This window comes from Paenibacillus sp. SYP-B3998 (assembly GCF_010820665.1).
In the GTDB taxonomy this organism is placed as follows: Bacteria; Bacillota; Bacilli; order Paenibacillales; family NBRC-103111; genus Paenibacillus_E.
The window spans coordinates 1,498,888-1,556,558 of record NZ_JAAIKC010000001.1; the positions used below are offsets into that span (position 1 = coordinate 1,498,888).

The 57,671-nt window shown below is 44.1% G+C and carries 40 protein-coding genes (2 of these 40 only partly in view); 37 read left to right on the forward strand and 3 right to left on the reverse strand.

From position 1 onward, the window contains the following. The 6 genes from GK047_RS06960 to GK047_RS06985 form a co-directional block, all read left to right on the forward strand. Positions 1–734: the 3' portion of an STM4013/SEN3800 family hydrolase gene (locus GK047_RS06960; protein WP_163943034.1), read on the forward strand. Its footprint begins 52 nt before the window's first position; only the last 734 of its 786 coding nucleotides appear in the window; its start codon lies off the left edge, out of view; its stop codon occupies positions 732–734. 35 nt (positions 735–769) lie between these two features. After that, positions 770–2,146 carry an STM4012 family radical SAM protein gene (locus tag GK047_RS06965; protein WP_163943753.1) on the forward strand — a complete coding sequence of 459 codons (1,377 nt, stop codon included), beginning with the start codon at positions 770–772 and terminating at the stop codon, positions 2,144–2,146. After that, positions 2,143–3,009, forward strand: coding sequence for an STM4011 family radical SAM protein (locus GK047_RS06970; protein ID WP_163943037.1), 867 nt, complete (start codon positions 2,143–2,145; stop codon positions 3,007–3,009). The genes GK047_RS06965 and GK047_RS06970 overlap by 4 nt, the downstream gene beginning before the upstream one ends. Positions 3,010–3,349: 340 nt before the next feature. Continuing rightward, on the forward strand, positions 3,350–3,691 hold the full coding sequence (locus tag GK047_RS29160) for a hypothetical protein (protein ID WP_205516331.1): 342 nt from the start codon (positions 3,350–3,352) through the stop codon (positions 3,689–3,691). A gap of 221 nt (positions 3,692–3,912) precedes the next feature. Further along, complete coding sequence (locus GK047_RS06980; protein WP_163943052.1) at positions 3,913–4,302, forward strand: hypothetical protein; 390 nt, start codon at positions 3,913–3,915, stop codon at positions 4,300–4,302. Positions 4,303–4,546: 244 nt separating this feature from the next. Beyond that, positions 4,547–6,103, forward strand: a complete 1,557-nt coding sequence (locus GK047_RS06985; RefSeq protein ID WP_163943055.1) for an SAM-dependent methyltransferase — start codon at positions 4,547–4,549, stop codon at positions 6,101–6,103. A 122-nt stretch (positions 6,104–6,225) separates the two neighbouring features. On the opposite strand, the gene GK047_RS06990 is transcribed toward GK047_RS06985, so the two are convergent. Next, positions 6,226–7,356, reverse strand: coding sequence for an NADH:flavin oxidoreductase (locus GK047_RS06990; RefSeq protein ID WP_163943059.1), 1,131 nt, complete (start codon positions 7,354–7,356; stop codon positions 6,226–6,228). A 432-nt stretch (positions 7,357–7,788) separates the two neighbouring features. Between GK047_RS06990 and GK047_RS06995 the strand changes: the two genes are divergently transcribed. From GK047_RS06995 to GK047_RS07005, 3 genes are all read left to right on the forward strand, one after another. Further along, positions 7,789–8,526, forward strand: coding sequence for a hypothetical protein (locus tag GK047_RS06995; protein WP_163943062.1), 738 nt, complete (start codon positions 7,789–7,791; stop codon positions 8,524–8,526). 273 nt (positions 8,527–8,799) lie between these two features. Continuing rightward, positions 8,800–9,207 carry a GNAT family N-acetyltransferase gene (locus GK047_RS07000; RefSeq protein WP_163943065.1) on the forward strand — a complete coding sequence of 136 codons (408 nt, stop codon included), beginning with the start codon at positions 8,800–8,802 and terminating at the stop codon, positions 9,205–9,207. 123 nt (positions 9,208–9,330) lie between these two features. Then, positions 9,331–10,329 carry a glucosaminidase domain-containing protein gene (locus GK047_RS07005; RefSeq protein WP_163943067.1) on the forward strand — a complete coding sequence of 333 codons (999 nt, stop codon included), beginning with the start codon at positions 9,331–9,333 and terminating at the stop codon, positions 10,327–10,329. Positions 10,330–10,350: 21 nt separating this feature from the next. On the opposite strand, the gene GK047_RS07010 is transcribed toward GK047_RS07005, so the two are convergent. After that, a complete protein-coding gene (locus GK047_RS07010) occupies positions 10,351–11,199 on the reverse strand; it encodes an AraC family transcriptional regulator (protein WP_163943070.1) in 849 nt (282 codons plus the stop codon). Between the two features lie 122 nt (positions 11,200–11,321). Between GK047_RS07010 and galA the strand changes: the two genes are divergently transcribed. The 24 genes from galA to GK047_RS07130 all read left to right on the forward strand — a co-directional run bounded on the left by galA (position 11,322) and on the right by GK047_RS07130 (position 50,309). Next, positions 11,322–13,694 carry a beta-galactosidase GalA gene (gene galA / locus GK047_RS07015; RefSeq protein WP_163943073.1) on the forward strand — a complete coding sequence of 791 codons (2,373 nt, stop codon included), beginning with the start codon at positions 11,322–11,324 and terminating at the stop codon, positions 13,692–13,694. 42 nt (positions 13,695–13,736) lie between these two features. Continuing rightward, positions 13,737–14,921, forward strand: coding sequence for an alpha/beta hydrolase family protein (locus tag GK047_RS07020; RefSeq protein WP_163943075.1), 1,185 nt, complete (start codon positions 13,737–13,739; stop codon positions 14,919–14,921). Positions 14,922–15,075: 154 nt separating this feature from the next. Further along, complete coding sequence (locus GK047_RS07025; protein ID WP_346010289.1) at positions 15,076–15,231, forward strand: hypothetical protein; 156 nt, start codon at positions 15,076–15,078, stop codon at positions 15,229–15,231. 5 nt (positions 15,232–15,236) lie between these two features. Next, positions 15,237–17,585 (forward strand): glycoside hydrolase family 95 protein, encoded by a 2,349-nt coding sequence (locus GK047_RS07030; RefSeq protein ID WP_163943076.1) that lies wholly within the window; start codon positions 15,237–15,239, stop codon positions 17,583–17,585. A 32-nt stretch (positions 17,586–17,617) separates the two neighbouring features. After that, a complete protein-coding gene (locus GK047_RS07035; RefSeq protein WP_163943078.1) occupies positions 17,618–18,622 on the forward strand; it encodes a Gfo/Idh/MocA family protein in 1,005 nt (334 codons plus the stop codon). Beyond that, positions 18,619–20,760, forward strand: coding sequence for a glycoside hydrolase family 31 protein (locus tag GK047_RS07040; RefSeq protein WP_163943080.1), 2,142 nt, complete (start codon positions 18,619–18,621; stop codon positions 20,758–20,760). The genes GK047_RS07035 and GK047_RS07040 overlap by 4 nt, the downstream gene beginning before the upstream one ends. 123 nt (positions 20,761–20,883) lie before the next feature. Beyond that, the gene (locus GK047_RS07045) at positions 20,884–21,261 is read left to right on the forward strand and encodes a cupin domain-containing protein (protein ID WP_163943082.1); all 378 of its coding nucleotides are present in this window, start codon (positions 20,884–20,886) and stop codon (positions 21,259–21,261) included. A gap of 291 nt (positions 21,262–21,552) precedes the next feature. Then, positions 21,553–22,578 (forward strand): response regulator transcription factor, encoded by a 1,026-nt coding sequence (locus GK047_RS07050; protein WP_163943083.1) that lies wholly within the window; start codon positions 21,553–21,555, stop codon positions 22,576–22,578. Next, positions 22,578–24,404, forward strand: a complete 1,827-nt coding sequence (locus GK047_RS07055; RefSeq protein ID WP_163943085.1) for a cache domain-containing sensor histidine kinase — start codon at positions 22,578–22,580, stop codon at positions 24,402–24,404. Before GK047_RS07050 ends, GK047_RS07055 begins: the two co-directional genes overlap by 1 nt. Before the next feature lie 167 nt (positions 24,405–24,571). After that, positions 24,572–25,534, forward strand: a complete 963-nt coding sequence (locus GK047_RS07060) for an ABC transporter permease (protein WP_240343775.1) — start codon at positions 24,572–24,574, stop codon at positions 25,532–25,534. A 19-nt stretch (positions 25,535–25,553) separates the two neighbouring features. Continuing rightward, positions 25,554–26,450: a carbohydrate ABC transporter permease gene (locus GK047_RS07065; RefSeq protein WP_163943088.1), complete on the forward strand. Its 897-nt coding sequence runs from the start codon at positions 25,554–25,556 to the stop codon at positions 26,448–26,450. 35 nt (positions 26,451–26,485) lie between these two features. Further along, positions 26,486–28,132, forward strand: coding sequence for an ABC transporter substrate-binding protein (locus tag GK047_RS07070; RefSeq protein WP_240343776.1), 1,647 nt, complete (start codon positions 26,486–26,488; stop codon positions 28,130–28,132). A gap of 119 nt (positions 28,133–28,251) precedes the next feature. After that, positions 28,252–29,115 (forward strand): helix-turn-helix domain-containing protein, encoded by an 864-nt coding sequence (locus GK047_RS07075; RefSeq protein ID WP_163943090.1) that lies wholly within the window; start codon positions 28,252–28,254, stop codon positions 29,113–29,115. A gap of 223 nt (positions 29,116–29,338) precedes the next feature. Then, entirely contained in the window at positions 29,339–31,411 is a 2,073-nt protein-coding gene (locus tag GK047_RS07080) for a discoidin domain-containing protein (protein WP_163943092.1), read from the forward strand. Positions 31,412–31,625: 214 nt separating this feature from the next. Continuing rightward, a complete protein-coding gene (locus GK047_RS07085) occupies positions 31,626–33,914 on the forward strand; it encodes a glycoside hydrolase family 95 protein (RefSeq protein WP_163943095.1) in 2,289 nt (762 codons plus the stop codon). A gap of 57 nt (positions 33,915–33,971) precedes the next feature. Beyond that, entirely contained in the window at positions 33,972–34,922 is a 951-nt protein-coding gene (locus tag GK047_RS07090) for an aldo/keto reductase family protein (RefSeq protein ID WP_163943098.1), read from the forward strand. A gap of 25 nt (positions 34,923–34,947) precedes the next feature. After that, positions 34,948–36,744 (forward strand): alpha-L-fucosidase, encoded by a 1,797-nt coding sequence (locus tag GK047_RS07095; RefSeq protein WP_163943101.1) that lies wholly within the window; start codon positions 34,948–34,950, stop codon positions 36,742–36,744. 35 nt (positions 36,745–36,779) lie between these two features. Beyond that, positions 36,780–37,790, forward strand: coding sequence for a glycoside hydrolase family protein (locus GK047_RS07100; RefSeq protein ID WP_240343777.1), 1,011 nt, complete (start codon positions 36,780–36,782; stop codon positions 37,788–37,790). Between the two features lie 19 nt (positions 37,791–37,809). Beyond that, the gene (locus GK047_RS07105; RefSeq protein ID WP_163943104.1) at positions 37,810–40,521 is read left to right on the forward strand and encodes a discoidin domain-containing protein; all 2,712 of its coding nucleotides are present in this window, start codon (positions 37,810–37,812) and stop codon (positions 40,519–40,521) included. A 1-nt stretch (position 40,522) separates the two neighbouring features. Further along, positions 40,523–41,626 carry a beta-galactosidase BglB gene (gene bglB / locus GK047_RS07110; protein ID WP_163943108.1) on the forward strand — a complete coding sequence of 368 codons (1,104 nt, stop codon included), beginning with the start codon at positions 40,523–40,525 and terminating at the stop codon, positions 41,624–41,626. Between the two features lie 310 nt (positions 41,627–41,936). Further along, positions 41,937–45,554 carry an S-layer homology domain-containing protein gene (locus GK047_RS07115; protein WP_205516335.1) on the forward strand — a complete coding sequence of 1,206 codons (3,618 nt, stop codon included), beginning with the start codon at positions 41,937–41,939 and terminating at the stop codon, positions 45,552–45,554. 434 nt (positions 45,555–45,988) lie between these two features. Then, positions 45,989–47,353: a discoidin domain-containing protein gene (locus tag GK047_RS07120; RefSeq protein WP_240343848.1), complete on the forward strand. Its 1,365-nt coding sequence runs from the start codon at positions 45,989–45,991 to the stop codon at positions 47,351–47,353. Between the two features lie 521 nt (positions 47,354–47,874). Continuing rightward, positions 47,875–48,771 (forward strand): alpha/beta fold hydrolase, encoded by an 897-nt coding sequence (locus GK047_RS07125; protein ID WP_163943118.1) that lies wholly within the window; start codon positions 47,875–47,877, stop codon positions 48,769–48,771. Positions 48,772–48,917: 146 nt separating this feature from the next. Next, positions 48,918–50,309, forward strand: a complete 1,392-nt coding sequence (locus tag GK047_RS07130; protein WP_163943120.1) for an MATE family efflux transporter — start codon at positions 48,918–48,920, stop codon at positions 50,307–50,309. A 61-nt stretch (positions 50,310–50,370) separates the two neighbouring features. Here GK047_RS07130 and GK047_RS07135 read toward each other — a convergent pair whose 3' ends face one another. Further along, complete coding sequence (locus GK047_RS07135) at positions 50,371–51,378, reverse strand: polysaccharide deacetylase family protein (protein ID WP_240343778.1); 1,008 nt, start codon at positions 51,376–51,378, stop codon at positions 50,371–50,373. Between the two features lie 370 nt (positions 51,379–51,748). Between GK047_RS07135 and GK047_RS07140 the strand changes: the two genes are divergently transcribed. The 4 genes from GK047_RS07140 to GK047_RS07155 form a co-directional block, all read left to right on the forward strand. Continuing rightward, positions 51,749–52,792 (forward strand): multicopper oxidase domain-containing protein, encoded by a 1,044-nt coding sequence (locus GK047_RS07140; protein ID WP_163943123.1) that lies wholly within the window; start codon positions 51,749–51,751, stop codon positions 52,790–52,792. A gap of 18 nt (positions 52,793–52,810) precedes the next feature. Then, positions 52,811–54,019, forward strand: a complete 1,209-nt coding sequence (locus GK047_RS07145; RefSeq protein ID WP_163943126.1) for a ZIP family metal transporter — start codon at positions 52,811–52,813, stop codon at positions 54,017–54,019. Positions 54,020–54,411: 392 nt separating this feature from the next. Continuing rightward, positions 54,412–55,908: an extracellular solute-binding protein gene (locus tag GK047_RS07150; RefSeq protein WP_163943128.1), complete on the forward strand. Its 1,497-nt coding sequence runs from the start codon at positions 54,412–54,414 to the stop codon at positions 55,906–55,908. Between the two features lie 11 nt (positions 55,909–55,919). Next, positions 55,920–57,671: the 5' portion of a sensor histidine kinase gene (locus GK047_RS07155; RefSeq protein ID WP_163943131.1), read on the forward strand. It continues 87 nt past the right edge of the window; 1,752 of the gene's 1,839 nt are visible here — the first part of the coding sequence; its start codon is at positions 55,920–55,922; its stop codon lies beyond the right edge, outside the window.

A 57,671-nucleotide genomic window follows, 5' to 3' on the forward strand; every position in this document is an offset into this window, starting at 1 on the left:
TGGATACGCTGCGTTACGATGTTGCCCAACTGGAGGAAGAGAACTGTCCTAATCTGTGCGGAGGCAATCAGTGGGAACAACGTCACACCCCTGGCAGCTTTACTTATGCGGCTCATCATGCATTTTTTGGAGGCTTTCTTCCAACGCCAGCCACAACAAGAAAGTCAGAACATGTACGTTTGTTTCATTCAAAGCATACAGGGTTAAAGACCCATCCGAATACTTGGCTGTTTGACACGCCGGATATGGTATCTGGCTTGCGCGAAGAGGGCTATCGAACAATTTGTATCGGCGGCGTCATCTTTTTTACGAAGAAGGTTCCGCTTGCAAGCGTACTTCCTAGCTATTTTCAAGAAAGTTACTGGAGAATGACGTTCGGCGTCACGAATCCACGCTCCACGGAACATCAAGTGAATCACGCACTGAAGTTATTAGATAAATCGGCAGCCGATGAGCGGCTATTTCTGTTTATGAATGTTTCAGCTATTCATGGGCCTAATCATTATTATGTCCCTGGAGCTAAGAAAGACTCGGTGGAGACGCAGCGCGCCGCTTTGCGGTATGTAGACGGCGAGCTTGGACGGTTGTTTAGCGCGATGCGGCAGCGCGAACGTCCAGTGTTATGTCTAGTATTCTCGGATCACGGAACTGCTTATGGCGAAGACGGCTATGAAGGCCATCGTCTCGCACATGAGGTGGTTTGGAACGTGCCGTACCGCGAATTTATTTTATAGACGAGAAGTTGCTAGAGAGAGGTTGTGGAGAACTGATGGGTCATACGACTCAGCTTAACGATGCGGAACTGATCGAAGATGCGGCAGCACTCCGAAAATGGAAGGAACACTTAACTTCGGATCCTTATCGGTCTTATTTGTACTCCTATCCGCACAAAATGTCTTATCGAGAATTCGATACGAAGCTGTCGTTGTCAGAGTTGTGGAGAAACGAACCGACAGAAACGTTCTTTTTATATATGCATATCCCTTTTTGCGGAGCGCGCTGCGGATTCTGCAACTTGTTTACGCTGCCTGACAAGCGATCCAACGTACATAAGGAGTATGTGGATGCACTGGAGAGGCAGGCCAAACAATGGGCGCCATTCATTAAAAGTAAGCCTATTTCCAGATTCGCAATCGGCGGAGGGACGCCTACATTGCTGGAAACGTCACAGCTTGATCGCTTGTTCCAAATAGCGGAAGAGACGATGGGATTAGATCCCAAAGTCGCGTCGATCTCGGTGGAAACATCACCTGAAACGGTGACAACAGAACGCCTCTCCATTCTGAAAAGTCGGCAGGTTGATCGCGTCAGCATGGGCATTCAAAGCTTCGTTACGGCGGAGGCTACGGCTATTTATCGTCCACAATTGCCCCTAGAGGTTGAGCGGGCGCTGGAACAATTGAAGCTCTATGATTTTCCAATTCTTAATTTGGATCTGATTTACGGCTTGCCTGGACAGACGATTGATTCATGGATGCATTCGCTTAATCGAGCTCTATCTTATAGCCCAGAAGAAATCTTTCTTTATCCGCTATATACGCGCGAGCATACGATTGTGAAACCGGAGGATATCAATAAAAGAGGCATAGACGAACGCCTTTCTATGTACACTGCTGCTCGTGAAAGCTTGCTTGCTCAAGGTTACACGCAGTATTCCATGCGCAGATTCGCGAAGCAAGAAGCGAGGACTACAAAAGTGCTTCTACCTTATAGCTGCCAGGAAGAAGGAATGATAGGGCTAGGTTGCGGTGCGCGTTCTTATACCCGTGGCGTCCATTATGCCTCTCGCTATGGAGTTAGCCGCAGCGCAACGGCAAGTATCATTGCTGATTATGTAGCGACCGAAGATTATACGACAGCAGATTATGGAATCATTTTGAACGAAGCCGAGCAGAAACGACGGTTTATTTTGAAAGCCATTTTACATTCAGAAGGATTGACGTTAAGCAGTTATTCGGAACGTTTCGGCAGCCTCACGTTGGAAGATCACCCAGAGCTGAATAACCTGCTGCACACCGGATTAGCAACGATCGATTCGGGCGTGCTGCGTCTTACGGACGAAGGCTTAACCTATTCGGACTCCATAGGGGATTGGCTAATTTCCTCCACGGTGAGAGATCGCATGGAAAGCTATGTATTAGAATGAAAGCAACGATTTATTATCGCGGAAGTATCACCTCTTGTAATTATGACTGCCCGTATTGTCCATTTAGTAAAAACAAGGATAGTGCTCAGATACTTGCCAAGGATCAGTTGGAAATGGGTGCTTTTGTAGATTGGGTTAGGAAGCAAGGAGACGAAGGTCACCAAATTTCTGTTTTTTTTAACCCATACGGTGAAGGCCTTACTCACCGATGGTATCGATCGGCTATGATCGAATTGTCACATATGGCTCATGTAGATAAAGTAGCCATTCAAACGAACTTATCCGCTAGGCTGGACTGGACATCAGAATTAAATCAGACGAAGGCAGCTTTCTGGGTAACTTATCATCCTGGTCAGACAGAAGAGGCAAAGTTTCTCAAACAATGTGGAGAACTGCACAGGCAGGGGATTCCCTTCAGTGTGGGCTCGGTTGGATTGAAAAGCGCATATGAACCCTTGCTTTCGCTGCGGAATTCGCTTCCTGCTGACGTATATATGTGGGTCAACGCATTTAAGGACAAGCCTGATTATTACACAGCTACGGATATGTCTATTTTTAAAGAAATTGACCCTTATTTTATGATAAATACGGTCGACTATGAGAGTATGGGCAAAGCATGCAATGCGGGGTATAACGTTTTTTATGTCCAAGGCGAAGGACGTGTAAAGCGCTGCTATAAGGATCGCCAGGTAATCGGAAACTTGTATCGAGACGGCTTAGAGGGCCTTTCTAAAAACAGGCTATGCCGAATGACATGCTGTGATTGCTATATCGGCTATATTCATATGCCTGATCTAAAGCTTAATAAGTTATATGGAGATAAAATGCTCGAACGGATAGCTTTGGTGGCGTCGGATGCGTAAGAATTATTTGAAAAGGGAAGCTTGAGAAATCGAGGCTTTCTTTTTTTTGGCAAAAGAAGCAGTTACTATTGCATGCATGCTAATAGTTAATAAGGTTAATTATTTGTGATTTGCAGGGGGCAATCGGCACGAAAGTTAGACCAGGGTTTAAAATAAACATGTATTTTGTTTCCTTCTTTTCTTATTTAGCTCAGTCAACTTCGAATAGGTCGACATACACTACATAGATGTGGGACGAGTGAGACGAGAGGGTGTGCTAATAAAATTGAAAAAAAAAACATACAAATCTAAAACTAAAAGATTGGGCAGTCAGGCAGGCATAGAAACGAAAGCGCAAATTATGAATGTTATGAATAGCGTACCCGTTCTTATTGTTTTAAAAGATGGTACTTATTATTGTGGAATGGTTCGCGACATTCAGGGCCAAGAATTACTTTTTGAAGGGGTAAAGGGAACTGAGCGGTTGCCCAAAAAGTCCACAAAAGCAATGGCTAGAACCTCAGCGCTAGGTGGCTTGGGTGGCTTACTGTCTAATGTGGGCGGTCTAGGCGGACTATTTGGCGGAGGGGCATCAGGAGGCGGAGGCTTTTTGGGGGCTTTGGGATCGTTAGGCGGCTTCATGAAATTTGGAATGGGAATGCTTAAATTCATTATGCCACTGATGGGCGGCTTTGGGATTTAACTAGCTGTTAAATTGACGAGCCACAGTTAAATAGAACGATTAACGTCCGCTGAATAGGCGGATTTTTTTATCTCGTCTAGAGGAAATTGATTCCATATGAATGACTGCGTAGGTTTGGCAAGTGGCTGAAGTGCTGCTGGCACTGAGTTTGGTTTCCCTGTATATTAAGGTAGTGCATACAATTAAAGTTTTGGCGCGGATGAGAGAAGGGAAGAAGCTATATGAAGTTTAGAGCAGTAAATGAACAAACGAGGATGAATTATGTGCTTTGGAGTATTAAAAAAGAAATAATGAGAGAAAACAACTATCTAAATTCGCTTGATTATAACCCAAAACCTATCATAGATGTAGTGAAACAACAAATTGATAAATGGGACCCGATCGAGTTACTTGGAGCGCATAGTCCTGAGGATGAGTATGATGGTGAAACGCAAACGCTTGTGATTTATATCACCAAACATCTGGCTGATATGAATGCTGAAGCACTGGGAAGCAAGCTTATTCAAATATTTCAACATTCATTCGGAGATGAATTTGATAAAGAGGAGGAGGCGATACAGGTCGCGCTATACCTGATTGACGCATTAAAAACAGTTAATTTACTACGTTAAGATAAAATGAGACCTGCGGTCGGCAGGATTTTTTCCCCTTCGTATAATGCCTCTTCGCTCTATCAAATCAAGTATTCCATTGTTCGGGAGTAATGCCATAGGGCTTAAACTTATGCCCAAATAAATAAGAGTAAGGCTGGCTGAAGTTGTTTTATATACGATCAATATGGACATGTTTAATTCATAGGTTCCTATCATTGTTCTAACGAATGTTAATAAAAATAAGTAAAGTAGGTACAACTGGATGACACATAAAGAGCAACAGATCTACCGTTTTAGCGAAGCTCCGATTTGGGAGCTGCAGAGGTCTTATTATGAAGAGCAGGGAATTCATGCTTGGCAAAGTGAAGAGGTTCCTCAGTACATAACTAGTAATCCAATTATTGCAGTGGCCTACGCCGAAATTATTTTCGGGTTTCTTCAGGATAGAGCCAGACTTGGTTATAGTGCTGAACCCATTACAATTGTTGAGCTTGGCGCTGGCTCAGGTCGATTAGCCTTTCATATTCTCAAAGAGCTGTGCGAACTTAGGGATTATGCAGGCATCTCGCTGCCGTCATTTCGTTATGTCATGAGTGATTTAGCTGTTAAAAATATTGCTTATTGGGAACAGCATCGAAGCTTGCTTCCCTTTGTTCAGCAAGGCGTATTGGATTTTGCACAATTCGATGCCGCGCAGGATACTGAGCTGCATTTGACCCAAACAAATGTCCGCATTGGGCCATCTGATTTAAAGCAACCGCTGCTAGTTATTGCGAATTATTTTTTTGACAGTATCCCGCAAGAACTGCTTTATGTGGATGAAAATAAAATTTATGAATGTGATGTTTCTTTGGAGTTCCCAGTTGAAAACGAAGAGCTTCGTACTTCCGATAAATTGAAGCAAGTGATTCCTCATTATCACTATCGGAGAGCGGCTGCATACGAACAAGAAACGTATCCCTACTACCATATTATAGAGGTATATAAACAAAAGCTTGAAGATTCGCATGTACTCTTTCCGGCCGTTGGGTTGGATTGTTTAGAGCGCCTCAGTCGGTTGTCGAATTCCGGTTTTCTTCTCCTAACTGCTGATAAAGGGGATCATCGACTGGACAATTGGGAATATTCAGATGCCCCCAAGCTTATTCATCATGGGAGCTTTTCCTTAACGGCTAATTACCATGCGATTCAACACGTTTTTGAGCAAAAGGGTGCTGAGACATTATTCACTAAGCATCATTATAATCACCTTAATGTAGGTTGTATTTTGATGCTCCAAATCCCGAAGGCTTATGCGAATACGCGGTTAGCTTATCGGCGGTTTGTAGATCACTTTGGACCGGATGATTTTTTTAGTATTAAAGAATGGTTTGATAAGCATTTGATTCAAATGGAATTTACACAACTCCATGCCTTTTGGCGATTGAGTGGGTATGATGCGCAAGTGTTTCTGCAAAGTGCCAAACGAATCTCGGACTTACTGTCAACTTGCGGCGATGAAGAAATGAATGATTTACGCAAAGGGATTTACTTCATGTGGAAAGGTTTCTACCCGATGGAGGAGAAGCACGTCTTAGCTCTAGATTGCGGTACACTGCTCTACCAAATGGATTTGTTTGAGGATGCGTTAGTTTTTTACAAACGCTACTTGCAGGTCTGTGAAGGGGATACAGATTTATTTTATCAGATGGCGATTTGTTGTTATGAACTTAGTATTGAAGACGCAGCAATGGATTATTCCCTGAGAGCTTTGGCTTTGGAGCCTGAGCACGATGGAGCCTTGGCACTTGTCGAGCTTGTGAAAAGCAACGAGGATTAATCGTCGCCTACAGTATGAGTATGTACTTAACGGCTTCCGATAACTTGTACGGTGAAGTTGGTAAAGGAAACGGCTGAATCCCTGAAAAAAAGGGAGCAGCCGTTTTTATTTATATGCAGGATTTATAGCAAAGTTTTCATCGATTCAGCTGTAAAAGGGAGCAGTTCACTTGTGCGTCCTTCGCGAACTTTAGCTGCCCATGTGGGATCGTTCAACAGCGCACGGCCTATGGCTACCAAATCAAATTCACCTTGACCCAGTCGTTTGATTAATCCATCGAGATTGATCGCATTCGCGCCGGCGCCTTCTTTGAAGAGCTTCGTAAATTCTTCATCGAGACCTACGGATCCGACAGTGATGGTAGGTTTACCCGTTAGTTTTTTCGTCCAACCCGCAAGATTTAGATCGGAACCTTCGAACTCAGGCTCCCAGAAGCGACGCGTTGAGCAGTGAAAGATGTCAACGCCAGCTTCCACAAGAGGCGCTAAGAACTGAGCTAACTGCTCGGAGGTATTAGCTAATTTCGCTGTGTATTCCGTGCTTTTCCATTGCGAGAAACGAAAAACGATAGGGAAATCGGGTCCGACAGCACGTCGGCAGGCTGCAACGATTTCCGCGGCGAAACGAGTACGAGCGACGAGGCTTCCTCCGTAGCGGTCTGTTCGTTGATTGGTTTTCTCCCAGAAAAATTGGTCAATCAAGTAGCCATGAGCGCCATGAAGCTCTATGCCATCAAAGCCAATACGTTTGGCGTCGGCAGCAGCTTGGGCGTATGCTTCTATAAGGAGAACGATTTCCTGTTCCGTTAATGGCTCGGAAACTTTATTGCCAGATAAATCTAGTCCTGATGGGCCTACGGGCAAGGCTTCAGGATTCGGGAGGCTGCCAATAGCTCGGCTCGTGCCTACGTGCCATAACTGCGGAATGATTTTACCGCCAGCCTCATGGACGCCAGAAACGACGTTAGCCCATCCGTTCAAGGCTTCTTCACCATGGAAGTTGGGCCAGTGCGGACTAGCTCCCGCTGCTGGATGATTGATCAGCGTTCCCTCCGTAACGATGAGACCAACCCCATTCTCTGCTCTGCGGCGGTAGTAATCCGCAACGTCCTGTCCGGGTACACCGTTTGGAGAGAAGCCCCGAGTCATCGGTGCCATGACAATGCGGTTGCTCAGCTTCAGATTGCCAGCTTCAAAAGGTTCGAACAAGGATTGTGTCGCTAAAACGTGTGTAGAACTTTCATGTGTTGACATGTGAATACCTCCTAAATAAGTATGCGTGATATCTTACTTTCAAAAAGTCAGTAACGAAAAAAAAGGATGTTCTTTCATAATCATTCTCTCACAACATGGATGGTAAATACAAGAAATGTATTTTTCATGTTGATTGAATTTTGTGTGCTTATTGTTTTTCAAATAGAAGAATTTAATTAGACAACAAGGCAGGTGATTCGGCAAAACGCTACCCGCGGGAGCTTCCCGGTGGATAGCAACAGAGAGTTGGCGTAGCGCGTACGCTTGCTTGAGAATAGAAATCAAACAAACTAAGTTGAACTTATGTAGGGATGTAGGACAAAACAAGTTGCCTTCACATAATCTTTTGAACTAAGCTATAAATAGGGTAAAATAGGAACTATAGCAAGACATCAGCTTGCCTATCATAGATCAAAGAGAGCCGGTGAAGATTTGACGTATTCGTTTATCATTGAACCCAAGACGTTCAACACTTTCGAAACGGAAGATGAACTAGTGGATAAATGTAAGGACTGGAACTTACTATCGGAGAAAGCATCCAAAACAAAAGCATTTTTCTACAAAGGAAATGGCATGAATCTTCCTTGCAGCATTATCGGCTATGTTGATAAATTCACTGCCGTTATCGCATTCGACAACAAACAAGAGCACTGTATTCATCCCTCGTATCTGAAAGAGATGCAGGCATCGACATATGGTCAGAAGCTATCGGCAGCAGTGGAAGAGTCCGTAGATCAGCGGGATGCAACACCTGTTGTTGAGCTTGAGATGGACCCAATAGAATCTCAGCCAATTAATGAAGTTGAGACCAAGGAAACAAGTGCCAAAGAGCCGCCAAAGGGCAAAGCCAAAAAAGAAAAGGCACAAAAAATTCAGCTTCCTGAAGAAAAAGTTAAAATGACAGCTACGGTGAAGGAATTCACAACGGTGCCGAACAATTTCTCAGATAATGATGATGAAGTGGTTATTTATGAAGCCGTTTCTATCCTGGAGCCTGCTATGGAAATCGGGGTAGCCTGGTCCAGTCACAGCGCCACGCTTAAAAAAGTCGAATTGAATATCGGCGACACGATTTCGTTTGAATGCAAAATTGTAGCGAAGAAACTTACCAAACATCCTGTACCGTATAAAATTAATAACCCTGCCAAAATACAAAAAGAAGAATCCTGATAGGATTCTTCTTTTTGATGTTCATTGAAAAAATGTATGAATTGCGCATCAGAAGCGCTAATTTAATTGCTAAAGAATATCTCATTGATATGTCGAAATGCATTCGTTGGTCAACTTGTTGGTGATCAGGGCATGAAAATTGGAGATGGAATATAATGAGGAGGACGTAACCCAAGCGAAGGCGCGTAAGCGTCCTTTTTTATTGAACGGGCAGATATGCTTGAATAAAGTGTGTTAAAATATGGAATGTGATACACAAGGAGGAGTATAGAGATGAAAATTGCTATTGCAACGAATTCAGACTATGGATATATACGAGAGCGTGACCATCATATTTTAGATACCTTATTACTACAAAAAATTAGTGGAAATGAAATATATATTCTACGGGACCATGATGAAAAAAATATCGGATGGATGAGGTACGGATATTTCTGGGATAACACACCTTTCATGAATATGATTTGGGTTGACGAACAATATCGAGGTAAGGGGATAGGTAAGCAAGTCGTCTTATTTTGGGAAGAAGAAATGAAAAATAAGGGTTATAAGTTGGTAATGACCTCTACTCTGGCTAATGAAGAGGCACAGCACTTCTACAGAAAATTAGGATTTCGGGATTCCGGGTGTCTATTACTCGAAAATGAGCCGTTAGAAATAATTTTAACTAAAGCCATTTAGTCCACTGGGGCTCTACTCTAACGATAAACGATAGTAAACGATTGATTGGGCGCCATATAGCTGGCAAAGGAAAGCTATGGTAAAATATGCATATTCACATACTAAGATGGGCGAAACTGCATAATGAATATTCCGCGTAAAGACGTAGTTAACAAGTCAATCATCGATGACGTAGCGATGATCAAAATCAAACAATATATTGAACGTAAGCACCCTGAGTTCACTTCCTCACAAAAGGCTGCATTATTAGCGAATGCGGTGCATCGGATCATTGATCAACATTTACCGGATTTCGAAGAAAAGACGAAAAAAACGGTGCGTGGTGAGCTCTTGACCCAGTTAGGCTCGAAGGAACGCTTTACATTAATGACTACTCATATCTTTGAGACGTGCAAGAAATTAAACTTAGAGGAATCTGACAAGAACCAGCTCACCTTATGGACGAACCAGCACCAGCCTGCGAACATGGAAGAGGGTTCAGCGGTTAGTCAGCACGAGGAATCTTCCCAAGAGAGGCTTTGGGGACTGCGATTCAGTTGGCGTTTAGCCTGTGTCGGCAGCTTAATTCTTGCATTGGTGCTAATCATATCCCCCCAAGGAGAGGGGGGGATTTTTCATCAAAAGCAAATTGGCACAGAGGAAGCCATCCCTGCCGAACCAACTATTCAATTACCTGCTTCTGTACTTCCAAGCGAATATACCTATCGTGACTTGCAAACGGACAAGCTGAAAGCATGGCTGCAAGCCAAACAATCCTTACTGGCAGAGGAGCCTTATTTCACCGCGATACTTACCGCAGCGGAGGAAAGCAACATTCATCCTCTTCTGCTTTTTGCAATTACAGGGCAGGAGCAAGCGTATGTACCCAAGGATCGAAAACAAGCAAAGCAAATTGCGAATAATCCGTTTAATATTTACAACAGTTGGAAGACATATAACACGAATATTACGGATTCAGCCCGAATTGCTTCGAAAACCATTTTAACCATAAGTCGTAATCGACCTGTAGAAGCCCATCCGATTGCATGGCTGAACACGAAGTATGCAGAGGACCCTAACTGGTGGATTGGAGTTACATCAATTTTTGAGAAAATGCGCAAAGAGATCGAAGGAAATCCATAAAATAATCATGCATGCATAGGATCATAAATGGATCGTATGCATTTTTTTAAACTCATTTGGCGTAATCCCCTCATGTTTTTTAAATAATTTGATGAAGTAGCTTGGACTCTCAAAGCCGACTTTTGTAGAAATGGTTTTAATCTCTAATTCAGGATAAAGTTGAAGCAGTTCTTTAGCTTTTCGAATTCGGAAAAGATTAATGTACTCGAAAGGCCTTGTTCCTAACGTTTGTTGAAATAAAACACATGTATAGGGAGGCGTCACAGCTAATTGGTTCGCCAGATCCAGTAGGGAGATGGGTTGATCAAAGTGCGTTTCGATGTAATCCATAACAGGCTTCAAATGCTCGTATTGCTCCTGATTAGAGCGGTTATCCGATAGGGATGTGTAGCGAAATATATCCAGAATCAACCCGTAAAGCAGATGCGAGCCTTCATAACTTGATATATTTCTTCGAATGCCGAAAATGCTATTAATTTCATTTATTCTTGTTAGCAATAACTCCGGTTTCGTTGTATATAGCACCATTGATTTCTGTAAATGCAGAGAATGAAGGAGGGATTCGGCGAACTTTCCGTTAAATGCGATCCACCTTACTGTCCATGGTTCTGAAACAGGAAAATAACGATGAGCAACTCCAGGGTATAACAGCATGCCTTGTCCTTTGGCTATGGGGATTGATTTGCCGTCAATTTCTAATAGGCCTTGTCCATCAAAGCATTGAATCCATTGGTAAGCCTTGTAGCCTTCTTTTCGCACGACTTGAGGCTGATTGATCCAGTATCCGGTAGAGACGATATAGAGAGGTAAGTTGAAATCGATATCCGTTAATACGTTCCAGAAAAAATGGTTCAAGCTCATCACATCCATCAAAATATTAATTTTATTATATTATCATAAATATCCTTTTATTGTTAGCAATATTGGTTGGTTATATAATTATAAATATAGTTATATGAATCATCATTCGCTTTCAGGAAAGAGGCTTCTGGATGGATCATCAAAAAAAGAGAGTCAAGGAAAACTTCGATGCTGATTGGTTTTTTCACAAAGGTGACCTTCCGGTGAAGTACGCGGTGAAAGCAGGGATGACCGGAGGTATTACGGACAACGGGAAGCGAGAAGATGGAGAATGGATTGAGATCGCTTACACAGACAAGGAGACTGGAGAAATACCGATTCCAAAAGATTGGAATCGTGTTCAGATTCCACACGATTGGGTTGTTGAAGGGAATGTGGTTAACGATCCCGATTTGGGAAGTCGTCCAGGCAGCCATGGCTACCTGCCCACGGGCATTGGCTTCTATCGCAAAATGTTTGCCATACAAACGGAGGACTTAGGCAAAAAGCTAAGTATCCATTTCGATGGCGTTATGGGCGTAAGCACCGTTTGGCTAAACGGGCACCTGCTCGGCACTCATAATAGCGGCTATATAGGCGTACATTACGATATTTCGGATATAATTCGTTATGGCGAAGAAGGTAATAACGTCATCGTTGTAAAGGTAGACGCAAATAGGTATGAGGGCTGGTGGTATGAAGGCGGCGGCATTTACAGACACACGTGGCTGCAGAAAACAGATCGGCTGCATGTGGGCCATTGGGGAACATACGTTACGACTCCTCACGTTACGGACGAATCAGCAGAAGTTATGATACGAACGATCGTCCATAATGAATATGAGGGAGATCGGTTGTGCGAGCTTAAATCTACCCTTGTCGATAATGAGGGTAAATTCGTCGCCTCCGTCACCGATTCACTAACCGCGGGATGGTTTATTCAAAAAGAAGTGGAGCAATTCGTTTCTATCCCCGTCCCACAGTTGTGGTCGCCAGATCGTCCTTATCTTTATAAATTGGTGACGGAAATCGCAGCGGAAGGCGTCATCATGGATACCTATGAAACGACCTTCGGCGTTCGGACTCTCGCGTTTACAAGAAATGGTTTTGCTTTAAACGGCAAACCAACTCTTCTTAAAGGAACATGCAACCATCAAGATTTCGCCGGTGTCGGTGTTGCTCTTCCAGACCGGATTATCGCGTATAAGCTTCAGCTGTTGAAAGAAATGGGCTGCAACGCTTATCGAAGCGCGCATCATCCTCCGACACCAGAGCTGCTTGATATTTGCGATCGACTGGGCATGATGGTTATCGATGAGAATCGTAAGTTGGACGGCTCTCCCGAAGGTATTGCTGATCTCAAAAGTTTGATTTACAGAGATCGTAATCATCCCTCGATTATTTTATGGTGTATGGAGAACGAAGAAATCTTGGAAGGAAAAGTGACGGGTGCTCGGATTCTTCGTACATTAGCAACCACTACGCGCAAATTGGACGCGACACGTCCTACACTCGCAGCGATGAACCATGGTTGGAATGGCGAAGGTTACAGTGATCAAGTGGACATTGTTGGCTACAACTATGGACAAAGAAAGCTTCAGGATGTAACCGATCATCAAGCATATCTTTCACGAATTATGTTAGGGAGCGAAAGTGCGAGCAGTACAACGACTCGGGGTATTTATGTGTTAGATAAGGAGAAAGGATATTGTCCGGCATATGAAGGTGTCTTTATGCCTTCATGGTCTTGCACAGTGGAAAAGGCTTGGAATGATCTGCTTGCGCATCCCTTTTTAACAGGAGTCTTCCTATGGACGGGTTTTGATTATAGGGGAGAGCCATCACCGTACAGATGGCCATGTGTGAATTCTCACTTTGGCATTATGGATACATGCGGATTCCCGAAAGATGTGTATTTTTATCTTAAATCCGTGTGGACGGAAGAACCCATGGTTCATTTCCTGCCTCATTGGAATTGGCATGGACAAGAAAATGAGTTGATTGACGTTTGGATTTATTCTAACGGAGATAGCGTAGAGCTTTCTTTGAACGGCCGGAGTCTTGGAACGATGCCTATGATCGAAGCTGGACATCTGGAATGGAAAGTTCCCTATGAGCCTGGCGTGATCATTGCAAGAGCTTATAAAGAAGGTGTCGCAGTCGCAGTCAAACAAGTTGAAACGACTGGCACGCCTTACACCATTCAGTTGCAGCCAGATCGAACGGTTCTTCACGCGGATTCGACAGACGTCGCCTTCATAACGGTTACCATTCGCGATGAACAGGGGCATGTTGTTCCGATTTCAGATAACGAAGTCTCATTTGTTGTTGAAGGGGAAGCAACCATTTTAGGCGTGGGGAATGGCAATCCTAGCAGCCATGAGCCTGATAAAGCCAATCGCCGCAGAGCCTTTAACGGATATTGTCTGCTAATGATTCAAACCCATTCGCAGGCTGGAGAAATCGTGGTCAGAGGGATCTCAGTTGGTCTTCTCTCTGCTGAGCTTAGGCTGCGATCTTGTTGAAAATCAAAGGAATTGGATAGATAAGAAGGGGGGATGATTCCAATGCAACGACAAAAGAAGAGCACTTCTAATCATGCCCTGCCCTGGGATCTTGGAAAGCTCTACGAAGAGGGGCAAGCGTTTCCTCTTTCACAATTTGATGAGGGAGATATTAAGGCGATTTTTTACGAGGGCTTGATCTATCAAGGGAGGCCTACTCGCGTATTTGCCTATTATGCGATACCTGAGTCATCTTCAAGAGAGAAGGTTCCTGGGGTGGTTCTTGTTCATGGCGGAGGGGGAACGGCATTCAAAGAATGGGTTCGGATCTGGGCAGATAGGGGATACGCAGCCATCGCGATGGATTTAGAAGGTCATCTGCCGACCGAAAAGAATCCTGATGGCATCTGGCCTGGACATGAATGGAGCGGCCCTGCTCGGCAAGGAGAATTTGCCGACTACGAGCTTCCATTGGAAGATCAATGGATGTATCATGCCGTTGCTGATGTCATGCTAGCTAACTCCTTTTTGCGTTCCTTCGATAAGGTTGACTCTGATAAAATCGGTGTTCATGGGATCTCTTGGGGAGGTATCGTTACAAGTCTTGTTGCTGGCGTAGACGAACGCTTTTCTTTTGCTATTCCTGTTTATGGCTGCGGTTATTTATACGAAGCGAGCAATAAGTATGGTCAGAGTTTTGCATCGATGCCTCCAGCATATTCCGAAAAGATTAAGCATTTTTGGGATCCTTCATCTTATTTCACTCGGATTTCGATCCCAATGCTCTGGGTTAATTGGAGCCATGACCCGCATTTCCCGCTTCATTTATTTAGCAAATCGTTTGAAGCCTCTAAAGGCGGTTTGATGTCATCGAATTTGAGCATTCACTTTGGATTAAGGCATTCCCATAGCGCGGGGTGGAAACCACAAGAAATCTATACGTTCGCGGATCAAATAACCTGCGGAGGGATGCCGCTCGCGCAAGTGATTAATCAAGAAATCAGCGAGAATAGCGTGAAAGTGGTGTATGAATCGGCTGTTCCTGTCGTGAAAGCTGAATTGCGTTATGCGGCCAACACAACGAATTGGTTTGAAATGAATTGGATAATCGGCGAAGCACATATTGACACTAGTTCTAATGTGATTATTGCTCTGATTACTGAAGAGATGTCAGCTTTTTTCATTCAAATGACAGATGAGCGAGGTTGCATCGTGAGTTCACCTCTCACTGTTTGTCCAGCCAAGTGAGAGGGCAAACCAATAGCGTAAGAGGTGGCGCAATGAAACATTTGTGGGGCAAGCTATTGATCAGTGCTGTGTTGATTAGCTTAATTTCAGGATGTAGCACTCCAACGAGATAACGGATGTTGTATAGAAAGTCAGGAATACGACGACGAAAGGGATGTCTGATTCCGTGGAAGCAGGAGTGTTTATGCCGCTGGATGATCTGCTTGAACAATATGCGCCCAACATTATGAAAGCGGTGTCAATTGAAGCGTGTCAAGAGACAAGTTACAACGGCAAAATATATTTTATGCACATGGAAAAGGAGGAATAGATGACATGACTACTAAACATCTCCTCACGATGTGCTATCCTGCATCCTGGTGGCGTTCGTTATGGCGAGAAGCGCTGCCTTCGGGTAACGGAAGGATTGGAGCTGCCGTTTACGGAGGGGTACACGAAGAAACCATTTTACTAAATCACGAAGACCTTTGGTGGGGCGGAGAGAATCCGAGTTTGCCAAAGGTCAGTGATCGTTTACCGGAGGTACGGCGATTGCTGCATGAGGGGCATGCTCCTGAGGCCGATAGGCTGCTGTCTGATGCCCTCAAGGCGCAGGGCTATTTCCCTAAGCTGGCTTCACCGTTGCCCTTAGGGGATTTCAAGATCTACATGCCACTACGTAAAGCGTTTCGAAATTACAAGCGAACGCTCCACATGGAAACAGGAGAAGTGGCAGTAAACTGGACAGATGGAGAAACAAGGTATGAGCGTAGGCTATTTGTTTCCCGTACAGATGATGCCGTTATTTTGGATATCCGTAAGTGGGGACCGCAGTCCATTGAAGCACGCTTCAACTTGCAGCTGCATGATAAACGTGACTTCAGGAAGCCTGGAATTGTTTTTCCCGAAGGCGAGGAAATGGATGTTACGAGTACTCACTTGTATTATGCCGCACATAATTTAGACGGGACTGATTTCGGAGCCGTTGCCCGAGTCGTTGTAGATGGAGGCCAGGCAGCGATTGGGAAAAATGGCTTAACCGTAAAGGATGCGGATTCTGTCTTGATCATCATCAAGCTTTTTGCGAGCGGAAATAGAGGGGATGAATGGAAACGCTTAGAGGATGAACTAAATGGTCTTGCTTGTAGCTACGATGTGCTGCTAAACAAGCATAGAATTGAACATGGTCGTTTGTTTAGTGCAATGGAATTTGATTTAGCTGCGGAGGGACGCGACCTCTCTAATGAAGAGCTACTGCTGCAAGCGTACCAGGGGGAAACGCCGGACGCCTTAATAGAGAAAATGTGGGCCTATGGGCGTTACCTGCTGATTTCTAGCACGCGAGCCGAAGGGCAGCCCTGCCATTTGTATGGGTTATGGTGTGGCGATTATGATGCTGTTTGGGCATTTCACATGGTCAATGAAAATCTGCAAATGATTTATTGGCAAGCTTTATCCGGCAATATGCCTGAACTGCTTCTTGCAGTCTTCAATTACATGGATAAGCTAATGGCGGATTTCCGCATCAACGCTAAGCAGTTGTTTGGTTGCCAAGGTATTTTCATTCCTGCTCCAAGTGTTCCTGGTTCCGGCTTACTAAAGCATACCTCCCCACATATTATTCATTGGACTGGAGGCGCTGGATGGGTCTCTCAACATTATTACGATTATTATCTGTACACGGGCGATAAGGCGTTTTTGCGAGATCGAGCTCTGCCGTTCATGCGAGAAGCGGCTTTATTTTATGAGGACTTTTTTACGCTAGGTGATGACGGGTTCTTCATCAGCGCTCCTTCGAATTCGCCTGAGAATACGCCAGGAAATTACTGGGGAGGTCCAGGGAAGTCAATGGGTACGACCATGAACGCGACAATGGACTTTGCCATCGCTAAGGAATTGCTAACTCACCTCATAGAAGGCGCGGAAGCAGTTAGCTTATATATAGATGATATTCCAAGGTGGCGGAACATGCTTGAACACCTTCCACCCTATGAGCTCAACGAAGACGGATCGGTGAAGGAATGGATGCATCCTTTCTACGCAGATAACAATCATCACCGTCATGAATCACATGTATATCCGGTGTTTCCTGGAACCGAAGTGACTAGAGCGAGTGATCCTGATCTTTTTCAAGCTTTCGTTACTTCTATTGAAAAACGTTTAGTTATTGGACTTAAAGAACAGTCAGGCTGGTCCTTAGCACATATGGCCAACAATTATGCACGTATGGGACAGGGCGATTCGGCTCTTGAATGCCTAGAGATTTTGGGTCGTTCTTGTGTCATGAACAACCTCATTACGCTGCACAATGACTGGCGGGGTATGGGCATTGGCGTTGATATGGATTGGGCACCCGTACAGATTGACGCTAATATGGGATGGACTTCAGCGATTCAAGAAATGCTGCTTTTTTCAGTGCCAGGAGAACTTCATATCCTGCCTGGTCGTCCTTCTCGTTGGACAAAGGGGAAGGCGGGTCCGCTGCTTACACGCGATGGCGTAGCATGTACACTGCAATGGGATGTGGCAGAAGGCCAGCTCGATCTTATCCTGCGTTCTACAAGAGGCAACATGCAAACGGATCTTATTTTTCCTGAAGACGTTGTCGAGCTGAAGAGAAGTGTATCGCTTTCGGAAGAGCCGCTGCACTTGTCTATAAGGTTTCGTGCGTCTAGCAGCTGTTAAATAAAAGAGATAGGCAATTACGGGGGGAGCATATGAAAGCATTATTGGTAGGTATGGGAGCATATGGGTTCGGTTGGTATCGCCGTTTGCGAAGCAAGCATATTCAGTTGGCCGTTGTCGATAAAGATAGCTCCCTAAGCGAGAAAGTAACGGTGGATGGAATTCCGTTCTATACGGATTTCATAGAGGCTGTTGAAAAAGAAAAACCTAGCTTTATTGTCAATGTGACACCCCCGAACATTCACGGCATCATCAATCACATGGCGTTTGATCATGGATTGCCAGTGCTTTGCGAGAAACCGATATCGTTCGACTATGAAGAAGCTGATGAAATGACGAAAAGGGCGGTGAATGAAGGTATCCCATTTATGATAGCCGAGAATTACCGTCGTTACGCTTATCCGAGAAGATTAAAGCAGCTTCTTGAAGAAGGCGCAATTGGCCGCATTTCCAGTATGGACGTTACTTTTTGCCGTTACCATAAGGTGCAAAGACATTACGCGGTGAGTCTATTGGACGATATCGCCATTCACCATTTCGATTTAATGAGGTATTTTAGCGGAACCGAAGCTCAACAGATATTTGCTAAGCGTTATCAACCCTTGAATGCTTGGAACGAAGCGGGTGAAGAGGGCTCTGACCATAATTTGGCCGCTATTATTGAAATGTCAGGGAAAGTGCAGGTGACGTATTCAGGAACCATAACTTCCCGTTATCTTCCAACCGTTTGGCATGGGAATTGGAGAATTGATGGAACTGAGGGCTCTCTGAAACTAACCGAGAATACAATTATTCTTGTTCGCGACGGACAGACAACAAAAATCGAAACCCACGAGGGTCACCCCGATGCGTTGGATGATTTCTTGAACTCACTACGGGGTGGCTTTGAGCCAGAAACGAGTGCAGCGGATTATATGCGAACGCAGGCACTTGTGCATGCAGCCAAAATTTCGAGTAAAGAAAATAGGATGGTCAGCGTTGAACCACTAGATTACGGGGATTCCGAAAGGGCATGGAGACGGGGGAGAGTTGAATGAATGTTCTAGGAAGTGAGTGCTTACAACCTGTGGGTCCAGGCGTCTGGTCTGGAGAGATCGGTATACCACAAGGGCTGACACCGCTGGATTGGATAGGCAAAGAACCGCTCATACAAGCTTTGAACAATATGGGTGAAGCCGAACTGCCATTTGCACTTGACGACCTTGTTGTTGAACAAATGAAGGATTGCACGATCCTACGGATGCCCTTATTGGAAGATGAGCCCCTGTATGGTCTTGGTCTACAGTTTCTGCGTATGAATCATCGCGGTCGTACACGCTATTTGCGTGTAAATAGTGATCCTAAGCAAGACACCGGAGAAACCCATGCGCCGGTTCCGTTTCTAGTCAGCGCTCGCGGATACGGAATTATGGTGGATACCTCCAACATTGTCACGTTTCATTGTGGATCTACAATACGGAGAGAAAATCAACATCCAAGCGACTCACGTAATCGCAACACGGATTCGTCTTGGAAAGCGACACTTGTATCTCGTTGTGTGGAGATTCGACTTCCGTCCGAAGGCTGCCGAGTGCTGCTGTTTGCAGGTCCAACTGTCATTGATGCCGTTCGCCGCTATAATTTGTGGTGCGGTGGCGGAACTCTGCCCCCTCGATGGGGACTAGGCTTTTGGCATCGCGTTCCGAAGCTTTATACGGATGAAGAAACCATAGAGGAAGCAGAGGAATTTCGCCGCCGAGGATTTCCCTGCGATGTGATTGGCTTAGAGCCCGGCTGGCACAGCAGGAGCTATCCAGTGACATATGAATGGTCGCATGAACTTTTTCGTGACCCTGCTTCTTTCGTCAAAAGGATGGAGCAGCAAGGATTTCGCATCAATTTGTGGGAGCATCCGTATGTCTCTCCCGAAGCTAAGCAGCATGCACGACTTGAACCATATGCTGGTTCACATACGGTATGGGGCGGTTTGGTTCCTGATTATACGCTTCCAGAGGCGCAACATATTTACAAAATGCAGCATGAGGAAGAACATCTTCGTATTGGGGTATCTGGTTATAAGCATGACGAATGCGATGGCAGTGAGTTGACGAATCATGCTTGGATGTTTCCTGCACATGCTGCGTTCCCATCTGGTCACGATGGGGAGCAAATACGCCAGCTGTACGGCTTATTGTTTCAGAAAATGTCAGATGATATGTACCGTAAGCACAATCGTCGCACCTATGGTCTTGTCCGTGCCTCGAATGCGGCTGCTTCAAGTATGCCTTACGTATTGTACTCTGATCTCTATGATCACCGACAGTTCGTGCGAGCCCTTTGTAGCAGTTCGTTCAGTGGACTGCTGTGGTCGCCGGAGGTTCGTAAAGCAAATGACCAGGAAGATTGGGTTCGTCGGATGCAAACGGTATGTTTCTCGCCGCTGGCCATGCTCAACGCTTGGGGGGACGGAACTAAACCTTGGTCCTATCCTGAAGTAGAAGGGATTATTCGTCATTATTTGGAGCTAAGGATGCGACTTTTACCTTATCTCTATACAGCGTTCGCCCGATATCGCTTCGAAGGGATACCGCCTTTTCGGGCAATGCCCTTGGTGGAGGGATACGCCGAAGCATCAATAGCCTATCATAGGGCTTCAGTTAGCGCCAAGGAGACGCTCAATACGAGTGATGCGGCTTATGGACGCGCAGGGTTAAGAGAGTGGGATGACCAGTATGCTGTAGGGGATGATTTGTTGGTCGCTCCGCTCTTCGCCGGAGAGTCTTCCCGAGACGTACTCCTGCCAAGCGGGGGATGGTACGGTTTCGAAACTGGCGAGTATTATGAAGGTGGCCAGGTTGTTCGGATAACTTGCGGACTTGAGCAAATTCCTGTATTCGTAAGAGAGGGGGCTGTCATTCCCATGATGCCCGCCATCACTAATGTTCCGCATCCTGCTGGAACTGTACCGGTGGAATGGTGCCATTTCGGTGATGTCCCTGGAGTCGGGCTGCTTTATGACGATGATGGGGAGACGTTTGACTACGAAACGGGGCAGTGTTCATGGGTTAAAGCTAAAGTATACAGGGACGATAGCGGTTCATGGTCGGGAATGCAGCAGGTTGAAAGAACAGTCCGTGTTCATCGCTCCTATTTTCATGGCGAAACGAGCTGGAAATTCGGTTTAGTACGAATATAAGTAGTAAGCTTTTATCATAGAGTGGACAGAGCACTGCTCAAGGTACCATGCTAACTTTAATGATGTTTGTTTCCGTTTATATAATTAATTGTAAGGTAATTGAAGGGGATGGAGCGTGTACAAATGGACGTTCGGAATTTTCTTGAAGCAGCTTTGGAAAGCGGAACTAGTCATCGGGGAGAGGGGGAAGTGAGTAGCGTTGAGCTTTATAGTCAAGCAGATCATGAGTCCCCCCTACGATTTTTATACTACGTGGAGATACCGCCAGGCGCATCAATTGGGCAGCATCGGCATAAGGCTGACGAAGAAATGTACGTTATTCTGGAAGGCTGCGGTCTGATGACAGTTGAAGAGGAAACGAAAGAGGTCAAGGCGGGTGATACGATTTTGAACAAACCTTACGGAAGCCATGGATTAAAAAACAACACAGATGACATCCTAAAGCTTCTCATTTATGAGGCTGCTTTGTGCGCTCAGAGAGAGAGCGAAGCGAACAGCTGAGCAACAAGCATGGGCAGCGCATATGCGCTGTCTCTGTTTCAGTTACAAGAATGTTGATTTGTCAAGGGTTCCTAGGGGAACAACGCTAAGCAGAGAGGAGATTAACAAAATGGCTTCGAAAACGGATACGTCCAAACAACAAGAACCGCACTAACTAATTATTTAAAAAAAACAAATAGGATCGTAAATAAACATAATCAACACGCCTAGCATTTCTGCTTATACTTAAAAATAAGTCAACCCACGCATGAGGTCTGTGGTAAAATATGTCCAAAAGGAGTGTAAATGGAAATGAAACATATCCTCATTGTAGATGACGAACCGATGGTTCGTATGGGACTGGCGAAATTGGTCAGGCAGTGTAACCCATTGTTTCGTACAGTCGTCGTGGCAAATGGGGTGGAGGCGTTGTCTGAAATCAATAGACAACGTCCAGATATTCTGCTGACGGATATACAGATGCCGAAGATGGACGGTCTGGAATTATGCAAGCAGGTACAGGCAATGAATTTGAACATTCCGATTGCCGTTATTTCCGGCTATGATGATTTTACCTATGCACAGAAATGCCTAACCTATGGAGTGAAAGAATATTTATTGAAACCGCTTACAGAGCATGAATTGTATCCTGTCTTAAACAAGCTCTTGCTGCAGCAGGATCAGTCGGTACCGATATCCTTCTATAAGGTGGAAGAATGGTTGGAGCGTGTTGAATCGACGATTTGGTCTGCTGACTTAGAGTCCCTAACCCGTCTCATGGACGATTGGAAGCAGGGCGGAATGACCAAGGGAATTCATATCGAGCAGTTAGAGCGCATGATTACGGACGGCTTGAAGATATTAGTGAAGAAACTTAACGCGCGTGGGATGGTAACGTTTACGACAAAACCTTCGTTAATGCAATTAAATACCGTGCAAGGGACGAATGACTATTTGGAGGCGGAGCTAATCAGTTTGTATAACCAACTGTTCCTTTGGCGTGGCGGTAATCAGAAAAGTTTGTTCGAGGAAGCGCAAGCCTATATTAACAATCACATTTCCGAGGAGCTTAGCCTAGAGGAAGTCGCTGAGAAAATGGGACTTGCACCAACCTATTTCAGTTATATTTTCAAAAAAATGACCAATGAGACATTCGTCCAATATCGGATGAAAAAAAGGATTGAAATGGCGAAGAGGCTTCTGGAAATCCCTCACTATAAAGTCGTTGACGTCGGGGTGACCATTGGTTATCAAAACTATCCATATTTCACAAAAATATTTAAAAAAATGACCGGTTGCTCGCCGACAGAATATCGCAGCATGTTGGGGATTAAATAATGAAATCAAGCTTGGCGGTTAGAATGTTCGCGTATTTTGTAATCGTTATCCTCATTTCATCTTCCATAGTTGGCTTTGTGCTCTATGTTCAGTCTTCAAAGGAAGTCGATAAGCAAACAAACGGGCTTCTGACACAAATCGTGGATAATGCTATGAACCATACCGATATGTATTTAAAGAAATACGATCGAGCCACTTTGTCTGTGTTGACTTCAACGAACGTGAAGGAGTTTTTGAACACGGACAAAGAAGACTTTGTCTCGTATTTTTTGTCAATCAGACCGATTAAAGAGAAGGTGATTAGGCCCCTTTTCATCAACAATCCCGAAATTAGCATGGTTTATTTGCTTGGATATAACGGTCTTAGCATTTATGATCACAACGCAGATGTGACCGATTTCAGCCAATCTACGTTAGTGGACAAGATGGACGTTCTTAAGCAAATTACGAATAACGATGGGAAATTAACGATTATGGATTGGAGTTTCCTGAACGGAAAGCTTGCCTTAACACGTAAAATATCCGATCGTCAAACTTCCAAAGTATATAAGGGAATCCTTGGTATTGAGCTGAATATTGAAGAGCTGACCACGCTTTGGAAAGGAATTCGTTTAGGGGAGACTGGCTATTTTTATATCGTAAATGACAATGGGAATATCGTTTATCACCCTAATTCCGAGATGATCGGTAAGCAGCTGAATGATAAGCTGTTCGTGAAGCTAAAAGAAAATCAAAATCGTATTTTTACTTATAAAGATGATATTGAGCGCGTGCATTTCAACCGAAGATCTGATTATTCAGGATGGACACTTGTTGCCTCAATGCCGTTGAATGAGCTTAGAGCCCCTGTGCTGAATATTCGCAACACAACGCTCTTCACCTGCAGCTTTACACTCATCATTGCTTTGTTTCTTGCCTACCGATTTGGAAATTCGATAATAAAGCCGATTAAGATGCTGGAAAGCGGCATGCGGAGGACTGAAAAGGGGGATTGGGCCCATGTCGCCATAATCGGGAGAACAGACGAAATGGATCGTCTGATTGTTAGCTATAACAAGATGGTTAGCCGCCTGCAGGAATTAATGGAGCAAGTGTATGCAGAAGAGTTGAAGAATAAAGAGTATTTGCTCAAAAGACAGGCTGCCGAATTCCAAGCGTTGCAGTTGCAAATCAATCCGCATTTTCTTTACAATACGTTCGAAACAATTGTTTGTTATGCTGTCGTGCAAGATTCACAAGAGATCAAGGAGATCGTTCGCTCGCTCTCTTACATGATGCGGTACTCCGTTCGAGCGGATTTGGAGGAAATTACGGTTGCAAATGAACTAAAGCATGTACTGCATTTCATGAACATAATGAACTACAGATTAGGATTTACGTTCGAAATTGAAGTGTTGATTCCCCCAGAGCTCTTATTGAAAAAAATGGTGAGGCTTACCCTGCAGCCATTGGTAGAAAATGTATTCAAACATGCTTTCCCAGATGGGATTGAGCGCCATCATCAAATCAGTATCAATGCCTTCTTCGACAAGGAAGATTTCGTAGTAACCGTAATGGATAACGGTGCAGGCATACCACCTGACAGGCTAAGGGAGCTTGAGACGAAATTACACGCGCAGCTGTTGCATACTCGCTTTCCCGAACAAAGAGAGCGGGAAGGAGGCATCGGTCTAGTGAACGTTCACAGCCGTATTCAAATTGTATGTGGTGAGAGGTACGGGCTTTCCATCTCTAACAATGGCGTAGGAACAGGCACTAAGATTACATTACGAATGCCAAGTAAAAACGGCGAACCGGGCTATCCCCCGGAATCCGCAAGCTTCTAGAAAAGAGGTTACGTTAGCGCTGCTGCTACGTTTTCCTTTTTTCTCTTTTTTTATGTGTGAACAAGTGACTACCATAAATTAGTTGAATAGGTGCTTAAAAAACTAGTATGCTTGCCATTTCTCAAAAAACTATGATGAAGATAACAAAAGAGAGGAGGAGGTATGAATTGGAAATTGTTAGGGTAGCTCCAAACGTACGCAAGGTTAGAACGAATATAGCTGTTCTCGTTTTCCGTAATATAAAAAAAGTGCCTCAGCTGTACTTGTTGTCTTTATTACCTATTCTTTACATTCTCATTTTTAAATACGTGCCGATGTACGGCGCTGTGATCGCCTTTCAGGATTATGTTCCCCATAAGGGATTTTTTGGGAGCGACTGGGTAGGGTTAAAGCATTTTAATACGTTTTTTAATTCTTATGAATTTTGGAAGGTCATCAAGAACACGCTTGGGCTTAGCTTTTATGGACTTCTGGCGGGCTTTCCGTTTCCGATTCTATTGGCGCTTTGTCTAAATTATGTAGGTCGCTCTTCGGTAAAAAAGACCGTGCAGATGATCACCTACGCCCCGCATTTTATTTCGATGGTCGTTATGATCGGTATTATCGTGCAATTATTAGATCCCAAAACAGGCATAGTCAATATGATCATTGCGCAATTGGGCTTCGAGAAAGTAGATTTCTTCGGGAATCCAGATAACTTTAAATCGCTTTACGTTTGGTCGGGTATTTGGCAAAATGTAGGCTTCGGTTGTATCATTTATTTAGCAGCATTGGCTGCAATCGATCCTTCGCTGCATGAGGCAGCAGTCATGGATGGGGCTAATAAAATTCAAAGAATGTGGCACGTGGATATTCCCGGTATAATCCCGGTTGCTAGTATATTGTTGATCCTCAATGTAGGGAATATGATGGACGTAGGGTTCGAAAAAGTTCTATTGATGCAAAATCCATTGAATGTTAGCTCATCTGAAGTCATTGATACTTATGTGTACAAGGTCGGACTTTTGTCTACTGGGATTAAGTATTCTTACGCTTCAGCAATCGGACTGTTCACTTCCATCATCAACCTGATCCTTCTTTTCAGTGTGAATAAGGTCGCCAAAAAATTAGGGCAAACGAGCCTATGGTAAAGAGGTGCAGAGTAAAACGATGAAGTCAATCCGGATTAATGAATCGAGAAGCGATCAGCTATTTAACTTTATGAATTACACGTTACTTTGCCTCTTTACGCTAACCGTTCTATACCCACTTGTATATGTAATCAGTGCTTCCTTCAGTTCATCTGCGGCTGTGATCTCAGGTAAAGTTTGGCTGTGGCCAGTCGATATTTCCTTTCAGGGTTATGAAGCGGTGTTTAAGCACAAGCAAATCTGGGTTGGGTTTGCTAATTCGATGTATTATGCGATCGTGGGAACGTTCTTCAATGTCATCATGACACTCATTGCTGCTTACCCGTTGTCACGCAAAGACTTTTATATCCGAAATGGTGTCATGGCACTTTTTGTTTTCACGATGATGTTTGGCGGGGGATTGATTCCTAACTATCTCTTAATAAAGGAACTCGGTCTGATCGATTCCCGTTGGGCCCTGATCATACCTGGAATCATGAGTGTAATGAGTGTGATTATCGCAAGGACGTATTTTCAAACGACAATTCCCGATGAGCTGCTAGAAGCGGCGCATTTGGACGGGTGTAGCGATTATAAATTTTTGATTAAAATTGTGGCTCCATTATCAGGCCCAATTATCGCGGTTCTTTCCTTGTTTTACGCGGTAGGGCATTGGAATACGTATTTTGCCGCTCTCCTTTATTTGAAATCACCAGATCTGTATCCACTCCAAATTATTTTGCGTGATGTGTTGGTTAAAAACGCGTTGGATGAGGAAATTATTACAGATGTTGTCGGTGCAGCGCAGCGTGAAGGAATGAGGGAACTTCTGAAATACTCACTCATTGTCATTTCCACAATTCCTGTTCTACTTGTTTATCCTTTTATTCAGCGGCATTTTGTTAAAGGCATGATGATCGGCTCGTTAAAAGGGTAGCGTTGAATACAGATATTACAAAGGGAGGAATACAGATGCAAGGTATGAAATTATGGAGCTCAGCTTTATGCCTGACCATAAGTGCAACCGTTTTCTTAAGTGGATGTCAAACAGCAGATACGGCTGCTGAGGCATCTAAGCAACCAGGGGCTGCTCTGAACGAGGTAGTGAATCCGCCAGGCGTGCTGCCAATTACGAAAGAAAAGACGACGATAAAAGTGATGTCGAGAATTAATCCGACTGTAGAAAACTTCACAACGAATGAATTTACGAAATGGTTGGAGGAGAAAACAAATATCCATATTGAATGGGATGTAGCCAGCGATCCACAGCAGAAACTGAATATTTCACTTGCCAGCGGAGAGTATCCCGATGTTTATCTAGGGTTTAACATCACACCTGTACAGCTATCTCTTTACGGAAAAGATGGCGTATTCATACCGCTTAACAAACTTATCGACAAATATGGAGTAGAAACAAAAAAAATGTTCACGACGTTGCCTTATACGAAGGAGCTTTCGGCAACTGTTGACGGAACTATTTATGGACTACCGTCTGTGAATGAGTGTTTTCATTGTACGCACAGCACCAAATTGTGGATGAACAAAAAGTGGCTAGATACTTTAGGCATGCAAGTGCCCACTACAACAGAAGAGTTTTATCAAGTGTTGAAAGCGTTTAAGGAAAAAGATCCGAACGGCAATAAAAAGGCAGACGAACTTCCGTTTGTCGGAGCAAACATTGCGAATTCCTATATTGACACTTACATCATGCAAGCCTTCATAGACAGCGATAGAAGTATGCAGTTTTTGAAAGACGGTAAAATCCAAGTCGCTTTTAATCAGCCTGAATACAAAGAAGGACTTAAATATTTAAACAAATTGTACAAGGAAGGTTTAATTGATCCCCAGTCGTTTACACAAGATAGGAATCAGTTAAGAAAGCTAGGCGAGAGCCCAGATGCAGTCATCTTGGGGGCTATTCCGGCACAAAATCCGACTGTTTTCAATTTATTGGAAGGAACGCGTTGGAAAGATTATGTGGCGGTCCCACCGCTCAAAGGGCCAACTGGCGTTCAAGCGTCCAAATACATCCCACAAGGGATAACTACGGGTTCTTTCGTCATTACGAATAAAGCCAAAAATCCAGAGATTGCTTTACGCTTGGCTGACTTCTTGTATTCGGAAGAAGCCACGATGCGCGCTGTTCTCGGTAGACCCGATCAGGAGTGGAAGGTCGCCGGATCAACAGATATCGGCATCAACGGAAAGCCTGCTAAATACACGATACTTGGCAATACAGCTTCTGGCGCCAAGAATGCAACATGGGGACAAGTCGGTCCTTCCTTGCGCACCAATGAATGGCGTCTAGGGCAAACCGCCGATCCGAAAAACCCGCTGGAAGATTTACTTTATAAGGAAACACTTAATAAATACGAGCCTTACAAGCCAGATCCTAAGAAGATGATTCCGACCTTATTCTTCACCAATGAGCAGTCTGATGAGGTCGCCAATATTAGTAAAACAATCGATGACTACAGGAAAGAAACGGTTGCGAGAATGATTATAGGCGATTTGGATATCGATAAAAAATGGACTGAATATTTGAAAAACCTTGAAAATATGAAGCTCCCTCGCTACTTGCAAATCCATCAGGATGCTTATAATTCAATGAAGAAATAACTTAAACCTTTGATGAATTTGAAAGGTGTTACGCTCCGCCTGCCCGATGGCAGGTGGGGCTTTTTCTCCATTGTGTTAGGATGGGAGCATAATCCTGATCGATAAAGGAAGTGGCGGCCATGCAAATAACGAATCATTTGTTGTATCATAAACTTTCTGATTTACGAGTGAAATTGATCGACGCTAAACGAACCGTTTGTCCGCACGATTGGATACGTTTCGATTTTATACCCGAATACAATAAATTTTATTATATATGCGACGGCAACGGATGGATTAAATTAGACGGCAAGCTATATCGGCCTCAAGCGGGGCAATTGTTCTTTGCCCCCGCAGGTGTTTTACAATCCTTTTCAGTAACTAACGAACCTCCTTATACGATGTATTGGTGCCATTTCACTTCCAATTATGCGTTAAATCAATTATTTCGCTCTAGTGGAATTCCGAATCTCATATCTGTGGAGGAGGGCTCAGGCCTATTGGAATATTTTCGACAGCTAATCGATAATCGCAGTCAGGATGGGCTGACGACCTCGATCAAAATCCAGTCGGCCTTGTTTGAAATTATCGCGTACTTTATCGACCATGCAAGATTAGAAAGCTATGAGGATGTCAAATTCGCATCCATGAACAAATTGGTGGATACCATTAAATACATCGATGCGAACTTAGATAAAGAAATAACCATTCATGAGTTGTCGCAAACGGCACATTTTCATCCGAACTATTTTATTCGTTTTTTTAAAAACCATCTTGGGGTACCGCCCATGCGTTATATTTACGACCGAAGACTGGAGAGGGCAAAGGAATTACTCGGTTGCTTCACTTTATCGATTAATGAAGTTGCTCGTAGATCAGGATTTAATGATGCTTCTCACTTTTCAACCTCCTTTAAAAAGCATGTCGGGGTGTCACCCACTGATTTTCGTAATCTGTATACAGGGAACGATTCGATTCGCTCTAACGGCTCATTTTTAGGTTAGTTTTACAAAAAAAATAGTTAGTAAAGTTAATTTTTAATTCTATGAAAACGCTTTAAAATGGTAGAGTGAACATGTGCATTCACTTGTAGGCGAAATTGGCTTTGAAACAGTGTCTCCTAAGAAAGGTGGTGTGATTACTCCTGATTTCATTCTAGCGCCTTACAATTAGGGGAATATAACAGCAAATACTCCAGCCGATGGAGAAGTAAAAGCAGGTGCTATCATGTTTGCATTTATCACTTTTATTGGGGCAGCTTGTTTGTTTACGTGCATCGTTACTGCTATTCGTTCTCTATTCCAAAAGACAGGCAATCGCGAGAACCTTATAAGTTATCTTAAGCAGGGGCGTTCGACCTCAATTCGTATGCTTAGGGTTCGTAAAAACTACCTCATCTTAGCTGGACTTTTTCTCTCTTGCGTAGGATTGCTTCCCGTCGTCCAAGCTCAGGCCGCTGGGCAGATGGTGATCGATAGCCTCGATGGCCCTGTAACACAGAATGAAATTAATTCCTTCAAAGCATATATTCAAACCGTGGAGCCCGTCGTATGGCCTAATACCGGTTCCATGCAGAATGAATATGCCCAGGGCAAAAGTGGGGAAAGCATTAAAGCGATGGGGCTCATGTATGAACTTACTGGCGACACGGCAATTCTTGATCGCATGATCTACTTCTGCGACGTACTTCTTTCCCAAAGAAATGATATTTTAGCTGCTCCCTATGGTCATCGGACCGCATGGACGAATTCGATAGCTCCCGTATGGCCGGGCAATAACACAGGGACTGCATCCGCAGATTCGGCGAACGGTGATCCGGTTGGTCACCTTGCTTACTGCGCCAAGCTTATTCTCCAGCAGCCCTCGCTTTGGAATACGTCGGTCGCTATTGGCGACGACTATGGACATGGAGCGACGTATAGACAGCGAGCGGCTACTTTCGTAACAGAAGCAGATTATGTGGTTAACCAATTCCTTTTGCCGTCGCTGATTAATCTTTCAAACGGGAATAAATACTATTTCTCTGCACAATCCCCTTATATGAGCGGAGGCGTTATGCCCTGGAATCAGCAGATGATGATATCCTACGGATTACAAAATTTGGCTGCTTCTCATGCCATCATTGGTGATAACGCATCGTTAGTTTCTCAATATGATGGGATTGTTCAAACGAACCTGAATTGGTTCTTTAGCGATAATTCAGCCAAGCAGACGTATACAGACAGTGCCGGTAATACCGCTTACAACTGGGGGTACAATCCGACACTTCTGGGAGGAGAAGACTCTAATCACGGCAGCTTGGATGTAGCGGGTTTTTATCGAGCATTCCTAAGTGGGCGTTATGGGATCACGACCGCTATGATGATGCCGTTTGGCAACATGTATGCAGATGTGATGATCAAAGGACCTCATTATTTCGCAGGTCGCGTTGATGGAACGGATGGAACTGGGCACGGCGCATCAACCACGTATGCACGTAGTGGCAACCTCTTTTTAGCGGCTCTACGTCCTGATATGTATTACACACTAGCTAATGCGAATATACCTAATAAAACGACCTCGAGCATGGATACGTTCGCTCGCTTTATGTGGTTGAAGACGCAGCGGAACAATGGCGGAGATACGCAAGCGCCTACAACGCCCACCAATTTGACCGCAGCCGCAGTATCAGGCACACAAATCAATTTGACGTGGATGGCTGCTACAGACAATGTGGGCGTTACGAGTTATGAGGTTTACCGAGGAACCACGTTGGTGGGCACGTCTCCAACGACATCTTATAGCGATACAGGGCTCAATCCGTCTACTACTTACAGTTATAGGATAAAAGCGAAGGATGCAGCCGCAAATGCATCCGCAGCTAGTAATACGGCCAGTGCGACTACGACTTCAACACCGACGCCAACACTAAATCTTGCTCTGGGTAAAACGTACAGCGCTTCTAGTACTTGGAATGCTGCTTACGCCAGCGATAAAGCTTTTGATGGAAGCGCAGCTACCCGTTGGTCGGCGTCCAACGGATCATTGACCAATCAGTGGATCAGCGTGGATTTCGGCGCTAATCTATCATTTAGTAAGGTTGTAATCAAAGAAACGACTTTCCAACGGGTAACTTCTTTCAAACTTCAGTCTTCAAGCGACGGCGTAACCTATACGGATATTGGCGGCGCATCGGGTTCGACAATCGGAGCGATCAAATCGGTTAGTTTCACGCCAATAACATCCCAATATTTGAGATTGTACGTAACAACAGCAAGTGCCGTACCTACGATTAACGAGTTCGAAGTTTACAATCAATAAATGCAGCTAAAGTGACCGTATCGCCCTTATCGGCAATGCGGTCTTTCTTTTTTTAAAAGTGATGGAAGCTAAACGAGGTTCGTTTGTTATTTGCTGCTTTAAAGAAACAACCTTAAAAAAAGGCATAGAAGTATAAGTAGGGATAATGAATATCTGATAAAGCGGTTGTAACATCGAATCATACACAGCATGATGTCGAGGGGAGGGACTGTACATGAGCAATACAAAGCTATGGTACCGTAATTCCGCTAAAAGTTGGGTACAGGCTTTACCTATAGGAAATGGAAGATTAGGAGGCATGGTATTCGGTAAAACAGATGAAGAGCTCATCGGCCTTAATGAGGATTCGGTTTGGTATGGCGGTCCCAATGACCGAATGAATCCAGAAGCTCCTGTTTATTTTCCGCAAATCAGAAAGCTTCTTATGGCTGGACAGGTGGAAGAGGCTCAGTACTTGGCAAGACTGGTGTTTACGCCAACCCCTAAGTATGCAAGTCCTTATCAACCGCTTGGCGACTTGAATATTTGGTTAGATCGTCATCATGGGAAGGTCACTGATTATTATCGCGAGTTGGATTTGGATAGCGGCATCGCACGAGTTGATTATCGCAAAGATGGTGTGGCTTATCGTCGCGAAATATTTAGCAGTGCAGTTGATCAGGTAATGATTGTTCATCTGACCTGCGAGAAGCCGAACCATATCAGCTTAAGCACAAGCCTAAGCCGGAGACCCTTTGATCAAGGCGTGAAACGGCTAAGTGAGAACACTCTCGCCATGCAAGGACAGTGCGGACCGGGAGGTGTTGTTTACTGTGGTCTCCTGCATGCATTAACGGAGGGAGGAACGGTTCGTGTGATAGGTGATTTCATCTCTGTAGAGAAGGCGAGCAGTGTAACGCTTTTTGTCGCAGCAGGGACGACCTTTCGCAGTCCTGATCCACTCGCAACATGCACGGAGCAACTACAGTCCGCTCTTGGGAAGACCTACAGTGAGTTGCGGACAGATCATGTCCAGGAACATCAACGACAATTCCGCCGGATGACCTTGGAATTGGGGGGGGAATTGGAACAAGAGCTGTCTCAATTACCTACAGATGAGCGATTAACACGTGTTCAAGCCGGGGAAACGGACGCTGGTCTTATTTCTCTGTATTTTCAATATGGACGCTATTTATTGCTCGCGAGCTCAAGGCCGGGAACGCTACCCGCTAATTTGCAGGGAATCTGGAATGATCAATTCAAGCCGTCATGGGAATGTAATTATACAACCAACATTAACCTACAGATGAACTATTGGCCAGCTGAAGTATGTAATTTGAGTGAGTGCCACGAGCCATTGTTTGATTTCCTGGATCAGCTTAGGATTAATGGGCGCCAAACAGCCCGCACAATGTATAACTGTCGTGGATTTGTTGTTCATCATAACACGAACCTATGGGCAGACACCTTCATCAATGGTCAACTCGTGAGAGCCAACACTTGGCCAACCGGTGGAGCATGGCTCGCACTGCACCTTTGGGAGCATTTTCGGTATGGACAGAACATGGAGTTTCTATCCGAACGCGCCTATCCTACATTGAAGGAAGCGGCTGAATTTTTGCTCGATTATTTAGTCGAAGATGGGCAGGGTAGGATGGTAACGGGACCTTCCGTTTCACCTGAAAATAATTATTATTTGCCTGGCGGCGGTATCGGATTTTTATGCATGGGGCCGACGATGGATTTACAGATCGTTCGAACGCTGTTCAGCAGCTGTATCGAAGCAGCCTCTTTGCTACAAACAGATTTTGAATTCGTTGAACTTCTTCAGGCAGCTCTGCTGCGGATTCCCAACCTGCAGATTGGTAAATATGGACAACTGCAGGAATGGTTGGAGGATTATGAAGAGCCGGAACCGGGTCATCGACATATTTCCCAATTATTTGCCCTACACCCGGGTGAAATGATTACAGCTGAGCAAACACCAGATTGGGCCCATGCAGCGAAGGTTACGCTGGAGCGCAGACTTACTAACGGCGGCGGTCATACAGGTTGGAGTCGCGCTTGGATTATTAATTTTTGGGCTCGTCTGCAAGAGGGGGAGAGAGCTTATGAGCATATACAAGCATTGTTGCAATCTTCGACCCATCCTAATTTGTTTGACGATCATCCGCCATTCCAAATTGACGGGAATTTCGGTGGAACAGCAGCCATTGCGGAAATGCTGATTCAATCGCATGCTGGAGAAATTCGCTTGCTTCCTGCTCTTCCTGCCGTATGGAAGAATGGTCGCATAACAGGTTTACGCGCTCGTGGCGGTTTGGAGGTAGATCTTGCCTGGGAGGATGGGCAATTAAGCTCAGCCGTTATGAAAATGAAGGCGAGCGGAAAGTGCCGCATTCGGAGTGTCAAAGGATTGCAGATTTCATTGAATGGGGTTCTAATTCAGGTGAAAGCTCTAGAACCTTCTCTTTTTGAGTTTGAGACCCAAGAAGGAACTACCTACATCATTACGAGTGAATAAGGGATTGAAGAAGCGGCATTTCGTTCTTGAATTTTATCTATGTCAGGAGGGCATAAAATGTTATATAGACGTTTAGGCAGCAGTGGATTAAAAGTAAGTGAATTAAGCTTGGGCAGTTGGCTTACCTATGGCGGTGCTATCGATTTCAAGCAATCGGAATTAATTATTGATAAAGCTTATGAGCTTGGCATCAACCTCTTTGATACAGCCAATGTGTATCACAAGGGGGAGGCGGAGCAAGTCGTTGGCAAAGCGCTAGCTAAATATCCTCGGACATCCTACGTTCTGGCAACGAAAGTATGCGTGCCGATGGGAGATGGGCCTAACGATCGCGGATTGTCCCGAAAACATATTAGGGAGCAATGCGAAGCAAGCTTGAAAAGGCTTGGTGTCGATTATATCGACTTGTATCAGTGTCACCGTTACGATACGGAGACACCGCTTGAGGAGACGCTTCGTGCTTTAGATGATCTGATCACGCAAGGAAAAGTGTTATATACTGGCGTCAGCATGTGGAAGGCCGAACAACTGATCGATGGCATTCATATTGCCAAATCGCTGAATCTAGATCGGATTATTTCCAATCAACCTCAATATCATATGTTCAGACGCGGGATAGAAAAAGATATTGTGCCCTTGTGTAAAAGGGAAGGAATCGGTCAAATCGTCTACTCACCTCTGGCTCAAGGGATTTTGACTGGGAAGTATAAACCCGGCATGCCATTTCCTGATCAATCCAGGGCAGCAGATCCAGCGCAAAATGGGGCCATTGTAAATCTGATTACCGAGGAACAATTAATCAAAGTGGAAAAGCTGGGGACGATTGCTGAGCGCAATGAACTCAGCTTAGCGCAGTTGGCCTTAGCATGGATTTTGCGATTGGATAATATATCTAGTTGTATTATTGGCGCTTCCCGACCCGAGCAGGTGGCTGAGAACGCCAAAGCTTCGGGTGTGAAGCTTTCTCCGCAGGATATTCAGGAAATAGAAGCTATTCTTTCTGCATAAGTGACTTTCAGAAGGGAAGGGTAACATGTCGATGAAAGAAGACCTCATGGATAATGCAGAGGCCCAGAGCAGTAAACCCTTCATGCTTCATGATGAAGGCAAGGATGAGGAAAGAGAAAAGCGTATTGCCTGGTGGCGGGAAGCCAAAGTAGGGTTGTTTATACACTGGGGCTTATATTCGCTGCCTGGGGGCATTTGGCAGGGTGAGCGGGTTAACGCTACATATGCCGAGCATCTGCAATTACGAGCTCAAATTCCGATTAAGGAATATGAGCAAATTGCGGATCAATTCAATCCCGTTCATTTCAATGCAGAGCAGTGGACTCGTATAGCTAAAGAAGCTGGTTTAAAATATTTGATTTTTACAGCCAAGCATCACGATGGTTTTGCGATGTATCATTCAGACGTAAGTGCCTATAACATTGTGGAGGCAACACCATTCAAGCGAGATCCTGTTGCAGAATTAGCAATCGCCTGCCGTCAGGAGGGCATTACGCTGTGCTTGTATTATTCCCATGCGATGGATTGGCATCATCCCGATTCCCAAGGGAACACGTTGGATTATCCCGCTAATATTGGCGCGTACGATTCGCTGGAATCTTGGGTCAATGATGCTGATAAAAGTATCCGCTACAAGCGTTACTTGCAGGAGAAGGCTTATCCGCAAATTAGCGAGTTGCTCACGCTTTATGGTCCTATTGGCATTCTATGGTTTGACTGTGGACATAAGGTTACGGATGAGCAGGGTCATCAATTCGTTGATTTGGTTCATGGGCTGCAATCGGGTTGCTTAGTCAATCGTCGAGTCCGAAGAGAAGGTTTCGGTGATTATGAGAATACGGGCGATAATCAGCTTCATATTCGAAATCCAAGACGGGATTGGGAGTCAATCGCGACTTTAAATCACTCCTGGGGCTATAACCAAACAGATCATAGCTGGAGAAGTCCGAAAGATATTCTGCATGACATGATCAACGTTGTCAGTATGGGCGGTAATTATGTGATTAACGTGGGACCTACTGGAGATGGAGAATTTGATCTTAAATCAATCGAACTGCTTCATGAAATGGGTAACTGGCTGAAATTAAATGGTGAAAGCATATACGGCACACAAGGAAGCCCGATTGGCAAACTGCCATGGGGGCGCTGTACGCTGAAGGAGCATAAGCTCTTTTTACATGTCTGGGAATGGCCTGCTCAGGGCAAGCTGATCGTGCCAGGCATTCGTAATCGGATTCAAAGCGCTATTCTACTCGTTGATTCGGAAAAAGTCTCTTTAAGCATAGAGTGGTTGAACAATACTTCAGGGGATATGATTATTCAGTTACCCCAAGAACCACTTGATTCCATTTGCACGGTAATTGCACTCGAATTCGAGGGTGATATTGACGCGAATCCAATGCGAGTACTATTTTCAGATCAGGTGTGTAATGTATTCGGTGTTTTTGATGGGGAGCTACATGGCGACACGTTAAGATATGATACAGGAAAATTAGGCAGAGATAATGTGAGAGATTGGCAGGCGGGTGGAGACTATATCCAATGGCAGTTCCGTGTGATAAGCCCCGGTCTCTTTAAAGTCTATGCCGCATATGGTGCTAACGAGCAATCCGTTGGAGGTTCCTTTGTGCTCACATCAGGCCAAGACAAACTCGTAGCCCATGTGAATTTTACGGGGGGAGCGTATCAGTTTCAAAGCTTTGAGCTTGGCGACATGGAGTTTGCCGAAGCAGGTGACTATACATTGACTGTTAAACCCGATACCATTCGCGGTAAAGTGCTGATGAACCTGAAGGAAATTACACTCGAGAGTCTTGGATGAGTTAATTGCCTAATCCTATTGAGGAGGTGTACGTTTTGTTCCGAAAATTAATGCCTGCTCCTGTAAATGGAGGATTCCGTATGGATGATTACTGGGTTTGGTGCGGTTCCGCAGTCAAAGGTGAAGATGGAAAGTTCCATTTGTTTGCATCACGATGGCCGAAGTGGCTCCCTATGCATCCAGGTTGGCTCGTCCAGTCTGAGATTGTTAGAGCGGTATCCGAGTCGCCGGAGGGTCCATACGTATTTCAGGAAGTTGTTCTTCCTGCAAGAGGTGCGGAGTATTGGGATGGTCGGAGCACACATAACCCGCAAATCGTGAAGCATCAAGATCGTTATTTATTGTTTTATATGGGCTCTACGCACCCACTGTCTGAACCCATTCCAGGCGATGGTTATGGGCTTAATGATCCTCGCTGTATAGTTGCCCGTGCAAATAAACGCATTGGGCTTGCTGTGTCGCATAGCGTATTCGGTCCATGGGAAAGAAGGAATGAGCCTATTCTATCGACAAGACCCGGGAAATTCGATAGCTTCTTAACATCGAATCCAGCACCGTGTATGAATGACGACGGATCTGTGCTGCTCCTGTATAAAGCAAGGAAATATGAAGATAACGTACACGGAAAAATGACATTTGGTGTGGCGCACGCTTCACACTATGACGGACCTTATCAGGTGCTTAGCGATCAGCCATTATTTCCACCAGATGTTCATATGGAAGATCCTTTTATTTGGCGTACAGCGGATGGTTACGAGCTGATCGCTAAAGATATGGAAGGGAATTTGTGCGGAGAAAAGTACGGAGGGATTTGCGCGTATTCTCAAGATGGCTTGTCGTGGAAGCTATTTGAGGATTCGTTTGCGTATTCACGTACCATCCAGTGGGATGATGGAGTAACGCGTCAAATGGGCAATTTGGAGCGACCTTTTATCTTGTTTCAGGATGGTCAACCCACCCATCTTTTTGCAGCTACATCGGATGGGACGAAGGGATTTCATGATGCTTCCCAGACGTGGAACATGGTCATTCCAATAGCCCCATAATAAATAGGTGTTTTCTGGAATGAAAGCTTTACTAATCACTAATTTCATTTCTATTGGAGGCGTTATGTCGAATACCGAAGTAAATCTAGCTTTTTCCAAAAAAGTAATTGGCAGTTCAGAAACGATGAATGCCACGGTAAACCATGCCGTGGATGGAGATGTGAACACTTTCTGGCAGCCTCTGGGCATGGACAGGAAAGAGGATAATCAAGTTTGGATGACGATCGACTTGGGTGATATTGTTTCCTTCAATAAGGTTGTTTTGCACCTAGCATCGGGCTTCATAAGTGAATATCACCTTCTCTATGCTCAAGATGAAGAAAAATGGATGAATGCTTATGACTGGGATTCGTCCAAAGGCTGTATGAGTACCATAGAAACTGCGTTATTTCCTAGAGTTTCAGGGAGATATTTGAAGCTCGAAGTCGTGCTGTTCGATCCCGATCGGGATTTCCAGTTGAAAGAAGTCGAAGTTTATGACATCCTGTCAATTGCTTCAGGTCCCTTATTAGATCGCATTTATTTTTCTGACCCATCTCTGGGTATTTTTTCACAGGATGACACCATCCCTTTACAGGTAGGAAGTACCGCCCGTTTGATATTAGAAGGCTTCCTGTCGGATAAATCGGAAGCGGACTTGACCGCTGCTGACATCTCATTCTCGAGTACGAACCCAAGTGTAGTCGAAATTGATGAAAACGGTGTTCTACTTGCAAAATATCCGGGTGTTGCACAAATCAAAGGCGTTGCGAATCTGGAAAGTGTGTCCCAAGCAGCCAGCATCTTTGTTGATGTTTATGAACCATCGGAGTGGACAGCGGACACATGGTTGGAGCACGAATCCATCGTTATGCAAATCGGTCAACCGTCATTGCTGACTCTAGGGAGTCCTTATCCTGTTTTGCATATCGTTCCTAATGAAACAACGATGGCCAAGGTTTCTTTGATCAACGGAAAGACAGGGGAATGTTTTGCCGTGCTTCCGGAACGAGAAATCGCCGCAAAAGAGGAAAGCGTCTTTGTTTTTCCAGGTCATGCTGTCAAGCTTGCGTTTTACGAAATATGTATAGCTTTAGTATCTAAGGATACATCCATTTTTTATGATGCTTTTTTCTTTACCGTTGTTGATCCGAAGACTTCGAGAGAAGGTCAAAGCACGATCGTTTTCTTGGGGGAGACAGGAAAGCTGGAATACGTGCCTGATTATAAAGGTAACCGCGTTTTAGATTTCTCCAATAGCGGGTATGGCGGTGGCGGCGTGAAACTGCCGGATATCGAGCCCGTTGTTGTTATTAAACCGTTGGCAGGCGATAATACGCAGCTAATTCAAGAAGGTATTGACCGTATATCGGCAATGCCTCGATCGGCTGAAGGTTTTCGTGGTGCTGTGATATTGAAGAAAGGCATCTATGAAATAAGCGGAAAGCTGCGTATCAGCGCGAGCGGTGTTGTAATTCGAGGGGATGGTGCTCATGTTGGGGGTACATTGCTGTATGCAACAGGGAAAATCCAACGGAATTTGATTGAAATTTCCGGTGTGGCAGGTCCACAGTTACTGGTAGATACGAAAACGCCCATTACCGATTTATATGTTCCTTCGGGAGCCCGCTCTTTTCATGTCAAGGATGCTTCGAACTTTCAGATAGGTGATATGATTAAAGTTATGCGTTATAGCAATGAACGTTGGATTCATGCGATCGGCATGGATACCATACGGATGCGACCCGTAACGGGAGGGACAGTCCCGTGGCCGCCTTTTCAATTGGAATTCGACCGAGTAATCACACAGATAGATGGAAATCACTTGACGATTGACGCACCTATAGCAAGTGCGATTGAAAGCCGCTGGGGTGGAGGAGCAATCGTTAAATATGAGGATTCTGAACGTATCGAACAAATCGGCATCGAAAATTTACGGGTTGATGTGGCATTTGACGCTACACTTACAGATACGCGAATCGATGGCAACGAGGGAAGCTTTTCTTATTATGCGGATGAAAATCATGCAATTAACTTTATTTATGCGGATAATGTCAAGCATGCATGGATACGGAATATTATCGGTTTTCATTTGCAGCATGCGTTAGTTCAGGTAGGACGCAATGCGAAGTGGATGACCATTCAGGATTGCGTAGCTTATGAATTTATCAGCGTTATTACAGGAGGACGACGCTACCCGTATCATCTGATGGGTGAATTAACGCTTGTACAGCGAGCATATGCAGAAAAAGCAAGGCACGCATTTGCAGTAGATGCCCGGGTTGCTGGCCCCAATGTATTCCTAGATTGTGAATCAAATATTGATTATAACACTAGCGAACCGCATCATCGTTGGTCGGTTGGTTGTTTGTATGACAATGTTACAGGACGGATCCACATCCAGGATCGTGGTTGGCTCGGTAGCGGCCATGGATGGTCAGGTGCTAACTATGTTGCTTGGAATACGAAAAATGAGCTTGTCTCCCAACAGCCGCCAACGGCCCAAAACTATGCAATTGGCCATGTAGGAACGAAGGGCACATCATTTCTTCCCAACGCTTATGATCCAAGGCCTCGAGAAGATGGGTATTGGGAAAGCTTTGGAGCACACGTGCATCCCCGAAGTTTGTATATCCAGCAACTGGAGGATCGTCTTGGCCCTGAAGGGGTAAGTAACCTTCAAGGCATTCCCATTATCAACAGGAAAGAGCCTGGAGAATCTGAATTATACTTCGAATTAAGGAGTGAATAGCATGAAAAAATCAGTGGCTTTTGAACATTATGCCGACATTATTACCAAGCTCATTTATCAGATGAAGCATTTAAAGCCAACCTTCCAGGAGAGTGTGGCGATAGGTATTGTCTCCATGGATAATTGGGAATGGCCGCAGGGAGTAGGGCTTTTTGCACTCTATTCTTATTATAGAGATACCGGTAATTTAGCGATAAGAGACGATTTGATCCAGTGGTTTGATAAACGTATTGCCGAAGGCTTACCTGAGAAAAATGTAAATACCATGTGTCCTATGTTGACACTAAGCTATTTGGCCGAAGAAACGGGAAGTGCCCACTACATGGACCTCTGTAAAGAGTGGGTTACTTATGTGATGGAAGAAATGCCCAGGACAGATGAAGGCGGGCTTCAACACATCGTTACCAGAAATCGTAATGAAGGTCAGATTTGGGATGATACGCTATATATGACCGTCTTATTTGTAGCTAGAATGGGAGTACTGTTACAAGATGACACCTATTTCCAAGAAAGCATACGGCAATTCTTCGTGCACCTCAAATATTTAACGGATGTGAAGACAGGATTGTTCTATCATGGCTGGACGTTCATCGGGTGCCATCATTATGCCGAAGCCTTATGGGCCCGAGGGAATTCCTGGTATACCGCTGGACTTGTAGACTATTTGGACATTGCCCCGCTACCAACGGGTGTAAGCCAGTTTTTACTTACTTCTTTGGAGCGGCAGGTTCGCGCATTATCAAGGCTCCAGCATGAAAGCGGGCTTTGGCATACATTATTAGATAAACCGGATTCCTATTTGGAAACCTCCGCGTCAGCTGCCTTTGCTTACGGCATTTTGAAAGCGGTACGTAAAGGCTTTTTGGCTGAAGCTTATCGAGCTGTAGGATTAAAAGCACTAGAAGGCGTATTGCATAAAATTGATGAAGCCGGTATCGTTCACGGTGTTTCCTATGGCACTGGATTGAAGGGTGATCTCGATTATTATCGTAATATTAAACAATGTCCGATGCCTTATGGTCAGTCGATGGCGCTTCTGCTTATGGTCGAGGCAAGTAAATTAGAAGATGATCGTGTCACCAAATCCAAGATGACCTTAAGTTAGTTCACTATCAACATAAATAACTAGTATGTCATCTTCCCTCCCATAAATTATGATTTTGAAAAGAGAAAGGAAGGAGGTGCCCCTTTTTGGAAAGCGCTTGCAATATCTTGCGAGTTAGATTTGTTGTCACCGTTGATACAAGTGTACTTGCTTGTGTTCAAGTACTTTTCTCTGTTAACGAACGGTGATCGCAATCAAGTTTTTTAATCCTCCCATCAACAGAGATATGGGGAGCGGATTGATTTGAAGCGGGTTCACCGGATTTTCGAATCATACGCATATTGAGGGAGGAAACATGAAACCAATGGTCATGAAAAAAAAGTTATCACGATTAGTCACATTCGCAATGATATTCTCCATGTTTGCTACGGTAGATTTGGTGCAAGCAGAAACAACACCTGCAACACCAACGACATCTGTAGTACCAACTGGAACTGCTCCTGCAACACCAACATCAGCACCAAGTGTTACACCAACCACAACACCAGCTCCAACCAAACCAGCATCTTCCCTATCCCCATCTCCTGGATCAGCAGCAGTACCTTTGGATACACAAGCTAAGTTTAAAGCCTTGCAAGCAAAAGGAATTTTGGAAGGTTCTGACGAAGCGGGCACAGCAGCTCTGGATCAAATTTTGACTCGTGCGCAATTAGCAAAAACAATTGTTTTATTGAGTAATCTGAAAGAAGATAAAGCTGCTGGCTCAGTCTATACGGATGTGGATAGTTCGAATTGGGCTCTTGGATTTATCGGTGCAGCAACAAAAGCGGGTTATATGGAAGGCATAGCATCTGGGCACTTCGATCCAGCGGGTCAAGTAACAATTGAGCAAGCTGCATCCGTATTTGTACGCGTGCTTAAACTTAAAGCAGATGAATCGTCAGCCGTTGCTGGAACCGTCTCCGCTTGGGCGAAAGGAAACGTTGCCGCAGCAATCGAAGCTGGTTTCATTACCAAAACAACAGATTATACAGTAGCTGCTAAGCGTGAACTGCTTGTCAGTTCAGCTTACCAAGCTTATACCACACTACAAGCTGGCGAAACAGTGCCCGCTGTGACCAAAGTCTCCGTTGCAGAATTCAAAGCAACAGGCGCAAAAACATTATGGGTCAAACTAAATGGCGCTGTTGCGGACACGACCAAGTTAACTATCTCTGTTCTACGTGGCGGAAGCAATGGAACCTCAGCAGCAAGCACACCAAAATGGCATGCAGCAAAGAACGAAGTAACCCTAACACTCGATACAAAAATGACGGATGGCGTTTACTCGGTAAAGTTGGAAGCTGTAAAAGATGGCGGTCTAACCATCGATAAAGGAAACGCTGATGTAACTGTCACGAGTGAGAACATTACCAAAATTGAGTTTAATACAGCTTCGGATACCTTGGCACAAGGGAAGATCAAAATTGGATTCAAGGCAACGAATCAGTACAACGAAGTATCTGACCTAAGTGCCTCTCGTTTCACCATACTGACGAGTCCAGAGTTGGATGCGTATTCTGCCAGTGACAGCCAGTCTTTGAATATTGACGTAACAAGCGCAGTCTACTCCAGAAAATTACTGAAAGATCAAAAAATTGAAGTGAGAGTTGCCACACCTGATTTCTCAGCTCAGGCAGTAAAGTCCTTTACTGTAGGTGACCCTCAATCTATTGCTAAAATAGAATTAGGGGATATTACTTACGTAAATGGCAAAACGAATCTTGAGGCAGGCGATATTGCATCGATTGCTTACAAAGCTTTTGACCAATATGGTTTTCAAGTAACCGATCTTGATGTATTGGCTAAAAATACGAAGACCTATACAAGCAGCGCTGGTGTAATTGATTCTACAGCCACTGAACCTCCTCAAGGTTTTGGCTTTGTAGTTGACTACACCGGGGATAATCTTCCCGAGCTGAAAGTAAAAGCGGCTTCGACAATTAATACATACCGTGATCAAGATGTAACGCTTACTGTATTTGCTTTTTCTTCCGGCCAAGAAGCATCGAAAATAATGAAGGTATCGAACCAAAAGACACCATATGAGGTTAGCTTTGGTGCTTTCCCTAATACAATTGCTGTTGGTGACGATGACCTATTTATACCAATTATCGTTAAGGATCAAGCCGGTACAATTTTCAACACGGATGAAGTTGTGAATAGTGCTGACAAAATTAAGGTTTTCGGTTATGGGATTCATACGGTTACGGTTGGCGGAAAAGATATTTCTGGCAATTATGTGGGGGGAATTGAGAAAGAAGGCGGTAATCGAGGCAAAATTCGGATTTCTGACTTGAAGTCCCTTGGCGATAAAAACACTGGCGTGCTGACAGTTAAAGCCATGATAGTTGCTACAGGCAAGACCGCATCTTACACGGCAAGCGTTGTTGGTAAACGTCATCCGAACTCCGTGTTCCTTTCCGTTACACCCAAAGTAAAAATGCTGCCTTCTCTTGATTTAAATGATGGAAAAACTGAAAATATATTCAGACTAAAGTACAAAGACCAATACGGGGAAGAATTCGATAGAGATTATAGGGGGTATACCGTTCAACTCAGTTTCAACAAAATATCGGGTTCGGTCACGGATGCTGTCTACTTCTCCAGAGGAGGATATACGTGGGATAAAGATACGAAGCTCCCGAATAATCCGACTCGATTGGACTCAGCGATCAAATCTATCATTCTAGAGGGTGTAGATGCAACGCGTGATGGTTATAACCCTCTAGCAAATGAAATCGGGTATTACCGTGATAAAGATTTGCTCTTTACTTCGAACATTGGCGATAACAATGAAGGGAATTATCAGTTAACAGCCAAACTATTCAAAGGAGATTTAACGGCTGTAACAGCAGGGACTGCATCCTTACTTTCAACTACAGTTAGTTCTACGCAGCTATTAAAGGCTAAAGAGTCTGACAGTTTAACTTATACGATAACACCATTTACGAATGGCATCTACACGATTGATAAACTCAGCGGTGCCCTCCAAGGTGCCAAGACAACCGTCGTCAAGGATGTATATTCAACAGAAGGCTACGCTTTAGAGAACATGTTTGCAGGCAAAGTAATCCTAACAGCTAAAGATTCTAGTGGGAATATCGTTCAATTACCGAACAATCCAATAAAAGCGGTAACGACTTCCAATCCACAAGTTTCAGCTGTCGTTAATAAGCCTAAAGCCGATGGTGCAGTTGCCAAAGACTTCGATGGCTATGGGATTCGTGGAAAAAACGTAGGAACGACAAGTATTTCAACCGTGTTCAAACCATCCAATTATACGGGGTACAAATTCGCTTTTCTTGAAAACATAGCGATTAAAGAAGAAGGATTGTTTGCCAGCTCATTGACAGCTTCCTTTAACGGTAAATCAAGATCCATTTGGTTGTCTGCTTTGAAATCCGGCGTTAATATTTACACGGGGAATGATACTGGCAAGCTCAATCAAAAGCAAACCTTTAGCAATATTACCTTAAGTGATCAATACGGAAATAATACGTTTAAAAACAGTTCAGTTATCCGAGTGGCTTCAGTATTTGGTATCCAAATTTTCATTAGTAATATACGATGGGCTACGGAAAACATCGTTCCAGGTTCAGGTTATCTGGCTGTCGAATCCAATGTTAGTGGTGTAAATAACGTAAATGGGTTAGCGAATGCGCCGTATCCGCTAATTGGGCCGGACGCAAAAGGCGAGTATGTATATCCATTAGATGACAAAGTGATAGGAGCAGCAGCGGGCAAAGCAGTAGACCCTACGGATTGGGTTTTCTCGTCGGTTAATCCTACTGTTCGTCTCCTTCGCGGAGACGCTAAATATGTCTACATCCCTGCTAAATCTGTGATTAACGGTACTGATGTGGAAGTAGCATCATTCACAGCAACGATGATCACGGCTAATGGCAAATCGATATCAGTTGATGTGTTCCCTGATGCAAGTAAGTAAATTCAAGTTAAAAGAGAAGACCATAGAGGTCTTCTTTTTTAGCTCAATTTGCACAGTATAAAAAAGCAAAGAAATTTTTTGTGAGTAGCGTGCAAATGTTTGTGAGCGTTTACAAAAATTTCGCTGCAGTATTCTCAAACCTGTTATTTTAAGGTAAAATAAAAACAGCAGTAAATTGTTCAAGAGGTTAAAAGTGATTCGGTGTTAGCATGTACACGGACTCATTTTTCAATAGATAACACCTCTTTTAGCCTAAAAGTATAAACGTTTAAACTAATGTGGTAGAGGAGGGAAGAAAGCGTTTGAAATATTGAAAAGTTGTTAATAAGGAGGTTTCTTGCCTGAAGGTTGAAACGCTTAACTTATTTCACGGGAATTAGAAAACCAATGATATTTGCAACTATCTTATTATTTCAGGAGGGATTTTATTGAATATGACCAACGCTGCGCCATCCAAAAAAACGGGGAAATTATTTTTTCTTGTTTTCCTTTGCTTTGCTATCGTGATTTCAATGTTTAGTCTAGTGCCATCTTTTCAAACAAAAGCTTTTGCTGCGGGGAATCTTGCGTTAGGGAAGGTGTATAATGCTTCAACAACTTGGAGTTCATCTTACTCCGCGAATCTTGCGTTTGACGGAAATAGTTCCACTCGCTGGTCCGCATCAAGCGGTTCGCTAAACAATCAATGGATAAGCATTGACTTCGGTACGGCCACAACGTACGATCAGGCGGTAATCAAGGAAGTTACTTTCCAAAGAGTAACGAGCTACAAGCTTCAATCTTCTGATGATGGCAGCACCTATACTGATATTTCCGGAACTACAGGCACTACGCTTGGCGCTAGTAAAACCATTAATTTCTCGCCAGTATCCTCGAGGTATTTACGCTTATATGTCAATTCCGCATCCGCAGTACCTACGTTAAATGAGATCGAAGTATACAGTCAATCTACAACACCGACACCTACGCCAACAACAACACCTAATCCTACACCGACACCGACTACAACACCACCGCCTACATCGCATGACAGCAAATTCCCGCCAGGCACTCTCCAGTTTCTGTGGAGCAAAACAGGACTTGATGGCGAGCAATGGGATAATATTATGAAGCTTATCAACAAACCTGAGCAAGATAATATTAATTGGACTGAGTACTATGGCTACTGTGAAAACATCAATGATGATCGTGGATTTACGATTGGCATCTTCGGCGCTACGACAGGCGGCACCAATGACGATGGTCCTGATGGACCGGCACTTTTCAAGGAATTTGATGCGAGTAGCGGTTCGAGCAATCCAACCATCGCAGGAGGGCTGTCACGTGCAGGCGTACATGGAACTATGCAAGGTTCGATTCTAAAAATCACGGACAGCAAAAGCTATTTCTGTGGCAAAATCAATTCCTTGCAAAACAACGCTGCATGGAGAGATGCCATGTGGAACACATTCTACAAAGTATATATCAAATACAGTGTAGAGCAAGCGAGTCAGCGCGGTTTCACTACAGCTCTTACGATCGGTTCTTTTGTCGATACAGCGTTAAATCAAGGCGCTGCTGGTAATTCTGGTAGTCTTGAAGGTGTCCTTTCACGTTCTGGAAATAGTACAAACGAGAAAACCTTCATGACGAATTTCTACGCTAAACGTACTTTAATCGTAGATACTAATCAATATAACCAACCACCAAATGGAAAGAACCGCGTGAAGGAATGGAGTTCGCTCTTGAATATGGGCGAAACTGATCTGAAAAATGCAGATGCAGCAGTAGTAAGCGTCACAGACTGGGAGATGCACTAGTAGGATGATTTGGGGTAAACCCATTCACTTGTGACGACATCATCAGAATGAAGCTGTAAAAACAAGAACAGCCTTGCTCTAAAGGTTGTTCTTGTTTTTTTTGCCATTTTTCTTCTAAACCTCTCGTCAGCTCACTTCAATCGATTTCAACATGTACTTTTCGGCTCGATAAGAACAAGAGGTTGCTAAAATTTGTATAATTCTATTTTGAAATATTGTAAAATTAATCCATATATGATATTTTAGTAGTGATACAAAAAATCATTTTTATTATTTCTTGTTTTAATTACTCAGGGCATCTCGCAGGTTTGTTTGTCGTATGTATTCGACGTTGGGGGGGGACCGATCATTGAGGTAGGGGGACTGAAAAGTTGTTTTCATGATGGACTGACACGATCTACTCCTTTTTAAAACTACTATTGTGTAGATGACGAGGGGCCTAATAATTAGTTCTGATAAGTTCCTAATTAGAGGTGGTTCGATTCCATCAATCTACAAAATAATTAATCAAGGAGGATTTTATGAAACACAAAACCTTATCCGTACTCACTGCAGCAACAATCGCACTATCCGTACTCATCCCAACAGCAAGCGCAAATGAAATAATTTCTTTTGCGAGTGTGTCCAATGCGCCAGCAGTTTCTAACTCGTTCTCAGGCAAAATAGATATTGGAGGATATTCGCTGAACGTCAATATCAAAGGTGAAATCCAAGAAGATAGACCAACCGTTATTTTTGAATCCGGATATGGTGACGATTCATCTGTTTGGGCTACGATTGCCCAGCAAATAAGTCAGTACACGCGCACGGTAACCTATGATCGAGCAGGAGTTGGTCTTAGTGATTCAGACCCCAATGGTGGATTCACATCGAAAGACGCCGCAGAACGGTTGCATAAACTTGTAGCAGCCTTAAAAGTAGATGGACCTTTGGTACTAGTAGGCCACTCTCTTGCAGGTTTACATATGCGAGAGTACCAGTATCTTTACCCAGATGACGTAAAGGGAATCGTTTTCGTAGATGTTTCACATGAGCATATGGAGGATACATTATTCTCTGAATTCCCTGTGGAAGTACGCAAGGAAATCGTTTCTGAGGATTTCAGGCAAATGAACTTCATTGAAGGTAACATTGATGATGCATTAATTAGCTATTCCCAAATAGATATTGCTACTCAAGCAGATAGCTTGCGTAATGTCCCAATTACTGTTTTATCAGGTGGGAATCACCATTATCCAGCTAGCTTTCCTGTAGCACCTGAACTGCTCGAACAGCGCTGGGGTTTGCTTCAAACTGATTTGGCTTCCATGTCGGATGAGTCCTTACATGTGGTAGATCCACAAAATGGGCACCGTTTACATGAACAAAATCCACAGTTAATAATTGACAATGTTATTTCACTGCTTGAGCGATTATAAACTACGATTCAGCAAGAAAGGCATTCTTAACAGGATGCCTTTTTGCTGTATGCCAAGGAGGAGCAATAACTTGCTTGAATGATCAGTTGACTGAAAACGCTCTCATAACCTACACTATGAACACTTGAAATCGAGGAGCAGCCAACTTGAAAGATGCAAATGTAGGGGAATCAATACCAACTTGGAAGAAGCTTAGTCTATTCGCGGTAACCTGGCCTATTTTCGTTGATTCTGTACTAAGGATGATGCTTGGCACGGCAGATGTGTTCATGCTCAGCCGCATTTCGGATCAAGTGACTGGAGCCGTCGGCTTAGCAAATGAAATCATTGTTTTTTGTATTCTAATGTTTGGTTTCGTAGGGATCGGCATGAGTGTCGCCGTCGCTCAATATCTTGGCGCGGGCAGGGCCAAGGAAGCAAGCCGGATTTCAGCACTCGCAATTACGATCAACCTGGTATTCGGAGTTATCATCAGTATAATACTGGTGATGTTTGGAGAATCATTGATGCGTCTTATGAATCTGGCGCCGGAACAGATTGAAATTGCCAAACGATATTTGAATATTATTGGCGCCTTTATTTGGATTGAAGCTTTGTCATATGCGATTTCATCAGTCCTGCGTTCGAACGGTCAGACGAGGGATGTTATGTTTGTTACACTTGGTGTAAATCTGGTACATGTAGCTGGCAACTTTCTACTCATATTTGGACATTTAGGTTTTCCCGAATGGGGGGTTACGGGGGCCGCTGTATCAACGGTTGGAAGTCGTTTTATTGGACTTGTGGTTTTGATGATCATTTTGAATCGCCGGATTCCAGTTCCCATTCGTCTCAAGGATTATGTGACTTTCGATAGCCGCAAAATGAAGCAAATATTGAGCATAGGACTACCATCTGCAGGAGAACATTTGTCCTGGCAGTCTCAGCATATGATGATGGTAAGCTTTATCAACATCATCGGGAAAACGGCTTTGAGCACTCATGTCTACGTAATGAATGTGTCCAATTACTTCATGGCGTTGGCAATGGCAATCGGCATGGGGACAGAAATTATTATTGGCCATATGGTAGGAGCCGGAGAGATGAAAGCGGCTTATCATAAATTGCTTAAGAGCCTCCGCATAAGTTTCCTTGTAACCATTGCAGTGGTAGGTGTTGCCTCGATATTTCGAAAGGATTTGCTCGGATTATTCACCGACAATCCAGAAATTATTGCAATAGGATCAAGTATCTTACTGCTTTCTGTCATTTTAGAGCCTGGTCGTACTTTTAATCTTGTTGTTATTAACTCGCTTCGTGCTGCAGGTGACGCAAAGTTCCCAGTTCTAATGGGGATTATTTCCATGTGGGGAGTTGCAGTACCGCTTGCTTATTGGCTAGGTATTCGGTTGGAATTAGGTTTGCTTGGTGTTTGGTTAGCTTTTACGGTCGACGAATGGCTGAGAGGGCTGATGATGCTTCTTCGTTGGAGAAGCCGTGCTTGGGAGCGTAAAGCGCTAGTTAGGCCCATTACGGGGTCCATTGCTGAGAATAGTTAAGAGAGAGAAGAAGGGCTGCAAACTTGCAGCTCAGTTTTCAATTCCAGATATTCAGAAAATTCTACTGAAGTTTACGACTCCACGCATTCAAGCTATCTTCGCCGTTCACGTAAATTCGTTTGAGATGATATGGTTGTTGCGAGGATGTCGTCTTTCCCTGTTCAATTGTAAAAGCATAACGGAAGCCAGCATTTTTCAAAATAATTAGAGTTTGTTGATTAAATTCGCCATAGGGATAACAAAACACATTGGCCTTAGTCCCTAGCTGCTCCTCCATTTGTGCCTTTGCTAGATATATCTCTTTTTTCTGCTCTTCTTCAGAGAGCTTTGAAAGATGTGGATGCGTCATTCCATGGGGTTGAATATCCCAACCTGCTTGCTGCATCTCCTTAACTTGTTCCCAGCTCAAATAATCGGGTTTTCCAACAAATCCAGGTGAAAAAAAGAGCGTTGCTGGAAAACCATATTGCTTTAAAATAGGCATGGCAAGCTCGTAATTGTCCGCATAACCGTCATCGAAGGTGATCAGGATTTGCTTTACCGCAGCCGGCTTCTTTTTTTCAAGCGTTAGGAGGAAGGTATCCAGTGTTACTGGCGTATAGTTGTGCTCTTTCAAATAGGCCATTTGTTGTATAAGTTTGTCGGGATGAAGAACGAGCGTGTTGTCTGGTTCATCACCAATACTGTGATAATTAAGGGCAATTATAGACACTTCATTGAGTTGTTCGTTGGAGGCAGTTTTAGGAGACATATTTGGAACTATAGAAGCAGTTGGAATCGCATTCCGATAAACTGAGGTTGTAACTGCATCTAATGATGGTTGTATAAGGTCTTCAGGTGGAAAATGTAAAGTCGGAAATTCCTTTTTGTCGTGGAGCGACGTAAGTTCCGGCAACATGTTTAGTGAGGATGACTCTCCAAGCGGGGGCTCGTTACGACTAGCCATTTCTTGAATGTTCACTGTATCTATGCCATTCGTTTGAAAAGTAATCAGTTTGAAGTAAACGATCAAACCTATAATCATAATCGCCATCCCAGCAATAGCGGCAAACGAAATTCTATTTTTCATAAATAGCCTCCAAAATAAATAAAAACGTTCAGTACCAATGTATTCGTAATCCTATTAAATATGTCCTGATTTGTTAGGAATCTATGCATTTTTTATATAAGGTAAGTTGGAACTGACATTGGTTATTTACGGTGAGATGGTCTGTTGACAAACTGAATATTCGATTATGCTAGATCGAATATGTTAAACAAGCAGAATAGATATTCATTGGCATTGAAATTCCAGTTTACAAAAATCCAGATTAGACATATAGTTAAGTTATTATGTTTCCCTAGGCAAAGAATATGTCTGTAGGGAAACTAAATTTTTGTAGAAAATGTTTCCTTAGTGCAAATTTATTGAGGACAAGCAAGTTATTGGGGGCGAAAATATGTTTAGAAAAACGGGTGAAAAGGTTACACGACGGAATGTTTTGAAAATGGGGGCTACAGGAGCTTTAGCTGTTATCGGAAGTGCACTGCTTAGCCCATCTTCGATTTTCAGTAAAACATCTTCTGCAATGGATAAACACGACATTCACGCAGCTATGAAAGGCCAACTGCATGAAGGGATGAAGCATGGGTATGTTCCAAGCACAGAAGTAACAGAGGGATTTAAGGCTGCTCAAAAAGCATTAATCGCTTTTGATTATGGAAAAGTAAGCAAGCTACCCGATGGAAGAACTTTGCGAGAATATGAAATAACTGCCTATGAAGCGGAAGTTGAGATTGCAAAAGGGATAAAGTTTCCAGGTTGGACATACAACGGTACCATCCCAGGTCCTACGATACGTTGCACAGAAGGGGATGTCATTCGCGTTAAGTTCGGCAATGCTACAAGTCATCCTCACTCCATACATTTTCACGGTATGCATCCTACCAATATGGATGGTCTTGAAGCTGTACTGTCAGGCGATACTTTTATTTACGAGTTCGAAGCCAAGCCGGCTGGCATGCATGTATATCATTGTCATACTGCACCACTTGCTAGACATATTCATAAAGGACTTTACGGGAATTTCATTATTGATCCCAAGAAACCGAGAGAAAAAGCACAGGAATTTAGCATGCTCATGAATGGGTATGATCTGGATCTTGATGGAGAGAACGAAGTATACACGGTGAATGGTTATGCTTTCGCCTATCAACAAGACCCGATTAAAGTGAAGGCGGGGGAGTTAGTTCGTATTTATTTGAGTAATTTAACCGAATTTGATCCTATCAATTCTTTTCATCTCCATGCCAACTTCTTTAAATACTATGCGACAGGCGCAGATCCCGAGGCACGTCCGAGTTTTACAGATACCATTATGCAGTGCCAAGGTGAACGCGGGATTTTAGAAATTGTTTTTCCATCTCCAGGACGATACATGTTCCACGCCCACCAAAGTGAGTTTGCCGAACTGGGTTGGATGGGATTCTTTGTAGCTGAATAAGAAGGGAGGAGATTCATCATGAGTTTAAGTAATCAAACCAAATCTAACACTTCAACAAACAGACTACGAGCTATCCTTTGGGGAATACTTCCTCTGGTTCTGTTAGTAGCGATTATCGCAACCATTGCTAAAGTCGGTACTGGCGTGGAAAATGAATCGGCTGCTCCAATTGAAGTTCTCCATGTAGAGAAAATAACTCTAAATGATGATGGAATCCAACTGAAGGTATTAAATTCTGGGCCAGAAGAGGTTACAATAGCTCAAGTGACGGTTGACGACGCTTTTTGGAATGCTGAGTTTTTACCAAGCGACACTTTAAAAAGATTTGAGCAAGGAACCGTAAAGATACCGTATCCATGGGTTCAAGGCGATCCGCATGAGATCAAATTAATTACAAGCAAGGGATTAATTTTCACAGGTGAGGTCGCCGCTGCGACGGCTACGCCTGAACCGAGCGTTAAACTGTTTTGGCAGTATGCATTAATCGGGTTTTATGTGGGGGTAGTTCCGATAGGTTTGGGCCTCATGTGGTATCCTTTTTTACGTAGATTTTCTACGAAAGGCATGCATGCTATGCTCGCGCTGACTGTAGGGCTCTTATTTTTCCTTGTGATTGATACGTTTGAAGAAGGCTTTGAAATGGCATCAGAAGCTCCTGGTATTTTTCAAGGGACTGGATTAGTATGGATCGGTGCATTACTAAGCTGTTTATTTCTAATTGCTGTCGATCAGTCCAACGAACGTAAGATGAATAGGTTGGTATTAGAAGGCAGAAGAGTATCTTACAAAATCGCGACGGGTATCGGACTTCATAATTTTGGCGAAGGTCTTGCTATTGGTTCAGCATTTGCAGGCGGAGAGGCAGCCCTAGGAACTTTTCTAATTATCGGATTTACGCTGCATAATATCACTGAAGGAGTCGGAATCGCTGCGCCTCTTCTCAAAGATCGCTCTACTTGGAAAACTTTCGTTTCTTTAGCGGCAATTGCAGGCGGCCCGGCTATTCTTGGTACTTGGGTTGGCGGATTTATTTTCAATGATACACTCGCGGCTCTATTTTTTGGTATAGGTGCTGGAGCTATTTTGCAGGTCATTTATGTTATTTCAAAGATGATTCTTAAAGAATCTGAGAAAAAGGGTTTGTCCCCTGTTTCTTGGCTTAATTTTGGGGGCTTGGCAGTTGGAATATTGTTGATGTATGTGACTGCCCTAATGGTGAAATTTTAGGAACGAGTGAATTGTTAGGAGACGATTCGAAAGAACCGAAAGGCGAGACTTGATAACTGTTGTTGATGAAGACAATCCACGATTTGTGGGTTGTTTTTTTGTACGCTGTTTTTCTTAATTTCCCGGATTTATCAGGGGGGCTTCTCCAAATCCTACACCATACGACAAAAGTAGTGTTATTTCGATAAAGGTTTTTTGGTGAAAGTAATCGAACATAAGAATAATATAGAATATTCATGTAAAATATCCAGAATTAATGTTATTTAGGCAGGATAGAATGCATATTCCTGTTATCAAACCAATAGAATCAGTTTTTGAAAGGTGGTAAAGAGGAATTAGAATCATCTTTTCAAGAGAGGAGATCGTCATATGAAATCCGGCAGTGCAACCGAATGAAATGGCCGATCGTTACTGCTTTCGCTGCAGTTGCATTGCTGTCTTCCTGCACTTCGGTAAAACCGTTGCCAGGAGAAGCGTCCAAAGGAAGAGGCAGCGCGAAGGAAGCCATTTCCATCGTCATCAATAGTAACAACTTTTCATTTCCCGATGGTTACAACGAAAACCGCAATCCATATCTTCAGTTTATTGAAGATCATACGGATTTGGATGTAGAGGTGCTTCTTCCTCCTGTTATAGGTTATCAAAAGACGGCGAATTCTTTCTTGAACGCTGAAAAACTTCCTGATATGATCAGCATTCCATCCAAAATTCTGGTGGCAAAGCACGCAAGACAAAACGCGCTGATGCCGCTCGATGAGCTATTGGATCTGTACGGGGCAAATTTAAAAGCGAATATACCCGAATCGGTATGGGAACAGGCTCGTTTTAACGGACATCTTTATGCCATACCCAGTATGAGTGAAACTCAAGGCATGGAGCTTATGTATGTCCGGAAGGATTGGCTGGACAAGCTCGGCTTGCAGCCTCCTGCTACTCTTGAGGAGTACGAGCGTGTGATCCGAGCATTTGCAGAGGAGGATCCTGACGGAAACGGCAAGGCCGATACTTTTGGGTTGTCCATGGTGAATAATCTGTTCCGGTCGGCACCGTTTTTCGGAGCTTTTGGCCTGCAATTGGACCAATGGGTGGAAAGGGATGGGAAGCTGGTCTACTCGCATATTTTACCAGAAATGAAGGAAGCGCTTTTATTTTTGTCGAGGCTTTACAAAGAGCAGTTGATCGATCAAGATTTCCCTCTGAATACACACAGTACCTTAGCGGAGAAAATCAAGCGGGGACAGGTCGGTTTGTTCTCGGCTACTTGGTACGATACACGTACTATGATCGCTGAGAACAAGCGGTTCGATCCGGCTGCCGAGTGGATTCCTTTGGAATATCCCATCGGGCCTTCCGGAAAGAAAGGCGTCTATGCAACGAAAAGGGTGCAGAGCTATCAGGTTATACCTGCTAGCAGCAAGCATGGGGAAGCGGTGATCCGTTTCTTGAATTTTATAGCGGGTAAGGGGAAACAGGATCTGGTTCTGGGTTTTGAACATCAAGTATGGAAAAGAATTGACGATAAAATTGTGTCCGATTTTGCAGAGCACGACAAGCATTTGTATAGGGGGATGTACAGCTCCCTTGCTTGGATTGACGATCCGAATCTACTGCGTATTCGATTGGACTCCTACGGAAAGGAGTTTCGGCTGTTTGAGAATCTGCAGCTTATCCAAAGGAACTTGATCCATGACCAATTTACGGGATTGCCTACTCCGACGATGGAGGAAAGTTTTGTTGAGCTCAACGAGCTGAATGGAATTTTTATGAAAATAGTTATAGGGGCTGCTCCTCCGGAGGATTTCGATCTTTATGTGAAACAGTGGAAAGAAGGGGGAGGGGATGTTATTACCCAGGAAGTCAATGATTGGTACCAATCCTCCCAAAAATGAGGGATTCGAGCATGCGTTGGAATCGGTGGTTGTATCTTAAATATGTACAAAACACGCAGGTTCGTTTAACCTGCTATTTTTTGATAGTTCTACTTCCGCTCGTAGCTGTCAGCTTATACGCTAACGAAGTCTCCAGACAAATGGTGCTGGAGCAAAGCATGGCACGCACTGAAAACAGTCTGACCTCGGTAGCAGAAAATATTGATTTGACGCTGCAAAATGTTGAGGAGCTCTCCAAGTTGGTTGCCACGTCCCCCGACTTGCTTCAAATGCTAGATAAGGCGGATTGTGGATTGACGCCGGAGTCCATCGTCGATTTCACCCAGTTGTTGAGCAACTTGTGGAATATTACTTCCATCAGTCAGAGCGTGTCGGAAATTTCCGTATATCATGCGGGAACCGGTACGATTCTCTCTACTAAAATGGGAGGGAAGCGGGTTCAGGACAACAGTCACAAGGAATGGCTTATGGGGCTCGCTGAAATGAACGGGGCGACGGGAAAGTATGTCTTTGACCATGATGAAATTCCCGGCGGAGGCACTGTTGGTGCCTTGATTGGAGCAGATTCCATATCTCTGGTGAGGACGATGGATCTCCATAGCAGCAGGAAAAAGTGGAATCTGCTAATCATTACCTTAAATCAATCAAGGCTCTCTCGACTGATGGATTCAGTTATTCCCTCTACCCATGCTAGCATCGATTTGTATACAAAAAGTGGGAAATGGGTATCGGGTGCGGCTGGCGGTTTGGCGCATTCTTCTTCTCGTCAAGCTGCGGATTTGCTTAAGATTCAGGTGGATACGAGGTATTATGGATGGTCCTTGGTCTTGCAGCAGCCGAAAGAAGAAATCTACGGAAAGACCATGCAAATTAGAAGCTACACCTACGTCATCATTGGGGTAAGTGTGCTATTGGCGATTTTGATAGCTTGGGGGGTCTACACCCGTATCTCTTCTCCTCTCCACAAGCTGACCTATGCAATAAAAGAGCTGAGTATCGGCGATCTGAATGTTCGCATTAACGTTGACCGAGAGGACGAATTCGGTTATTTGATGAAAGCGTATAACCAGATGGCCGAATATCAAAAGCATCTGATCGAAGACTATTACGAGCAGCAGCTCCAGCTTGCGCATACGGAACTGAAATTTCTTCAGGCGCAAATCAATCCCCATTTTTTGTACAATACACTAGATTCAATCTACTGGACAGCCAAAAATTACGATGCAGATGAAATCAGCGAGATGGTGCTGAACCTTTCCCGTTTTTTTCGGCTTAGCTTAAACAAAGGAAAAGAATCGTTTAGCGTGGAGGAAACGATAGCTCATTTGGATTATTATATTCGTGTGCAGCAAATCCGTTTTTTGGACAGCTTTACCGTGACCTATCGGATACAAGAGGAGAGCAGGAATGTTCCGATCTTCAAGCTTCTATTGCAGCCACTGGTCGAAAATGCCATTTTGCACGGACTTGAGACAAGGGCAAACGGCGGCGAACTCGTCATCGCTAGCAAGGTGCAGGCGGGTGCCCTTCTGCTTTCGGTTCAGGATAATGGAGCTGGAATAGAAAAAGAGAGGCTTGTCTATATTCAAAAGAAGCTGGAGCAAATAGCTGAGCGGGATCGGTTTCAGCTCACACGGAGGGATAGCGCTTGGACGGATTTGTACGGGCTGCTGAATGTGCTTTCGCGAATCCATATGCTTTATGGCAGTGAAGCCGGGATGTGGATCAACAGCAGGGAAGGAGAAGGCACAACCGTAACCGTG

What these genes read in the sequence shown, in the direction of transcription:
- GK047_RS07020 (WP_163943075.1), top strand. Translation starts at nt 13,737, where the DNA reads ATGCAACGACAAAAGAAGAGCACTTCTAATCATGCCCTGCCCTGGGAT.
- GK047_RS07145 (WP_163943126.1), top strand. Translation starts at nt 52,811, where the DNA reads ATGAGTTTAAGTAATCAAACCAAATCTAACACTTCAACAAACAGACTA.
- galA (WP_163943073.1), top strand. Translation starts at nt 11,322, where the DNA reads ATGGATCATCAAAAAAAGAGAGTCAAGGAAAACTTCGATGCTGATTGG.
- GK047_RS07120 (WP_240343848.1), top strand. Translation starts at nt 45,989, where the DNA reads ATGACCAACGCTGCGCCATCCAAAAAAACGGGGAAATTATTTTTTCTT.
- GK047_RS06965 (WP_163943753.1), top strand. Translation starts at nt 770, where the DNA reads ATGGGTCATACGACTCAGCTTAACGATGCGGAACTGATCGAAGATGCG.
- GK047_RS07035 (WP_163943078.1), top strand. Translation starts at nt 17,618, where the DNA reads ATGAAAGCATTATTGGTAGGTATGGGAGCATATGGGTTCGGTTGGTAT.
- GK047_RS07075 (WP_163943090.1), top strand. Translation starts at nt 28,252, where the DNA reads ATGCAAATAACGAATCATTTGTTGTATCATAAACTTTCTGATTTACGA.
- GK047_RS07065 (WP_163943088.1), top strand. Translation starts at nt 25,554, where the DNA reads ATGAAGTCAATCCGGATTAATGAATCGAGAAGCGATCAGCTATTTAAC.
- GK047_RS07030 (WP_163943076.1), top strand. Translation starts at nt 15,237, where the DNA reads ATGACTACTAAACATCTCCTCACGATGTGCTATCCTGCATCCTGGTGG.
- GK047_RS07005 (WP_163943067.1), top strand. Translation starts at nt 9,331, where the DNA reads ATGAATATTCCGCGTAAAGACGTAGTTAACAAGTCAATCATCGATGAC.
- GK047_RS07085 (WP_163943095.1), top strand. Translation starts at nt 31,626, where the DNA reads ATGAGCAATACAAAGCTATGGTACCGTAATTCCGCTAAAAGTTGGGTA.
- GK047_RS07095 (WP_163943101.1), top strand. Translation starts at nt 34,948, where the DNA reads ATGTCGATGAAAGAAGACCTCATGGATAATGCAGAGGCCCAGAGCAGT.
- GK047_RS07070 (WP_240343776.1), top strand. Translation starts at nt 26,486, where the DNA reads ATGCAAGGTATGAAATTATGGAGCTCAGCTTTATGCCTGACCATAAGT.
- GK047_RS07025 (WP_346010289.1), top strand. Translation starts at nt 15,076, where the DNA reads ATGTCTGATTCCGTGGAAGCAGGAGTGTTTATGCCGCTGGATGATCTG.
- GK047_RS06970 (WP_163943037.1), top strand. Translation starts at nt 2,143, where the DNA reads ATGAAAGCAACGATTTATTATCGCGGAAGTATCACCTCTTGTAATTAT.
- GK047_RS29160 (WP_205516331.1), top strand. Translation starts at nt 3,350, where the DNA reads ATGAATGTTATGAATAGCGTACCCGTTCTTATTGTTTTAAAAGATGGT.
- GK047_RS07115 (WP_205516335.1), top strand. Translation starts at nt 41,937, where the DNA reads ATGAAAAAAAAGTTATCACGATTAGTCACATTCGCAATGATATTCTCC.
- GK047_RS07000 (WP_163943065.1), top strand. Translation starts at nt 8,800, where the DNA reads ATGAAAATTGCTATTGCAACGAATTCAGACTATGGATATATACGAGAG.
- GK047_RS07105 (WP_163943104.1), top strand. Translation starts at nt 37,810, where the DNA reads ATGAAAGCTTTACTAATCACTAATTTCATTTCTATTGGAGGCGTTATG.
- GK047_RS07150 (WP_163943128.1), top strand. Translation starts at nt 54,412, where the DNA reads ATGAAATGGCCGATCGTTACTGCTTTCGCTGCAGTTGCATTGCTGTCT.
- GK047_RS07010 (WP_163943070.1), bottom strand. Translation starts at nt 11,199, where the DNA reads ATGGATGTGATGAGCTTGAACCATTTTTTCTGGAACGTATTAACGGAT.
- GK047_RS07140 (WP_163943123.1), top strand. Translation starts at nt 51,749, where the DNA reads ATGTTTAGAAAAACGGGTGAAAAGGTTACACGACGGAATGTTTTGAAA.
- GK047_RS07090 (WP_163943098.1), top strand. Translation starts at nt 33,972, where the DNA reads ATGTTATATAGACGTTTAGGCAGCAGTGGATTAAAAGTAAGTGAATTA.
- GK047_RS07050 (WP_163943083.1), top strand. Translation starts at nt 21,553, where the DNA reads ATGAAACATATCCTCATTGTAGATGACGAACCGATGGTTCGTATGGGA.
- GK047_RS06985 (WP_163943055.1), top strand. Translation starts at nt 4,547, where the DNA reads ATGACACATAAAGAGCAACAGATCTACCGTTTTAGCGAAGCTCCGATT.
- GK047_RS07135 (WP_240343778.1), bottom strand. Translation starts at nt 51,378, where the DNA reads ATGAAAAATAGAATTTCGTTTGCCGCTATTGCTGGGATGGCGATTATG.
- GK047_RS06980 (WP_163943052.1), top strand. Translation starts at nt 3,913, where the DNA reads ATGAAGTTTAGAGCAGTAAATGAACAAACGAGGATGAATTATGTGCTT.
- GK047_RS07045 (WP_163943082.1), top strand. Translation starts at nt 20,884, where the DNA reads ATGGACGTTCGGAATTTTCTTGAAGCAGCTTTGGAAAGCGGAACTAGT.
- GK047_RS07055 (WP_163943085.1), top strand. Translation starts at nt 22,578, where the DNA reads ATGAAATCAAGCTTGGCGGTTAGAATGTTCGCGTATTTTGTAATCGTT.
- GK047_RS07040 (WP_163943080.1), top strand. Translation starts at nt 18,619, where the DNA reads ATGAATGTTCTAGGAAGTGAGTGCTTACAACCTGTGGGTCCAGGCGTC.
- GK047_RS06990 (WP_163943059.1), bottom strand. Translation starts at nt 7,356, where the DNA reads ATGTCAACACATGAAAGTTCTACACACGTTTTAGCGACACAATCCTTG.
- GK047_RS07080 (WP_163943092.1), top strand. Translation starts at nt 29,339, where the DNA reads ATGTTTGCATTTATCACTTTTATTGGGGCAGCTTGTTTGTTTACGTGC.
- GK047_RS07125 (WP_163943118.1), top strand. Translation starts at nt 47,875, where the DNA reads ATGAAACACAAAACCTTATCCGTACTCACTGCAGCAACAATCGCACTA.
- bglB (WP_163943108.1), top strand. Translation starts at nt 40,523, where the DNA reads ATGAAAAAATCAGTGGCTTTTGAACATTATGCCGACATTATTACCAAG.